General features: G+C 53.1%; 52 protein-coding genes (2 of these 52 running past the window's edge). 30 read left to right on the top strand and 22 right to left on the bottom strand.

Translation table 11 applies throughout. The features are described 5' to 3' along the window. Positions 1 to 1,233, bottom strand: partial view of a tyrosine--tRNA ligase gene (gene tyrS / locus ACJJI6_RS14375; RefSeq protein WP_475710955.1) — the 5' portion only. Its footprint begins 72 nt before the window's first position; the window shows 1,233 of its 1,305 coding nt (coding positions 1-1,233); the start codon lies at positions 1,231 to 1,233; the stop codon falls past the left edge of the window. A gap of 276 nt (positions 1,234 to 1,509) precedes the next feature. Between tyrS and ACJJI6_RS14380 the strand changes: the two genes are divergently transcribed. Beyond that, positions 1,510 to 2,889, top strand: a complete 1,380-nt coding sequence (locus ACJJI6_RS14380) for an OapA family protein (protein WP_475710956.1) — start codon at positions 1,510 to 1,512, stop codon at positions 2,887 to 2,889. A 15-nt stretch (positions 2,890 to 2,904) separates the two neighbouring features. Continuing rightward, the gene (locus ACJJI6_RS14385) at positions 2,905 to 4,014 is read left to right on the top strand and encodes an anhydro-N-acetylmuramic acid kinase (RefSeq protein ID WP_282934416.1); all 1,110 of its coding nucleotides are present in this window, start codon (positions 2,905 to 2,907) and stop codon (positions 4,012 to 4,014) included. Positions 4,015 to 4,037: 23 nt separating this feature from the next. Here the strand turns inward: ACJJI6_RS14385 and erpA are convergent, their stop codons facing one another. From erpA to argC, 4 genes are all read right to left on the bottom strand, one after another. After that, complete coding sequence (gene erpA / locus ACJJI6_RS14390) at positions 4,038 to 4,391, bottom strand: iron-sulfur cluster insertion protein ErpA (protein WP_108731633.1); 354 nt, start codon at positions 4,389 to 4,391, stop codon at positions 4,038 to 4,040. Between the two features lie 162 nt (positions 4,392 to 4,553). After that, on the bottom strand, positions 4,554 to 4,997 hold the full coding sequence (locus tag ACJJI6_RS14395) for a bactofilin family protein (protein ID WP_282934417.1): 444 nt from the start codon (positions 4,995 to 4,997) through the stop codon (positions 4,554 to 4,556). Between the two features lie 33 nt (positions 4,998 to 5,030). Continuing rightward, the gene (locus tag ACJJI6_RS14400; RefSeq protein WP_413664271.1) at positions 5,031 to 5,774 is read right to left on the bottom strand and encodes a DUF6776 family protein; all 744 of its coding nucleotides are present in this window, start codon (positions 5,772 to 5,774) and stop codon (positions 5,031 to 5,033) included. Between the two features lie 53 nt (positions 5,775 to 5,827). Then, complete coding sequence (gene argC, locus ACJJI6_RS14405) at positions 5,828 to 6,874, bottom strand: N-acetyl-gamma-glutamyl-phosphate reductase (protein ID WP_475713458.1); 1,047 nt, start codon at positions 6,872 to 6,874, stop codon at positions 5,828 to 5,830. A 95-nt stretch (positions 6,875 to 6,969) separates the two neighbouring features. Between argC and ACJJI6_RS14410 the strand changes: the two genes are divergently transcribed. The 7 genes from ACJJI6_RS14410 (at position 6,970) to hemB (ending at position 14,676) form a co-directional block, all read left to right on the top strand. Next, positions 6,970 to 8,796, top strand: coding sequence for a chloride channel protein (locus tag ACJJI6_RS14410; RefSeq protein ID WP_475710957.1), 1,827 nt, complete (start codon positions 6,970 to 6,972; stop codon positions 8,794 to 8,796). 33 nt (positions 8,797 to 8,829) lie between these two features. Further along, positions 8,830 to 9,252, top strand: coding sequence for a protoporphyrinogen oxidase HemJ (gene hemJ, locus ACJJI6_RS14415; protein WP_282934420.1), 423 nt, complete (start codon positions 8,830 to 8,832; stop codon positions 9,250 to 9,252). A gap of 82 nt (positions 9,253 to 9,334) precedes the next feature. Then, positions 9,335 to 10,120, top strand: coding sequence for a bifunctional hydroxymethylpyrimidine kinase/phosphomethylpyrimidine kinase (thiD, locus tag ACJJI6_RS14420; RefSeq protein WP_282934421.1), 786 nt, complete (start codon positions 9,335 to 9,337; stop codon positions 10,118 to 10,120). A gap of 180 nt (positions 10,121 to 10,300) precedes the next feature. Continuing rightward, positions 10,301 to 11,584, top strand: coding sequence for a glutamate-1-semialdehyde 2,1-aminomutase (hemL, locus tag ACJJI6_RS14425; RefSeq protein ID WP_475710958.1), 1,284 nt, complete (start codon positions 10,301 to 10,303; stop codon positions 11,582 to 11,584). 160 nt (positions 11,585 to 11,744) lie between these two features. Continuing rightward, positions 11,745 to 12,917, top strand: a complete 1,173-nt coding sequence (locus ACJJI6_RS14430) for a benzoate/H(+) symporter BenE family transporter (protein WP_444936728.1) — start codon at positions 11,745 to 11,747, stop codon at positions 12,915 to 12,917. A 9-nt stretch (positions 12,918 to 12,926) separates the two neighbouring features. Then, a complete protein-coding gene (locus ACJJI6_RS14435; RefSeq protein WP_475710960.1) occupies positions 12,927 to 13,553 on the top strand; it encodes a GntR family transcriptional regulator in 627 nt (208 codons plus the stop codon). Between the two features lie 112 nt (positions 13,554 to 13,665). Further along, complete coding sequence (gene hemB, locus ACJJI6_RS14440) at positions 13,666 to 14,676, top strand: porphobilinogen synthase (RefSeq protein WP_445359387.1); 1,011 nt, start codon at positions 13,666 to 13,668, stop codon at positions 14,674 to 14,676. A 43-nt stretch (positions 14,677 to 14,719) separates the two neighbouring features. Here the strand turns inward: hemB and mrcB are convergent, their stop codons facing one another. Further along, the gene (gene mrcB / locus ACJJI6_RS14445) at positions 14,720 to 17,302 is read right to left on the bottom strand and encodes a penicillin-binding protein 1B (protein ID WP_444912056.1); all 2,583 of its coding nucleotides are present in this window, start codon (positions 17,300 to 17,302) and stop codon (positions 14,720 to 14,722) included. Positions 17,303 to 17,687: 385 nt separating this feature from the next. Between mrcB and ACJJI6_RS14450 the strand changes: the two genes are divergently transcribed. Continuing rightward, positions 17,688 to 18,686 carry an adenosine kinase gene (locus ACJJI6_RS14450; RefSeq protein WP_475710962.1) on the top strand — a complete coding sequence of 333 codons (999 nt, stop codon included), beginning with the start codon at positions 17,688 to 17,690 and terminating at the stop codon, positions 18,684 to 18,686. 51 nt (positions 18,687 to 18,737) lie between these two features. On the opposite strand, the gene ACJJI6_RS14455 is transcribed toward ACJJI6_RS14450, so the two are convergent. The 4 genes from ACJJI6_RS14455 to ACJJI6_RS14470 all read right to left on the bottom strand — a co-directional run bounded on the left by ACJJI6_RS14455 (position 18,738) and on the right by ACJJI6_RS14470 (position 22,502). After that, entirely contained in the window at positions 18,738 to 20,531 is a 1,794-nt protein-coding gene (locus ACJJI6_RS14455; protein WP_444892701.1) for a putative bifunctional diguanylate cyclase/phosphodiesterase, read from the bottom strand. Between the two features lie 179 nt (positions 20,532 to 20,710). Continuing rightward, positions 20,711 to 21,280, bottom strand: coding sequence for a YajG family lipoprotein (locus ACJJI6_RS14460; protein ID WP_475710963.1), 570 nt, complete (start codon positions 21,278 to 21,280; stop codon positions 20,711 to 20,713). A 35-nt stretch (positions 21,281 to 21,315) separates the two neighbouring features. Then, positions 21,316 to 21,777, bottom strand: coding sequence for a copper chaperone PCu(A)C (locus ACJJI6_RS14465; RefSeq protein WP_475710964.1), 462 nt, complete (start codon positions 21,775 to 21,777; stop codon positions 21,316 to 21,318). Then, positions 21,774 to 22,502: an N-acetylglucosaminyltransferase gene (locus ACJJI6_RS14470; protein WP_413664260.1), complete on the bottom strand. Its 729-nt coding sequence runs from the start codon at positions 22,500 to 22,502 to the stop codon at positions 21,774 to 21,776. Before ACJJI6_RS14470 ends, ACJJI6_RS14465 begins: the two co-directional genes overlap by 4 nt. Positions 22,503 to 22,622: 120 nt before the next feature. On the opposite strand from ACJJI6_RS14470, the gene ACJJI6_RS14475 reads away from it, so the two are divergent. The 4 genes from ACJJI6_RS14475 (at position 22,623) to accC (ending at position 26,986) form a co-directional block, all read left to right on the top strand. Next, positions 22,623 to 24,425, top strand: coding sequence for a protein-disulfide reductase DsbD family protein (locus ACJJI6_RS14475; protein WP_475710965.1), 1,803 nt, complete (start codon positions 22,623 to 22,625; stop codon positions 24,423 to 24,425). Positions 24,426 to 24,684: 259 nt separating this feature from the next. Beyond that, positions 24,685 to 25,140, top strand: coding sequence for a type II 3-dehydroquinate dehydratase (gene aroQ / locus ACJJI6_RS14480; protein ID WP_282934435.1), 456 nt, complete (start codon positions 24,685 to 24,687; stop codon positions 25,138 to 25,140). A 22-nt stretch (positions 25,141 to 25,162) separates the two neighbouring features. Further along, positions 25,163 to 25,630 (top strand): acetyl-CoA carboxylase biotin carboxyl carrier protein, encoded by a 468-nt coding sequence (gene accB / locus ACJJI6_RS14485; RefSeq protein ID WP_475710967.1) that lies wholly within the window; start codon positions 25,163 to 25,165, stop codon positions 25,628 to 25,630. Between the two features lie 15 nt (positions 25,631 to 25,645). Then, on the top strand, positions 25,646 to 26,986 hold the full coding sequence (gene accC, locus ACJJI6_RS14490) for an acetyl-CoA carboxylase biotin carboxylase subunit (protein ID WP_413664257.1): 1,341 nt from the start codon (positions 25,646 to 25,648) through the stop codon (positions 26,984 to 26,986). Here the strand turns inward: accC and ACJJI6_RS14495 are convergent. Then, a complete protein-coding gene (locus tag ACJJI6_RS14495) occupies positions 26,975 to 27,112 on the bottom strand; it encodes a hypothetical protein (RefSeq protein ID WP_444926578.1) in 138 nt (45 codons plus the stop codon). The two genes, accC and ACJJI6_RS14495, sit on opposite strands and share 12 nt — an antisense overlap. A gap of 24 nt (positions 27,113 to 27,136) precedes the next feature. On the opposite strand from ACJJI6_RS14495, the gene prmA reads away from it, so the two are divergent. The 7 genes from prmA to coq7 all read left to right on the top strand — a co-directional run bounded on the left by prmA (position 27,137) and on the right by coq7 (position 34,744). Beyond that, complete coding sequence (gene prmA / locus ACJJI6_RS14500) at positions 27,137 to 28,018, top strand: 50S ribosomal protein L11 methyltransferase (protein WP_475710968.1); 882 nt, start codon at positions 27,137 to 27,139, stop codon at positions 28,016 to 28,018. A 75-nt stretch (positions 28,019 to 28,093) separates the two neighbouring features. Further along, complete coding sequence (locus ACJJI6_RS14505) at positions 28,094 to 29,329, top strand: DUF3426 domain-containing protein (RefSeq protein ID WP_475710969.1); 1,236 nt, start codon at positions 28,094 to 28,096, stop codon at positions 29,327 to 29,329. Between the two features lie 205 nt (positions 29,330 to 29,534). Next, complete coding sequence (gene dusB / locus ACJJI6_RS14510) at positions 29,535 to 30,527, top strand: tRNA dihydrouridine synthase DusB (protein ID WP_444892695.1); 993 nt, start codon at positions 29,535 to 29,537, stop codon at positions 30,525 to 30,527. Next, the gene (fis, locus tag ACJJI6_RS14515; protein ID WP_020411495.1) at positions 30,524 to 30,832 is read left to right on the top strand and encodes a DNA-binding transcriptional regulator Fis; all 309 of its coding nucleotides are present in this window, start codon (positions 30,524 to 30,526) and stop codon (positions 30,830 to 30,832) included. Before dusB ends, fis begins: the two co-directional genes overlap by 4 nt. Before the next feature lie 143 nt (positions 30,833 to 30,975). Then, a complete protein-coding gene (gene purH, locus ACJJI6_RS14520) occupies positions 30,976 to 32,547 on the top strand; it encodes a bifunctional phosphoribosylaminoimidazolecarboxamide formyltransferase/IMP cyclohydrolase (protein WP_475710970.1) in 1,572 nt (523 codons plus the stop codon). Positions 32,548 to 32,738: 191 nt separating this feature from the next. After that, entirely contained in the window at positions 32,739 to 34,043 is a 1,305-nt protein-coding gene (gene purD / locus ACJJI6_RS14525; RefSeq protein ID WP_475710972.1) for a phosphoribosylamine--glycine ligase, read from the top strand. 56 nt (positions 34,044 to 34,099) lie between these two features. Then, a complete protein-coding gene (gene coq7, locus ACJJI6_RS14530) occupies positions 34,100 to 34,744 on the top strand; it encodes a 2-polyprenyl-3-methyl-6-methoxy-1,4-benzoquinone monooxygenase (protein ID WP_108731610.1) in 645 nt (214 codons plus the stop codon). 84 nt (positions 34,745 to 34,828) lie between these two features. Here coq7 and ACJJI6_RS14535 read toward each other — a convergent pair whose 3' ends face one another. Continuing rightward, positions 34,829 to 35,236 carry an OsmC family protein gene (locus ACJJI6_RS14535; protein ID WP_282934442.1) on the bottom strand — a complete coding sequence of 136 codons (408 nt, stop codon included), beginning with the start codon at positions 35,234 to 35,236 and terminating at the stop codon, positions 34,829 to 34,831. Positions 35,237 to 35,537: 301 nt separating this feature from the next. Here ACJJI6_RS14535 and crp point away from each other — a divergent pair, with 301 nt between their 5' ends. Further along, positions 35,538 to 36,188, top strand: a complete 651-nt coding sequence (gene crp / locus ACJJI6_RS14540; protein ID WP_051089460.1) for a cAMP-activated global transcriptional regulator CRP — start codon at positions 35,538 to 35,540, stop codon at positions 36,186 to 36,188. A gap of 78 nt (positions 36,189 to 36,266) precedes the next feature. Here the strand turns inward: crp and trpC are convergent, their stop codons facing one another. From trpC to ACJJI6_RS14580, 8 genes are all read right to left on the bottom strand, one after another. After that, positions 36,267 to 37,064: an indole-3-glycerol phosphate synthase TrpC gene (gene trpC / locus ACJJI6_RS14545; RefSeq protein WP_475713459.1), complete on the bottom strand. Its 798-nt coding sequence runs from the start codon at positions 37,062 to 37,064 to the stop codon at positions 36,267 to 36,269. After that, positions 37,058 to 38,107, bottom strand: a complete 1,050-nt coding sequence (gene trpD / locus ACJJI6_RS14550; protein ID WP_475710974.1) for an anthranilate phosphoribosyltransferase — start codon at positions 38,105 to 38,107, stop codon at positions 37,058 to 37,060. Before trpD ends, trpC begins: the two co-directional genes overlap by 7 nt. A 73-nt stretch (positions 38,108 to 38,180) precedes the next feature. Next, entirely contained in the window at positions 38,181 to 38,759 is a 579-nt protein-coding gene (locus ACJJI6_RS14555; RefSeq protein WP_444912048.1) for an anthranilate synthase component II, read from the bottom strand. Beyond that, on the bottom strand, positions 38,756 to 39,619 hold the full coding sequence (locus ACJJI6_RS14560; protein WP_445355135.1) for an ion transporter: 864 nt from the start codon (positions 39,617 to 39,619) through the stop codon (positions 38,756 to 38,758). The genes ACJJI6_RS14555 and ACJJI6_RS14560 overlap by 4 nt, the downstream gene beginning before the upstream one ends. Beyond that, positions 39,606 to 41,117 (bottom strand): anthranilate synthase component I, encoded by a 1,512-nt coding sequence (gene trpE, locus ACJJI6_RS14565; protein ID WP_475710976.1) that lies wholly within the window; start codon positions 41,115 to 41,117, stop codon positions 39,606 to 39,608. Before trpE ends, ACJJI6_RS14560 begins: the two co-directional genes overlap by 14 nt. 231 nt (positions 41,118 to 41,348) lie before the next feature. Next, complete coding sequence (rpe, locus tag ACJJI6_RS14570) at positions 41,349 to 42,011, bottom strand: ribulose-phosphate 3-epimerase (RefSeq protein WP_444892691.1); 663 nt, start codon at positions 42,009 to 42,011, stop codon at positions 41,349 to 41,351. Between the two features lie 19 nt (positions 42,012 to 42,030). Continuing rightward, positions 42,031 to 42,738 (bottom strand): nucleotidyltransferase family protein, encoded by a 708-nt coding sequence (locus tag ACJJI6_RS14575; protein WP_444895316.1) that lies wholly within the window; start codon positions 42,736 to 42,738, stop codon positions 42,031 to 42,033. Positions 42,739 to 42,776: 38 nt separating this feature from the next. Next, entirely contained in the window at positions 42,777 to 43,850 is a 1,074-nt protein-coding gene (locus ACJJI6_RS14580) for an aminoglycoside phosphotransferase family protein (RefSeq protein ID WP_475710978.1), read from the bottom strand. Positions 43,851 to 44,146: 296 nt separating this feature from the next. Between ACJJI6_RS14580 and ACJJI6_RS14585 the strand changes: the two genes are divergently transcribed. From ACJJI6_RS14585 to ACJJI6_RS14605, 5 genes are all read left to right on the top strand, one after another. After that, positions 44,147 to 46,756, top strand: a complete 2,610-nt coding sequence (locus tag ACJJI6_RS14585) for an LPS-assembly protein LptD (protein ID WP_445355138.1) — start codon at positions 44,147 to 44,149, stop codon at positions 46,754 to 46,756. Next, positions 46,756 to 48,096: a peptidylprolyl isomerase gene (locus tag ACJJI6_RS14590; RefSeq protein ID WP_445356335.1), complete on the top strand. Its 1,341-nt coding sequence runs from the start codon at positions 46,756 to 46,758 to the stop codon at positions 48,094 to 48,096. Before ACJJI6_RS14585 ends, ACJJI6_RS14590 begins: the two co-directional genes overlap by 1 nt. A 76-nt stretch (positions 48,097 to 48,172) precedes the next feature. After that, positions 48,173 to 49,156: a 4-hydroxythreonine-4-phosphate dehydrogenase PdxA gene (gene pdxA / locus ACJJI6_RS14595; RefSeq protein ID WP_413664243.1), complete on the top strand. Its 984-nt coding sequence runs from the start codon at positions 48,173 to 48,175 to the stop codon at positions 49,154 to 49,156. Between the two features lie 149 nt (positions 49,157 to 49,305). After that, a complete protein-coding gene (rsmA, locus tag ACJJI6_RS14600; RefSeq protein ID WP_444918898.1) occupies positions 49,306 to 50,106 on the top strand; it encodes a 16S rRNA (adenine(1518)-N(6)/adenine(1519)-N(6))-dimethyltransferase RsmA in 801 nt (266 codons plus the stop codon). 27 nt (positions 50,107 to 50,133) lie between these two features. Beyond that, positions 50,134 to 50,946, top strand: a complete 813-nt coding sequence (locus ACJJI6_RS14605) for a symmetrical bis(5'-nucleosyl)-tetraphosphatase (protein WP_475710979.1) — start codon at positions 50,134 to 50,136, stop codon at positions 50,944 to 50,946. Positions 50,947 to 51,060: 114 nt separating this feature from the next. On the opposite strand, the gene ACJJI6_RS14610 is transcribed toward ACJJI6_RS14605, so the two are convergent. Together ACJJI6_RS14610 and galE are read right to left on the bottom strand one after the other, a co-directional pair. Then, the gene (locus ACJJI6_RS14610) at positions 51,061 to 52,386 is read right to left on the bottom strand and encodes a M1 aminopeptidase family protein (protein ID WP_475710981.1); all 1,326 of its coding nucleotides are present in this window, start codon (positions 52,384 to 52,386) and stop codon (positions 51,061 to 51,063) included. 350 nt (positions 52,387 to 52,736) lie between these two features. Continuing rightward, on the bottom strand, positions 52,737 to 53,765 hold the full coding sequence (gene galE / locus ACJJI6_RS14615) for a UDP-glucose 4-epimerase GalE (RefSeq protein WP_475710983.1): 1,029 nt from the start codon (positions 53,763 to 53,765) through the stop codon (positions 52,737 to 52,739). Positions 53,766 to 54,104: 339 nt separating this feature from the next. Here galE and ACJJI6_RS14620 point away from each other — a divergent pair, with 339 nt between their 5' ends. The 3 genes from ACJJI6_RS14620 to ACJJI6_RS14630 all read left to right on the top strand — a co-directional run. Next, on the top strand, positions 54,105 to 56,027 hold the full coding sequence (locus tag ACJJI6_RS14620; protein WP_413664238.1) for a PrkA family serine protein kinase: 1,923 nt from the start codon (positions 54,105 to 54,107) through the stop codon (positions 56,025 to 56,027). Between the two features lie 238 nt (positions 56,028 to 56,265). Then, on the top strand, positions 56,266 to 57,543 hold the full coding sequence (locus ACJJI6_RS14625; protein WP_413664237.1) for a YeaH/YhbH family protein: 1,278 nt from the start codon (positions 56,266 to 56,268) through the stop codon (positions 57,541 to 57,543). Beyond that, positions 57,543 to 57,671: the beginning of a SpoVR family protein gene (locus ACJJI6_RS14630; RefSeq protein ID WP_413664236.1), read on the top strand. Its footprint extends 1,461 nt past the window's final position; only the first 129 of its 1,590 coding nucleotides appear in the window; the start codon lies at positions 57,543 to 57,545; the stop codon falls past the right edge of the window. Before ACJJI6_RS14625 ends, ACJJI6_RS14630 begins: the two co-directional genes overlap by 1 nt.

Consider the following 57,671-nt stretch of genomic DNA (forward strand, 5'->3'; position numbering starts at 1 on the left):
TTTATCATGACAAAAAACAGATGCGGGCTCCGCATTGGCGCTCATGCCAACTGCCTCGCCATTTACCAACACCGCATTGCGACCCAAAGCATCCTTAACCGGCTTGCCCGAAGGCGCCATACCTGCATCGACCAGTAAGTTGATCAGGCTCTGCTCACCGAAGTCTTTCGGAAGTACCGATGAAGGCAGGCCATCCAGGCGCAACTGCTCCAGGTCACTTGCAGACAAATCGGCAATGTCTCCAGAAAAGAGCGCTCGGGAGATTCGCTCAGCTGCTACCAAGCCTTCCTCACCGTGTACCAAACGAGTGACTTCACGGGCGAGGACTCCCTGGGCTTCAGGCCTGCCAGCACGCTCGCGGTCAGCGGTCTCTATCGCCTCAATTTCATCCACACTGAGGAAAGTAAAGTAGCGCAGGAACTTATAAACGTCCGCATCAGCAGTATTTAGCCAGAACTGGTAAAAGGCATAAGGGCTTGTACGTTTCGGGTCCAACCAAATAGTGCCGCTCTCAGTTTTACCAAACTTGGTGCCATCCGCCTTGGTCACCAGAGGCAATGTCAGACCGAATACCTTACCGCGATGCTGGCGGCGGGTCAGGTCGACACCACCGGTAATATTGCCCCACTGGTCGGAACCACCGATCTGCAAGGTGCAATCGTGCAGCTTATACAGCTCGGAAAAGTCCATCGATTGGAGCAACATGTAGGAAAACTCAGTAAAGGAAATACCTTCACCTTCACGCTGGATACGCTGCTTAACGGACTCTTTATTAACCATATTGTTAACAGAGAAATGCTTGCCGACATCGCGCAGGAAATCGAGCACATTGAGGTCGCGAGTCCAGTCGAGGTTATTGGCGACAATGGCACTATTTTCCCCACAATCGAAATTGATAAATTGGGAAACCTGGCTTTTCAGCTTGTCTACCCAACCCGCAACAATATCGGGGGTATTCAAACTGCGCTCCTGAGCTTTAAAAGAAGGGTCACCAATCAGCCCCGTGGCACCGCCAACCAGTGCAATTGGTTTATGCCCTGCCGCCTGAAACCTCTTCAAGGTCAGCAACGGTACTAGACTGCCTATATGAAGGGAGTCTGCAGTGGGATCAAAACCGCAATACAGGGTTCGACTCTCCGACAAATGCTGCGTCAGTTCGCCGTCACCAGTCGCTTGATTAATTAATCCACGACGGTCCAAGTCTTCAAGCAGTGTCATGTCGACCCCAGCCATGCTTTCCCCTCATATATAGGCTTGAAATTAGCGCCACCAAGCGGCGGCAAAATGCGCTGCAACATTACCGAAGTTTGCGGCAAATACAAGCGTGCAGCAGCCCAGTATCCGCACTAAAAACAAAATTCATGAGGAACCAAACCGTGCAAAGACGTGTCAATTATCTCGTGAACCAAGGCGGCTTTTTTGCTATAAAGTCCCTCCAATGCCTGTTTTTTAGACACTCAGTTTTTCAAGCGCAAATAACAACGACCGCCAGTACCATCCGCTAACGCCATGCAAAACCATCGTAAATCGAGTACAGGCCTCCGTATTGGCGGCTTACCCAAGCATTTTCCCCGCGTTCATGCGCTGACCGCTGGCATCGCAGCCTTTGTCCTTATGCTGGCCGTTCTGATTCCTTCACCGGAGATTTCCTCTAAGCGCACATCCCTACCCATCAAACTTTCAGAGGTCCCAAGCGGCGACAGCACTGAAGCCAAACCTGCACTCACTTATACGCCGGCGGAGACCCCACTGCTTAACGTCAGTGTTGAGGCGGTCAAGTCGTTGAGCCTTGAAGTACGTAACGGGGATACCCTGTCAGACCTATTTCAACGTGCAAAGATCAGCGCCAAAGAGATGTACCAGCTTCTGGGTAGCGGCAAAGAGGCAAAACAGCTGGCACGTCTAACTCCGGGTGAAGAACTGACCTTTCAAACAAATAATGATGGCCAGCTCCAGTCCCTGAAATTGCAGCGGGACCGACTCAATCAAATTGAGTTTACCCGCACAAATGCAGATAAGTTTGAACACGCACTGATAACTCGTGAGCCCGACAGCCACCCGGCTTACCGACAGGCCCAGATCGATAGCTCCCTATTCCTGGCCGGCAGCGATGCTGGGCTGAGTGACAGCCTGATAATGGAGATGGCGGATGTGTTCAGCTCCGATATCGACTTTGCCCTTGATATTCGCAAGGGCGACAACTTTAGTGTGATGTTCGAAGAGTTGTTCCTGGATGGGGAGAAAATTGGCAACGGTCCTATCCTGGCGGTCAGTTTTACCAACCAGGGAAGAACTTTTAGCGCTGTACGCTATGTGGATAACAGTGGTGATGCCAATTACTACACGCCTGAAGGCAAAAGTATGCGCAAGGCATTTATCCGCACACCTCTGGACATAGTTCGCATCAGCTCTCACTTCAACCCGAGCCGCCTGCACCCAGTATTCAAATCACGCCGACCTCATAATGGCACCGACTATGCCGCTCCAAGAGGCACCCCCGTTTACTCTACTGGCGATGGTCGGGTTATCGCGTCCGGCTATAGCAAACCCAACGGCAACTACGTATTTATCCAGCACGGCGAACGCTATGTAACCCGCTATCTCCACCTGACCAAGCGCAAAGTCAAAAAGGGCCAGCGCGTTAAGCAGCGCCAGGTTATTGGCACTGTAGGGTCTACCGGTTATGCCACCGGCCCGCACTTGCACTACGAATTCCTGGTGGATGGCAGACATCGCAACCCCGCCACCATTGTGCGCAAATTGCCCAAGGCAAAGTCGGTACCGACTTCTGAGATGATCCGTTTTAAAAACCAGACCCAGCCACTTCTGGCGAAACTAGAAAACTTCCAGGGGCCGGCTCTGGCTCAACTGGATGAAGAAAGCCCCTAACAAGCGCCAACGAATATGCCCGATCTGTTTATCGGCCTGATGTCCGGCACCAGCGTTGACTCCATTGACGCGGTGCTGGTCGATTTTGGCGATGAAGAAAAAATAAACACCCGCATCCTGGCTGCGCTAGCCCACCCGATTCACAGCGGCCTGCGCGAGGCTATCCTCAGCCTCTGTGCCCCCGGCCCTTCAGAGTTGGATCGCGCCGGACAGTTAGACCGGCAACTGGGACAGGTTTTTGCCGAAGCCACCAATACCCTGCTAGCCCGAGCCGGTGTTGAGGGTCAGTCTGTTACCGCCATTGGCAGTCACGGCCAAACCGTACGCCACCGCCCCCCAGGCACAGTGACTTCTCCCTTTACTTTGCAACTCGGTGACCCCAACACCATCTCAGCACTGACGGGCATCTGCACCGTTGCGGATTTCCGTCGCCGGGATATCGCTCTCGGTGGTCAAGGAGCGCCTTTAATGCCAGCGTTTCACCAGGCCGCTTTCAAAACTGATGGAAGCCGTGCTGTGGTCAATATTGGGGGGATGGCCAATATCACTGAGCTGACGGCAGATGGCCAGGTTTACGGCTATGACACAGGTCCAGGTAATGCATTGCTCGATTACTGGGTGAACCTACACAAAAACCAGCCCTACGATAGAAATGGAGACTGGGCCGCGAGCGGTCGCGCCAATGCTGAACTTCTCAACCGCCTGCTTTCAGATCCCTATTTCTCCGCCGAACCACCCAAGAGCACTGGCCGTGAAACTTTTAACCCCAGCTGGCTCGAACAGGCCTGTGCCGGTTTGGAAGTGGCGCCGGTAGATGTGCAGGCGACCTTGTCTGAAGTGACCGCAGCCAGTATCGCCGATGCCGTGCATAATTTTGCCGAAGGCGGCGAGCTGCTCACTTGCGGGGGCGGGGCAAAAAATAAGGACTTGGTTGCGCGATTACAGCGCCGCTTGCCCACCTGGTCTATTACTGACACGGGCAGTTACGGTATTGACGCAGACTGGCTCGAAGCCGTTGGATTTGCTTGGTTGGCCCGCCAGACATTGAGAGGGCTGCCCGGTAATTGCCCGGGAGTGACTGGCGCGCAGAAAGAGGCGGTTCTAGGGGCTATTTACCCGCCCTGATCAATAGGGCGGGTTAGGATTCCTCAAATAGAGAAAGAGGAGCCGCAGCCACAGGTAGCGGACGCATTGGGATTTTGTACTACGAAGCGCGACCCCGAAAGGCCTTCTTCGTAATCAACATTGGCGCCAACCAGGTAGGGGTAGCTCATCGCATCCACCAAGACCTGAATGCCATCCTTTTCTATGATGGCATCATCTTCGGCAACCAATTCATCAAAGGTAAAACCGTATTGGAAACCGGAACAGCCGCCTCCGGTCACGAACACCCTGAGTTTCAGCTCCGGGTTGCCCTCCTCTTCCAACAGGCTTTTTACCTTGGCCACAGCCTTGTCTGTGACCACGAGTGGCGCGGGAGAAAAGGATACAGCTTCTGACATAAGTCTCTCTCAACTCATCGGGACATTCACCGCTCGTATAAAAGTTATAACGAGTGCAGCCCCGGGGGCGTCATCTTGCTTAAACCCAGCAATTCAGTCAAGTATTAACCGGCAGGTGGGCCGGTACAACAAAGTACCAGCGCCAGCCAATACTACCCGGACTTAAGAGGCTTCAATGACAGTTTCATCTTCGGAATAGCCGAGCATATGGGGCTCACCCGCGCTACTCAAGTCGGCACTGGATACCAGGGCACCGTTTACCTGGGCACCTTTCAGCATCTCGATCAGCTTATAGTGTACATTGCCTTCTACCATTGCCTTGGAAGCGAGCTCCAGGTGGCGCGCAGCAAACACATCCCCTTTGACATTGCCATTGATCACTACCTGAGGCACACGAATTTCACCCTCAATGATGCCGCCATCCACAATTTGCAGGCGCGCATCACTATCACTGTGAGCGGTAACATTGCCACGCACCTTACCTTCGATGACCAGGTTGCCACGGAAGTGGATATCACCGCTGATCTCAGTCTGACGAGCGATCAAAGTCGTGTGGTTACTACCGGTATTGGCCATAGTTATCTGTTTCTCTTTTTTTCTTAACATAATCCCCAAAACCTCGTGCCTTTGGCACCTATGCTAACTTTCCTGTACTAACCAACCGTAGCGCTGCTCAATATTAAAGCCCTTGCGCCCAGAAGATTTAAGTGACAACTCCACACCTTCGGGCACAAATCCCTCCGGCAAGCGCAGCTCTCCCTCGATATTCTGAAAATATTTAAAACGCAGCTGAATCGACTCACTATCCACCTGCTCCGACAGTTCCTTCAGAGGGTAACTCTTCGGTTCCCCATCCTGACGGCCCACTACGGTAAATGTGGCCGTGCCTTTTACAACATCCCGACGCGCTGCGGACTGTTTGATCTGTAACTTGTACTGGTAACTTTTTGGATCGCCGGTCTGCGAGAGGATAAAGCGTCCAATGGACACCCCCTCACCCCCATCTTCAGGGGCCATGACGCCGCGATAGAAAGAAATTTCCTGCTTTAGCTCTGCAATCTGGCTCTCTTTCTGCACCAGTTCCGCACGCACCGACTCACTCGCCTGCTCACCGATAGTCAGCGACTGCTCTGCAGTGGCAACCCTCATTCGCAGGGATTCATTCTCACTCTGGAGCGCGGTAACACGATCGAGTACTTGAGTATGCTCCAGTGTCTTGCGATCGAGGCTCTGACGCAGCTGATACTGTCCGGCAAAATAGGACCCGGCCGAGGTCACTAATACCAAAAAAACGACCCCCACTACGGCAATGACACCAGAGAAGGGTTTATGAGGCACCACTTTCATGCGGTACTGCTTGCTGCCTTTAACTTTGAGCACCATGAAATCTGCTAAGTCTTATCCGGGATTTATCGATTGTCGGGAAACACCCGATTCTAAGGCAGCAGTGCCGGGCTATCCAGGCCCAACGTCTCAGTTAAGCCAAACATAATATTCATATTCTGGATTGCCTGGGCGGACGCGCCTTTGGCCAGGTTATCAATGGCCGATAATACCAGTACCGTATCCCGCTCCTGGGGTTGCAATACCGAGATGCGGCACATATTGGTCCCTCTTACCGTACGAGTCTGAGGGTGGCTGCCCGCCGGCATCACATCTACAAAAGGCTCATTTTTATAGCGGTTTTCAAAGATCTGCTGAAGCTCATCGGCATCAACCTTCCCCGCTGACCGGGCAAATAAAGTAGCGTGGATACCGCGAATCATGGGAAGTAAATGCGGTACAAAAGTCACCTGCGCGGGAAAGGATTCAGTGGCCTGCACTCGACGAAGCCCCTGTTCAATCTCGGGTAAATGACGGTGCCCGGCGGCAGAATATGCGCGGAAGTTGTCGCTATTCTCAGCCATAATCAAGTCGGTCTTACCCTGTCGCCCCGCACCACTGATACCACTGGCCGCACTGGCGATCAGCTCACCAGGTTCTACCAGGCCCTTTTCCAAAAGCGGTATCCATCCCAATTGAATCGCGGTGGGATAACAGCCCGGGCAGGCTATCAACTGCGCATTGGCAATCTGTTCCCGATTAACTTCTGGCAAGCCATAAACAGCGCTTTGAGCTAATTCCGGAGCGGCGTGGGCTTGGCCGTACCACTGCTCCCAGGTAGGTATATCTTTCAAGCGGAAATCGGCGGACAAATCGATCACTCGAACTCCGCGTTCAATAAGTGCCGGTACCTGGGCCTGGGCAACGCCATGAGGTGTAGCGAAGAATACAACGTCACAATCCGCCAGCTGTTCGAGATCGGGGCTACAGAAAGACAGCTGAGAGTGCCCTCTCAGGCTAGGGAAAAGTTCGGCAACCGGGGTACCATTCAACGAACGGGAGGTGATTGCGGTAACTTCCGCTTGTGGATGTGTTGAGAGAAGCCGAAGTAATTCCACCCCTGTATAGCCGGTGCCCCCGACAATCGCTACTTTTATCACCTTGCTAAAATCTCCGGTATATCCGCCAACTGAGACGATAATCGTAAAACCAGACAGGCACTCTACCACAAGCCCCAGCATTTTAAGGATGTGCGGTGTCACAGCCCCCAAGGAACTCGCTAAAAAAGTCATTTTCGCGTTATTTAGTTAGGCCTGGCAGCCTCGAAAATATACGCTTACAGCTTTCCTCCAAAGACGCGCTGGCGCCTTTGCTGGGGATGGCCCTGATCACCGGCATCCTGGCCGGAGGGATAACTGTACTTTTTCGGCTGGCGATGGAGTGGCCGACCACGCTGTTTTTATCAATCCCACAAAATTACGAATCCCTTCCCCCTTTCTGGCGCTTCGCATTGCCAGTCATCGGCTCTCTGGTAGTGGGATGTATCTATTTATTTCTAAATCCCAGACGCCGCCAGGTGGGAGTGGTCCATGTCCTGGACCGGCTCTACAATCACCAGGGGCAAATGCCAATGCAAAATGCCCTGCTACAGTTTTTTGCCGGCGCAATAATTTTAATTAGCGGCCACTCGGTGGGGCGGGAAGGCCCAGCTGTACACTTGGGAGCCGCCAGTGGCAGCTGGTTAGCTAGGGCGCTGAAGCTCCCCAACAATTCCGGTCGCAACCTACTGGGGTGTGGTGTAGCCGCAGCAATTGCGGCCTCCTTTAATACCCCGCTGGCGGGCGTGGTATTCGCGATGGAAGTCGTGATGCTGGAATATACTGTGGCAGGTTTTTTACCGATAATTCTCGCGGCTGTTGCCGGTAGCGCCATTACCCAGCTGACTTTCGGTAGCCAACCGGACTTTAATGTACCCGCGATTCAACTCAATTCCCTTGCCGAGCTGCCGCTACTTTTTGTGTGCGCACTGGTAATTGGGGTTCTCGCCGGATTATTTATCCGCTCCCAGCGTATTTTAATTCCCCAGCAGCGTTACTCCCCACTTCTTCGATTTCTCTTGGTTGGCCTTGTTACTGGCACCTTGGGTATCTGGGTACCGGAAATCCTGGGCGGTGGATATGACACTTTGCAGATGGCAATGCTGGGAGAGTTGGGGGTAGCGACACTCATTGCTATTGTCGCCGCGAAATTAGTTGCAACCGCTTTGGGGGCAGGGCTCGGAATTCCCGGTGGGGTAATAGGCCCCAGCCTGATTATCGGTGCCTGTATCGGTGGTATTGCCGGTGGCCTGGCTAACTTGTGGCTGGGTGAGCACACCGCGAGTCCAGGCTTTTATGCCATGGTGGGTATGGCGGCAATGATGGCTGCCATGCTCAATGCGCCTCTAGCTGCGCTACTCGCTATCTTGGAACTTACCTATAACCCACATATTTTATTCCCTGGAATGATGATGATCGTGGTGGCCACATTAGTAAGCCGCCAACTCTTTTCCACTATCGGTCTCTATCACGAAACGCTGCAAGCCCTGAATAAAGCGGGAATGCCAAGTTGGCGACAGCAAATGCTGAGCAGTGTCGGAGTTGCCAGCGAAATGAATCAGAGCTTTGTTGTGACTCCTAGGGAAATTACCCGCGCTGCAGCAACAGAATTAATTAATCAACACCCCGAGTGGATTCTTATCGATTTACCCAAGGAGCCGGCACCGCAACTACTGCGTGCAGCAGACTTGGCAACTTTTCTTCGCGGTGGTGCGAAAGAGGCGGCCGAGAGCGAAAAACAAGTTTCCTCCGCGTCAGATAAATTACTAGACCCGGGAGAAATGATCGATTTATTGAGACTACCCGGCGAACGCAAACAGCTGGCGTCCCTAAGCTGGCGAGCGACAATGCTGGAGGCCTCGCAAAAGCTGGAGAGAAGTGGCGCGGATGGCCTATATGTCTGCCGTCATAAAAGCGGTTCGCTGGACAATCGCACGGCGGGCATTATTCTGCCGCTACAAATTAACAACTTTTACCGGAAGTAATTTTTCTTCCCGTTTCTTTTAAGGGGACTTTCAATGCTGTGGATCAAGGCTTTTCACATTATTGCGATGGTGTGCTGGTTTGCCGCACTTTTTTATCTGCCACGACTGTTTGTCTACCATGTCGATGCCACTGATGCCGTTAGTCGCGACCGCTTCTGTATTATGGAACGCCGCCTTTATCGCGGTATTGCCATTCCTTCCATGCTGGCCACCGTTGCCTTGGGCATTTGGCTCTACAGTTTGAACCCGGCCTACTACACCTCCGCCGGCTGGATGCACGCAAAACTGACTTTTGTTGTTCTCCTCCTGGGCTATCACCATATCTGTGGCGCCTATGTTCGCAAGTTTGCCCGGGGAACCGTTACCCGCAGCCGCCGCTACTTCCTAATATTTAATGAGTTCCCAGCAGTTGCACTTGTCGCCATCGTCATTTTGGTTGTCGTAAAGCCATTTTAATTTGGCGCGTATTCATTCCTTGTCAAAGGCGCTCAGCAACTAGAATTAGGCGCACAGCTAATGGCCGTCATGTAGAGCACTTATGGATACACCTCAGCCCGTTATTCTGACCGTTACTCACCACGACCCCAGCGGCAGCGCCGGAATTGCCGCAGATACTGAGACAGCGGTCAGTCTCGGCTGCCATGCGGCCTCGGCAGTTACCGCCATCAGCGTGTGTAATACCGGTGAATTGCTGGGTGTCGCCCCTGTCGACGACAGCCTGCTAATTGAACAAACCCGGGCCGTTTTGGAAGACATGCCGATCGCGGCGATCAAGGTCGGCTACCTGGGCTCCGTGGAGAATGTGCGCGCGCTTCACAGCGTACTCCACGACTACCCGGATATTCCCGTCGTTATAGATCCCGATGCCACACTGGCCGACAAAGAGAGCGTACTCGCCCCACCTCTGTGGGAGGCTATGGTGTCGCTGTTGTTGCCCAAGGCGACCATGGTGTGCCCCAACCGCAGGGAAGCTCGCGCCATGGCTGTGGAGGCCGATGTCCTCGACGCCATGGCCCAGGAAATCCTCGAATCCGGCTGTCGCTACCTGTTGCTGACTGGCGTGCCCCACGAGCAACAATTACAGAACCGGCTCTACGATGAGCGCGGCCTCATGCGGGAGTTCAAGTGGGAGCGCTTGCAGCCAGCGGCCTATGGCGTCTGTGGCACCCTAGCTACTGCCATTGCCTGCCATATCGCCCACGGGCTGACCATTATCGAAGCGGTTACCCGCAGTCAGCAGTACGCCTGGAGTGCGATCAAAGACAGCCGGCGCCTGGGAATGGGAAGGCCGATCCCCAACCGGCTGTTCTGGTGCGAACGCTAAACCTGGAGCTGCTGACTCAAATTTCTCCCCCGCCCCGATCAATCTCACCGTCCCCATGACGGTGAGATCTTCTGTCTACACAGTCTGTGACCGGTCGTCGCCAATCTACACATTGTCCTCAGGCGCCACCCCCGCGATAATGCTCCCCAGGCCCTTTATGCAGAACCTGAATATAAGTTTATGAGTAAATCCGAGCAGCTCTTCGCAGAAGCACAGCAGTACATTCCCGGCGGCGTTAACTCTCCGGTACGGGCTTTTCGCGCAGTCGGCGGTACCCCGGTGTTTATCCGCCGTGCCGAGGGCGCCTACCTCTACGATGCAGACGAGAAACGCTACATCGACTACGTACAGTCCTGGGGCCCCATGGTGCTGGGCCACGCACACCCTGAAGTCATTGAAGCCGTGGTGGAACAGGCCCAATCGGGACTGAGCTTCGGTGCACCAACCGAACTGGAAACCGAACTGGCCGAAGAACTCTGCCGCCTGTGGCCGAATATGGACCTGGTGCGCTTCGTCAATTCCGGTACCGAAGCCACCATGAGCGCGATTCGCCTGGCCCGTGGATTTACCGGCCGCGACAAGATTGTGAAGTTCGAGGGCTGCTACCACGGCCACTCCGACTCCCTGCTGGTTAAGGCCGGCTCCGGGGCCCTGACCATGGGTGTACCCTCTTCTCCCGGCGTTCCCGCCGCCCTGGCAGATCAAACCATCACCTTGAGCTACAACGATGCTGATAGTGTGCGCAGCTGCTTCGAAGAGCTGGGCGATCAAATCGCCTGTATCATCGTCGAGCCTGTTGCCGGCAATATGAACTGCATTCCGCCGGTACCCGGCTTCCTGGAAACCCTGCGCGAAGTTTGCGACCAACACGGTGCCCTATTGATTCTCGATGAGGTTATGACCGGCTTCCGGGTGAGCTTGACCGGGGCCCAGGGCCTCTACGGTATCGAAGCGGATATCACCACCCTCGGCAAAGTCATCGGCGGCGGTATGCCCGTTGGCGCCTTTGGCGGTAAACGCGAGATCATGGAACAAATCGCACCCCTGGGTCCGGTTTACCAGGCGGGCACCCTGTCCGGTAACCCTGTAGCTATGGTCGCGGGCTTGGAAACCCTGCGTTTGGTGGAAGAACCCGCCTTCTACGAGCCTTTAATTGCCAAAACCGACCGTTTGGTAGAGGGCATCCTGGCGGCTGGTAAAGCCGCAGGTATCCCAATTACCGCCAATAAGGCCGGCACCATGTTCGGATTCTTCTTCACCGAAGAACCTAAAGTAACTAACTATCAACAGGTAATGGCCTGCGATAACGAGCGCTTTAACCGTTTCTTCCACGGCATGCTGGAAGAAGGTGTCTACCTGGCACCGGCCTCCTATGAGGCAGGGTTTATGTCCGCAGCTCATACCGATGAGGATATTGAGGCCACAATCACTGCCGCTGAACGCGTCTTCGCCCGCCTCGGCTAATTGCCCACCTCTCTCCAGCACCCGCAGCCTGCGGGTGCTGCTTCTATGCCCGTTTAACTTTACCCCCCTCCAATAAAGCCTCAGTCGCTTCACCGCAAAGTTATTGCGCTCAAAAAAACTAACAGCTAAAAATGTATACAAAATATAAAAGGTATACATTTTGAAAAACTCACCGTTTTCAGATACCAGTTTGTCCGCCATCAGCGCAGGCTTTGTCGCCGTGCTGGTGGGAGTAGCCAGTTCCGCCGCCATAGTCTTTGAAGCCGCGCGTGCAGCTGGCGCAAGTGAAGCGATGATCGCCTCCTGGATTGGCGCCCTGGGCCTGGGGATGGGCATTACCTGTATTGCCTTCTCTTGGTATTACCGCGCCCCGGTAATCACTGCCTGGTCGACTCCAGGTGCTGCACTCTTGGCCACCAGTTTAAGTGGCATACCCATTGCTGAGGCGATTGGTGCTTTTGCGTTTAGCGCCCTGTTAACACTCCTCGTGGGCTTGTCCGGAGCCTTTGAACGGGTAGCGCGAATGGTGCCGGCACCGATTGCCAGCGCTATGCTCGCAGGCATACTTCTGCAATTTGGTCTCTCAGTATTTACTTCTCTGCAGGCACAACCGCTATTGGTCGGCATCATGTTACTGACCTATCTAGTCGGGCGCCGTTGGGCGCCTCGCTATGCCATTATTTTGGTACTAGCGGCTGGGGTGGCGACTTGCTGGAAGTTGCAACTCATTGCATCGGCCCAGATCAGCTGGCAAGCGGCACACCCTGTTTGGGTCACGCCAGAATTCCGCCTCTCCACTTTAATTGGCATTGGCCTTCCTCTTTTTATCGTCACTATGACCTCTCAGAACCTGCCCGGAGCGGCAACCCTGGCCGCCAGTGGCTACAGTAGAGTGCCTATATCTCCTGTTATTAGCGGCACCGGCCTCACCTCTTTATTGCTGACACCGTTTGGTGGCTTTGCATTTAATCTGGCAGCTATTACCGCTGCTATTTGCACCGGCCCGGAAGCCCATCCCAACCCCGACAAACGCTATACCGCCGGCATTGCCGCCGGTATTTTTTATCTGCTGGTGGGCCTCTGCGGCGCTAGCGTTGTGGCATTATTCAGCGCCTTTCCCCAGGCACTGATTGCCGGCCTCGCCGGCTTGGCACTGATTGGCGTCATTGGTAGCAGCCTGGCTGGAGCAACAGCCGAGGCCGACAGTCGCGAAGCCGGAATTATCACTTTTCTGATCAGTGCTTCCGGTATCAGCCTCTTTGGCATTAGCTCTGCCTTTTGGGGGCTGCTGGGAGGGCTGGTGTGTTACTGGTTTTTCAAGCGCAGGAATTAATAAACATCGATGGGCCTCTACGAAAAAATTAAGTCGGACTTGCAGCATGGGCGCTTCGCCGCCGGCCAGGTGCTAAAGCAAGCCGAACTGGCAGAGCTTTACGCCGTGAGCCGTATTCCGGTTAGGGACGCTCTACAAAGATTGAAAAATGAGGGCTGGTTAACCGGACACGGAAAACGCGGCGTCGCAGTGCCGCAGTTTGACCCTATTGAAGTGGAAGACCTCTACCTGATGCGCATGCGCCTGGAACCGCTGCTGCAATCCCTGGCACTGGAAAGCCTTAATGGAGAGATCCTGGGGCGGGCCAGAGATATTCTGGAATCCATGCAAGCCAAACCTGAACTCTCCGCCGAGCAGATCGGAAAAATGAATTGGGAGTTCCATGCCTGTATTTACCGGGCAGCCGCAAGACCTACGCTATTTAGTACCGTCGAGCAACTGCACCGGCAATGTGAGCGTTATATCGGTTACCAATCCCACGGTCTGAATTACCAGGACACCAGTCAGGACGAGCACTTTGCAATACTCAATGCACTCCAAGAGGGAAACGGGGACCAAGCCGCCGCACTGCTGGCAAAACATATAGAAGTCGCCGGCAAACTATTGGTAAGGCACTTACATCAGCCCCATTTTTAAACCGCTTTCCCTCAGCAATCGAAAATCACCCACTGCGGCAATTTGATATGATGGCTGCCAATTGCGGCTGCGGGGTTTCTGCGGCCCTATGGATAGCCGGAGTAATTTCCCGATGAGCCAAAGTTTCGGCCGTGGTGCCTACCCCAACACTCGCCTGCGTCGCCTGCGTGCAAAGGATTTTTCCCGTCGACTGGTGCGGGAAACCCAGTTGAGCAGTGACGACTTGATCCTGCCACTGTTTGTTATTGAGGGGCGTAACGAAACCCAAAAAGTAGCCTCAATGCCGGGTGTTGAACGCCTGAGCGTGGACCTGTTGGCCAAGAAAGCGAAGTCAGTTCGAGAGTTGGGAATCCCGGCCATAGCCCTGTTTCCAGTAGTCGACCCGTCGGCAAAGTCCGACTGCGCCAGTGCCGCCCACGACGCCGATGGCTTGGCACAAAGGGCTGTTCGCGAGCTGAAAAATGCGGTACCGGAATTGGGAGTTATCACCGACGTAGCCCTGGACCCCTTTACCAGCCACGGCCAGGACGGGCTGATGGACCACAGCGGTTATATCGTCAACGACGAAACCGTTGAGGTATTGGTACAGCAGGCCCTGTCACACGCTGCAGCCGGTGCCGATATGGTGGCCCCCTCGGATATGATGGATGGCCGTATCGGAGCCATTCGCGATGCTCTCGAAGGCGCGGGCCACAGCAATACCCTGATTATGTCCTACGCCGCTAAATATGCCTCCGCTTACTACGGCCCTTTCCGCGATGCAGTGGGCTCTGCCGGGAACTTGAAAGGTGGCAATAAAGCGAGCTACCAAATGGACCCCGCCAACACCGATGAGGCATTGCACGAGTGCGCCCTGGATCTGCAAGAGGGCGCGGATATGGTGATGGTGAAACCCGGTATGCCCTACCTGGATATAGTGCGTCGGGTAAAAGAAGAATTGCGAGTTCCCACTTTCGCCTATCAGGTAAGTGGGGAGTATGCGATGCACTGCGCCGCCTTTGAAAATGGCTGGCTGAAGCGAGAGGCGGTTATTCTGGAGTCCTTACTGGCCTTTAAGCGCGCCGGTGCCGACGGCATCCTCACCTATTTCGCCGAAGAAGCCGCACAGTTGCTGCAAGACTGATAGCCGGCGATAAAGCGCGCGATTCAATCGCGCGCTACCTTCCCTAGGGCCACTGATCTTCCAGGTCAGGCCCCACCGGCTGGGCTTCCTCTACCGGTACGCTGTGAGCCCTCCCGCCAAAAGTATTATCTCTTGGCAGCTCCAGGGGCTCCTCTTCATAATCGGAGCCATACTCGGGATCTACACCAAACTCTTCCGCATCGTCACCTCGAAGTTGCTCCTGCAATTGTTGGCGGCGCTGATCGCGCATCTGCTGCTCACTGGTATCCACCCCCCAACCGGGACTCATCTCCTCTCTGGGAGCCGCTTCGTCGCGACCATTGCCAAATAGATTGCGGAACCAGCGCCAGCGGTTCTGCCCCCGACATTCCGGCGCCGGTTGCAGCTGGCTCTCGTAGGAGAAAGGAATCTCATAACCACCGCGACAGTAATCCGGGTCCATAAACTGCCCCCGGGAGTTCACTGACTTAAGCTCCACTCCTCGGGGCATCTCTGCCGGTCCGTGTTGATGGGGCAGCTTGCGCATAATCTCCGTCCAGATCGGCAGTGCGCCGGTGGAGCCAGTTAGGCGCGTGCGCTCATTATCGTCGCGCCCGAGCCAGACTACGGCGGTTACTTCCGGGGAGAAGCCCGCAAACCAACTATCGCGGTTATTGTTAGTGGTTCCGGTTTTCCCGGCAAAGGCGATGCTACTTGGCAAGCGCTTGGCGGAGCGGCGTCCGGTACCCTCACGCATGGCCTGCTCCAGCCCCCAGCGCAACAGGTAAGCTGGAACGGGGTCGACACCGCGATTAGCCTTGCGGCGGAAGTGCTGTACACGGCCGCCCTGGGCATCGGAAACCGCCAGCAGTGTGCGCGGCTGTACCGTCTCACCATTGTTCGCGATGGTCTGGTACATACCGGCAACTTCGAACGGGGTCATCTCCACAGCACCAAGCAACATCGCCGGCACTCGGGGGAGCCTGGATTCAACACCCAGGCGGCGAATCGTCTGGCGCACATTCTGCAGGCCGAGATCCAATCCCAAATGGGCCGTCGCCAGGTTATAGGACTTGGCCAGAGCGATATAAAGCGGTATCTGTCCGTGAGCGCGCTTATCGAAGTTCTGCGGCATCCATACATCGCCATCCGCCTCTTCAATTCTCACCGGGGCATCATCGATCAGGGTGGCCAGGTTGTACTCTTCCGGTCGCTCTAGAGCAGTGAGAAACACAGCCGGCTTAATCAGGGAGCCCACCTGGCGGCGGGCTTCCAGCGCCCGGTTGAAGCCTGGGTAGTCCGGGTTCCGATCTCCCACCATGGCGAGCACATTGCCGTTGCGATTATCCAACAATACTGTCGCGGCCTGGAGTGAATTGGCTTTGATCCCTCGGTCTTTCTCCAGCTGGCTAACGCCCTGACTGATGGACTCCTCCGCCAACTTCTGCACCGAAGGGGCCAAGGTGGTGTAAACCCGTAAACCCGAAGTGCGCAATTCCTCGTAGGAGTAGTAGGGACGCAATTCAATCAACAGCCGCTCAGTAAAGGCCGGGTAAGGATTCTGCGCACCGACACCACCCTTGACCACCCCCAGAGGCTTGGCGGAATACTTCTGGAATTCCTCCTGGGTAATCAGCCCCTGCTCCAGCATCAATTCCAGCACGGTATTGCGCCTTTGCAGTGCTCTCTCTGGATTGCGCCAGGGGTTGTAGTAAGACGCACCTTTCGCCAGCCCCACCAACAGCGCTACCTGATGGGGTTCCAAGGTGTCCAGGGGCTGCTGGAAATAGAATTCAGAGGCCAACCCAAAGCCATAAATACCTCTGGCACCCTGCTGACCCAACCACACTTCGTTGATGTATTCCTGCAGGATATAGCGCTTGTCGTAGTGCACCTCCATCAGGATGGCCATCAGGGCCTCGTTGAATTTACGTCTCAGGCTGGGCTTATGGTCAAAAAAGATATTTTTGACCAACTGCTGGGTAATTGTGGAGCCACCCTGTACCAATCGTCCGGCTTTTGCGTTGGCCACCATGGCCCGGGCAATACCGCGAGGGGAAACACCAAAGTGATTGAGGAAGTCCTGATCCTCAACAGCAATCAGGGTATTGGCTACCAAGGGAGGAATATCATCGAAACGCACTGGATTGCGGTCATCGCCTCCCCCTAGTAGAGAGCCGATATTAGCCGCGTCCAGGCGGAATTCTGCCAGGCTTCGGCCATTGTCATCACGCAGGCCGCTAATTTGATCATTGCGCAGACGGAAGGAGACCACTGCAGCAGGCTGGCGGCCATTGGCATGGATAAAGTCCCGGCGCCAGACCTTGTAATTCATTCCGTCCTGAACCCAGGAACCGGGCTCACTCAGAGTGCCCTGCTTGCGGTAATTCAAGGCAGCAAATTCGGACTCCAACTCATCCGGATGCATTGCCATACCCTCGCGCAGCACCAGCGGACGAGCGTAGACTCGGGCGGGGAGTTGGTATTGACGGCTATCCAGTCGCTCGCGCAGCTGCACATCCAGGTAAGCCATATACGCTGCCAGCGCCAGGGAGCCCACCAGGGCTAAAAGCACTAGCAGCTTGAGCCAGCGATATCGTCGTTTGGGCTTTGACGCTCTGACGCGCCGGCGTTTCGTTGATGCCATATGAGGATTCAGTCCCGCTGCCAACTCAGTACATCAAGCGACTCATGAGACCTAACCAGCCCCAATCGAAGAGTCGAAGGCAGGGTACCAGCAGGTGGCAGCTCCGCTGGTATCTTGCTGCCAGTGCCTTTCAGCACTGGCGGGCCCACTCAATTAGCGGGCTAAAATCCAGGCTTGGCAGTATCTATCACCTGGCGGTTTACGTGAAGGTGCTATTTACACCTGTGCGAGGATTGACCGCAGCAACCGCCTATAAGTTCACCAAGATGTAACAAGCGCCTATGTGAGGGTTTGCTGTCGCCAGCCCTCCCCAATGCCTTGCACTTGGCAAAATCACGTCCATAATGCGGCGGAAATGTAGACAATAAGCCCGAATAGGAATGATATGCAGCAATACGATCTCTACGGCATAGGTGCCGCCCTACTCGATACAGAAATCGAAGTGTCGGACCAGGATTTGAGCAGCCTTGGCGTGGAAAAGGGAATCATGACCCTGGTAGATGATGCCCGTCAGCAACAGCTGGTAGACGACCTTCAAAACCATATGGTCACTGCCAAATTGGCCTGCGGCGGCTCCGGTGCCAATACGGTCATTGCTGCCAGCTATTTCGGTCTCCGCACCTTCTATTCGTGCAAAGTTGCCGCTGACGAGAATGGTGATTTCTACAGAAACAACCTTAACAGCGCCGGGGTCGACTACCCCGAAACACTGAAGCAAGCTGATAAGGGCACTACCGGCAAATGCCTGGTGCTTATCACCCCGGATGCCGAACGCAGTATGAACACCTATCTGGGAATGAGTGAACAGCTCTCAGTCGCTGAGCTGGATAGCGATGCACTGTCCGCCTCCAAGTGGGCCTATATCGAAGGCTACCTAGTTTCCTCTGAAACGGGCCGTGCCGCAGCGATCAAGCTTCGCGAAGAAGCCGAAGCCCACGGAGTTAAAACCGCTCTCAGCCTGTCTGACCCGGCTATGGTTCAGTTCTTCGGCGAAGGGCTGCGGGAAATGATTGGCGGCGGTGTGGATATGCTGTTCTGCAACCGGGATGAGGCTCTGGGCTTTACCGGTACCGACTCTGTGGAGGGCGCCGTTGAAGCGCTGCGCGATTACTGCCGCAGTTTCGCGATTACCCTGGGCGCCGATGGCGCACTGCTATGGGACGGCAACGACGTTCACCGCATAGAGAGTCCCGAAGTCCGCGCCATCGATACCAACGGCGCAGGCGATATGTTTGCCGGTGCTTTCCTCTACGGTATCAACCGCGAAATGAGTTTTACCGAAGCCGGCGAACTCGCTTGCCGCGCTGCCGCCCAGGTAGTGAGCCAATACGGCCCGCGACTAGAGGCCGAGCAGCACTCCGAATTACTCGCACCGGTTGTTTAATAGCAATTGCCTAATAGCAGTTATCTATAGACACATGATTTCCAGAGGGCCCTAAGGCTTGGGCCCTCTGGAATGGTGGAGCATCCCCGGGTAGCTATCCAGCTCCGGCAGCCCCGTCGCTGCGGAAATACCGAACCCCTGGGCATAGTCCACCCCCATCTGGCTCAATTTTTCCATTAACTCCGGGCTCTCTACATACTCGGCGATAGTGCTGATACCCATTCTCTTCGCCAAGTGATCAATAGTGCTCACCATTGCGCTATCAATTTCATCCTCGAGCATATTCCGCACAAAGCTTCCGTCGATTTTAAGAAAATCTACCGGCAGCTGACGCAGATAAGCCAGGGAGGAAACACCGCGACCAAAGTCATCCAGGGCAAAGCTGCAACCGGCGGCTCTCAGCTTGTGGATAAATATTAGGGCTCGCTCGAGATTATTGATGGCGCTGGTTTCTGTAATTTCAAATTGAACCCGTGAAGGCGTTACACCGGCATCGGACAGAGACTGCAGCACAAAATCAGCAAAGGTCTCATCCCCCAGGCTGATACCGGAAATATTGACCGCATAATTAATTCCGCCCATCCCCAGGCGCTGCTCCTGGGCCATATAGTCAAAGACCCGGCGAATTACCCAGCGGTCCACTTCCTCGATCAAGCCGTAGCGCTCTGCGGCTGGCAAAAACAGCCCCGGTGAAATCACTCCACCATCACGGCCGCGCATCCGCACCAGGATTTCATAGTGGTGGACATTGCGGTCCCCCTTTAGTGAAACCACTGGCTGTCGGTACAACATCAGGCGATCTTCCCGCAAAGCCGCGTGAATTTCCGCAACCCAGGTGGTCTCGCGACGCTTCTCCAATACCTTACGGGAGTCACCAAACAGCTTAACGCGATTTCTGCCCTGCTCGCGGGCACTGCAACAGGCATCATTGGCCGACGCCAGTAACTGACTGGCATTGGGGGTAAAGTGATCGACTCCAACAACACCGATCGACACCGCGACCCGGTTGTCATTCCCCTCCCAGAAAAAACTGAAGTTCTGCACAGAGTCGCGCAGCCGAGCCACCACACGACCACCCTCTTCCAGGGTGCAGTCGCGCAGTAGTATCGCAAACTCATCACTGCCGACTCGGGCAAACAGATCGTCGCTGGAGAGGCAGCGCTTGATTAACTCCACCAACTGAACCAACAACTGGTCCCCGGCAACAAAGCCCAGGGTGTCGTTAATTACTTTGAATTGATAAACATCCAGGTAGAGCAATACATGGTGCTGGCGTTTATCGACACAGAGGCTGAGTTGGCTTTGCAGCTCACTCTCAAAGAATTGTCGGTTGGGCAGTCGGGTTAAGGCGTCGTGGCTACTCTGCCACATAAGGCGGGTGGAAACCCGGCGTGCGGCAGAGGTATCCCGCAGCACCAAAACATAATTTTTCAGCACCCCCATATCCCAAAGAGCCATTACCTGCACGGTCACTTCAAGCGGGACATGCTCTTCCCCTGGGCGCTCAATACAGGCATTAAACTCTCTGGTTCTGGGTACTTCACCCAGGTCACTGGATGCCGGCAGTATCGGCTCTATCGCATCGCCCCGGCTATTGCACAGGCGCAAACCTTCACTGAGTGGCTGGCCGGGCAGCAGTCCAACCAGGTCCCCGGTCATTTCGTTGACCAGGGGGTTGGTGTAAACCACCGTGCCCGCAGCATCGGTGACAATGACACCATCGGCAACTTCACCGAGAGCCGCCTCCGCCGCCTGTAAACTGATCTGCTCACAGGGGCGCAGCCCCTCTTCCAACTGGGCGAGGGGACCGAGATAACTTGCCGCCTCTGGATTAAACAGCGTCACGGGAAAACTCACTCAAAACACAACAGAGTAAAGCGCAAACCTTTCCCGGTAGCGGGGAGGTGCCTTGCGACAGACCATAACCGAAAAAGGTTACCGACATCATCGCCCACGATCGCCGATTTTATTCAATTATCCAGCCTCCCAGCCGAGTTTTTTCTACAAATGTATAAATTGCACATTCACAGATTGCTGCGCAAGAAATTTTTTAATTTCTCGTCTTCAAATACTCGTTGTAGAGTTGTGTTGAGCAGTCCATTCACACGGCTTTGGACTTCTTCACGGCTGGGCTTAACCAGGTTCCGATCTTTGCCGGAAGCGCTGTAAGTGCCGAAATAAGTGCGAGGACCAATTTTCACTTCCAGGTGAATTTCAGCAGAGGTGTCAATCTCAGTGGTATAAACCGTATTTGGACTGTTGTAGGTGAGTTTTACCAATTTTGCGATCACCTGAACTTCCGGCGCGCTATCGGTAATTCGGAATGACCAATTTGAAAAACCCTCACGCAATCCCGCCGCAATAGCCTCACCAGCGTCATTGCCAATACTTACCTGAGCAGTATCCGCATAAACACCACCCAATGATCCCAAGCCGCCAGAGGGCAGTTCATTAACTCCCATCACACTCATACTAAAGCCTTCGCCTATCGCTTCAGGAGCGACCTGGACCTGAGGCTGCAGCCAAATTTGCAGCGGGCTGTGAGCACAAGCGCTGAGTAGCAGTGCACCGGCAAAAACCAATAACTTCTTCATGTTTAATTCCCCCTCACTTCAAAAAAACTGCCAATTCAGCCATGGTGATGGTGGTGGTGCTCACCCTCATCACTCATCCGAACTATTGGCACAAGAATATCTACACTGCTGCCATCGGCAAAAAGCAGTCGCAACGGCAACTCTTCCCCCGCCTGCAAGCGCAGACCTTTAATCATTAAGTGAACTCCACCGGGAGCCATATCTACACTTGCCCCGGCGGCTATCGTCAGCTGATCCAGCGGGCGCATCCGGTTTATTCCGTTCTCCGATATTGTGGCATGCAGGTCTGCCGAAGCCTGTTCAACACCCGGCAGCTCCACACCTGTGAGTACCTGACTCGAATCACCAGTGTTGTGCAGCGACACAAAGGCAGCGCTCATTGAAGGCCCGGGAGGTGTTTCCCGGGCATACCCCTCTGCCGTAATTCCTATGGAATAGGCGCCTTTAGACACAAGAAGTGCGGTGATTAAGAAGGCAAATGCCAATACTTTTTTCATGGTGCCCCTCCGCTGGGCTTAATCAGAATCAGTTTCGCCGGATTCCCGACTTTGATATCTCCACGCACCCGATACCCGGGTACAGCCTCGCGCAGTTGCTGATAAACCCAACGGCCCTCAGCATCACTGCGCGCTACGATAATGACGCGCAGCTGCTCGCTGCGAATCCTGCCCGCTACTCGCTGCAACTGTTCCACCAGCCCGGCAGACCTTGCTGCAAGTTCACCGGCTGGCAGACCTATCACCTCCCCTTGCGGTAAATCGAGCTGCGCTCTCCCCCGCTCGCGGACCAACTGTGTACGCACTTCAGCCACCAGCGGATTGGCCGGGGCCAACATCTCGGCCCGTTTCAACAGGGTATTCACCTCCCCAAAATCCCTGCGACGCAGGGCGTCCCGCGCCCGCTCAACATAGGTGACCACAATGGTTTGAATACCGGTTTCTGCCTTGCTGTTATCCGGTTGCAGTTGCAATACACGCAGGTAGTAGTCGTAGGCACTGGCGCCGGCAGGCTGGGTTAGATGCCCTTTGCGTAGCGCCTGTTCCGCACGACTCAAAAAAAAGGAAATATTGTTGCGCCGAACCTGGTCTTGGGATGGCGTCTTTTTAGGGGCGGGAGGAGGGACAACCGTTTTAGGTGCGGGCTTATTGGATGAGCAGGCCCCCAGGCAAAATGCCAGTAGCAGTAAAACCCCAAGGCTGTGAAGGCGTTCAAATGACGGCAAAACAATCCCCTATTGTTGTTTTTTTGTACCACTGGCGTCGCTATACTGCTGCGGCGACTGAACCCCCGTCTGGTGCAGCAGTCTGAACTATGCGCCCGACTATAATGAATTTTTTCATCTATGGCTGTGATGACCAAAAGTTTCCGAAAAAATTTCCTCGTTCTGCTGACAATCCTGCTGGCCATAACCAGCATTGGAGCTGCAGCGCAGAATTCCGATAACCCTTTTGCCTCGCTGAGCAGCGCCCAGGAAAACTCTTTCCTGCCGGTCGATGAAGCTTATCAGCAGGATCTGCTCTTTGATGCCAACGGCCTCAGTGCACTCTTCCAGATTGCCCCAGAGTACTACCTCTATCGCGAAAAACTGGCGCTGTACAGAGTCGATAATGGTGAAAAAACTCCCATCCCCCTGAACCTGCCAACCGGTGAAGTCATTTGGGACGACTATTTCGAGAAAGAGACTGAGGTCTACCGAGGCCAGCTCGAATTTGCCCTGGATATCCCTGAAACCAGCGGTTCCACCCAACTGGAGCTCCACTATCAAGGCTGCGCAGATGCCGGCCTTTGCTATCCACCTCAGACCCGGTACTACAGTGTGGATTTTGCCAGTCAGGATATAGAACCGCAGGACAGCGCCTTAATTACAGGCGCGCCCACTCCGCCAGCGAGTGCTGGCGGTGCCGCAGGCAGTAGCAATGTCACCTTATCACTGGCGCTGCTTCTCGCATTTGCCGGTGGCCTGATCCTGAACCTGATGCCCTGTGTCTTCCCAGTACTGTCGATTAAATTACTGGCCGTGAGCCAGGCGGCACAAAATGCAAGCCAAAGGCATCACCACGGCTGGGCTTATACACTGGGCGTAGTTTTGAGCTTTGTGGCTATCGCCGCTGTGATGCTCGCCCTTCGCGCCGGCGGAGAGGCAGTCGGCTGGGGCTTCCAGCTTCAATCCCCCTGGTTGGTGGCAGCACTCGCCTACCTGTTTTTTATCATGGGGTTGAGTCTGTCCGGAATGACCGAACTCGGCAGTAACCTGATGGGTATTGGCGGCAACCTGAATAAACGTCAGGGGTTGTCGGGCTCTGTGGCATCGGGCGCGCTGGCAACCCTGGTGGCCAGCCCCTGCACTGCGCCGCTGATGGGCTCCGCACTGGGGTTTGCTGTTACGCAGCCCGCACTAATTGCGCTAAGTGTTTTTGCCGCCCTTGGCGCCGGTATGGCGGCCCCCTTCCTGTTGTTGACCTATATCCCCGCTCTAGCCGAAAAGCTGCCCAAACCCGGCCCCTGGATGGATCGCCTGAAGCAGTTGTTGGCATTCCCGATGTATCTCACTGCGGTGTGGCTACTGTGGGTTCTGGGCCGACAAGCCGGGGGGGATGGAGTTGCCCTGGTACTGGCTGGTGCCGTAGCCATTGCATTTGCCCTGTGGCTTTGGCCGCGTCCGCAATGGCACTGGCTGCGCGGTTCCCTGGCCCTGGCCTCCCTGGCCTTGGCGGTTTTTCTACTTCCGCAACTGAAAACCATCAATCAGTCTGAACAATTGTCCAGCAGCGATTACTGGGAGCCCTATTCGGCAGAGAGACTGGAGACTGCGCGCAGTGAGGGGCGTGCAGTTCTGGCCAATATGACGGCGGCCTGGTGCATCACCTGCCTGATGAATGAGAAAGCTGTGCTGTCGAGCACCGAGGTCAGTGATGCTTTGGAACGCCTCAACGTGGTCGCGCTGAAAGGCGATTGGACCAACCAGGACCCGCGAATCAGCGAATTATTGGCCAAATACGGGCGTACCAGTGTGCCGCTGTATCTTCTCTATCCCGCCGATGGGGGCGACGCAAAAATACTGCCGCAAATATTATCTCAAGATGATTTACTACAGGAATTGGAGAACGCTGTGGACTCCCCTTTGAGCACTGGGGTGACTCAGTAAAGTTTTTGGCGCCTTTGTAGCCAATAACCCAAGGTAAACAGGCCACAGCCCGGATATTTTGAACTAATTTTTTGCCCAATATCGCCGAACTGCTGCTAACTTCGATAAACTCCGAGTCTGGCATGGACAGGGAGTCACTTTTGCGGCAGACTCGGTTAATGAGTTCGGGCAGCTAGGCCGAAATTTCGAGTTTGCCCGCAAGATAGCCAATTTTAACCCACTTTATATGGGTTTTCGGCAACTTTCTTCAGGGCGAATTATGGCTAAACTTCTTCTCCTTCACGGCCCCAACCTAAATCTTTTAGGCAGTCGCGAACCGCACATCTACGGGTCTACCACCCTGGCGGATATCAACGAAGCCGCCGAGCGCCAGTGCGACGCCGCCGGCCACGAACTGGAAGTCCTGCAGAGCAATAGTGAATCAGCCCTGCTCGAACGAATCCACCTGGCGGCGACCAGTGGGGTCGACTTTATCGTGATCAATCCCGCTGCGTTCACCCATACCAGTGTCGCCTTGCGCGATGCCCTGGCAGCCGTTGCCATCCCGTTTATTGAGCTTCACCTGTCCAATCCCCATGCCAGGGAAGCTTTCCGACACCATTCCTATCTTTCAGATCTGGCCTGCGGCGTAATCTGTGGCTTTGGCGCCAACAGCTACACCCTGGCCTTACAGGCAGCCATCCACCAATTGGATGCCACACCTGCACAACAATGAATCAAACTGCGAGTAAATAACTATGGATATCCGCAAAATTAAAAAATTGATTGAGCTGCTCGAAGAATCGGATATCGGCGAGCTGGAAATCAAAGAAGGCGAAGAGTCCGTGCGCATCAGTCGCGGCGTCAGCAGCGCCGCCCAACCCGTTGCACCGATTTACAGCGCGCCTCCCGCACCGGTTACCGCCCCTGCTGCTCCGGCGCCCAGCGCTCCTGCTGCCCCAGCTGAAAAAGAGTCCAAGCCGGCTATCAGCGGACACGCGGTAAAATCCCCGATGGTAGGCACCTATTACGCTGCCCCCAGCCCTGGCGCCGAGGCCTTCGTGAAAGTGGGTCAGCAGGTCAAAGTTGGCGATGTTGTGTGCATCGTCGAAGCGATGAAAATGATGAACCAGATCGAAGCCGACAAGGCTGGTACCATTGAGTCGATCCTGCTGGAAGACGGCCAACCGGTTGAGTTTGACCAGCCCCTCGTGACCATCGTCTGAGTGGGGTAAGTCACAATGTTCGACAAAATCCTAATCGCCAACCGCGGCGAAATCGCATTGCGGATTTTGCGCGCCTGTAAAGAGATGGGCATCGCCACTGTGGCGGTGCACTCTTTGGTAGACCGCAATCTCAAGCATGTACGCCTGGCCGACGAATCTGTATGTATCGGCCCCAACCCATCCCCGCAGAGCTACCTAAATGTGCCGGCCCTGATCTCCGCCATGGAAATCACCGACGCAGTAGCCGTGCACCCCGGCTATGGCTTTCTCGCAGAGAACGCGGACTTCGCCGAGCAGGTGCAAAAGAGCGGCTTTACCTTTATTGGCCCTGACCCGGATGTGATCCGCCTGATGGGGGACAAGGTGTCTGCAATTGCCGCCATGAAAAAGGCTGGCGTTCCCACCGTTCCAGGCTCTGACGGCCCGCTGCCCGATAATAGCGAGCGCTGCATGGAGATCGGCCGCAGCATCGGTTATCCGGTCATCATTAAAGCTGCCGCCGGTGGCGGTGGTCGCGGCATGCGCGTGGTGGAAAAGGAAGAGGAGCTGGTGAACGCGATTGCCGTGACCAAGTCCGAAGCCCAGGCGGCCTTCGGTGACGGCACCGTCTACATGGAAAAATTCCTGCAGAATCCCCGCCATGTTGAGATCCAGGTAATGGCCGATGGCCAGGGCAACGCCATCCATCTGGGCGATCGCGACTGCTCCCTGCAGCGCCGCCATCAAAAGGTTTTAGAAGAAGCCCCAGCTCCGGGTATTCCCGATGAGGTGCGCGAGCAGGTACATGAGTCCTGTGTACAAGCCTGTATCGATATCGGCTATCGCGGCGCGGGTACTTTTGAATTCCTGTATGAAAATGAGCGTTTCTACTTTATCGAAATGAACACCCGTATTCAGGTGGAGCACCCCGTTACCGAAATGGTAACCGGCGTCGACCTGATCAAAGAGCAGATTCGGGTTTGTGCCGGTGAAAAGCTATCCCTGAAGCAGGAAGATATCGTAATCAAAGGTCACGCCTTTGAATGCCGTATCAATGCCGAAGATCCGCAGACCTTCTTCCCCAGCCCCGGCAAGGTAAACAACTTCCATATGCCTGGCGGCTTGGGTGTGCGGGTCGACTCCCATCTCTACTCCGGATACTCGGTACCCCCCAACTACGATTCCATGATCGCCAAGCTGATCACCCATGCGGAAGATCGTGAAACCGCGTTGGCGCGTATGCGTGTGGCCCTTTCGGAACTGGTAGTGGACGGTATCAAAACCAACATTCCCCTACAGGAAGAGTTGGTACGAGATGAAAACTTTGCCAAGGGTGGGGTCAATATCCACTACCTGGAGAAGAAGTTAGGTCTTTAAGCGCTCGCCAGCCGGGGCAAAGTTAGCGAGAATTGCGGCAAACATAACGACACTGAACCTTGCCATGGATGGCGTGGCAACCGTCGTTATCTGAGTGCGGCCCGGCCGCAACAATGCCGTAAACATCGCTATAACAATTCCGGAATAATTATGCCCTGGCTACAACTCCGCGTGGACACCGACCGTGATCACGCGGAAAAAATTGAAGACGCACTGCTTTTTGCCGGTGCCGTATCTGTCACCCTGCAAGACAACGCTGACCAACCGATCCTTGAGCCCGGACTCGGAGAGGTGCCCCTATGGGAGCAAACACGGGTCACCGGGTTGTTCGATGCGGAAGTCGACACCGCGGTTACCGAGGCAAAAGCAGCTTCCTTCCTATGCGAAATGTTGCCCAATGCCCGCTGGGAGCAACTTGAGGACAAGGATTGGGAGCGGGAGTGGATGACCCACTACAAACCCATCCAGTGCGGCCCCAATTTGTGGATCTGCCCCAGCTGGTGTGAGCCACCACAACCGGACGCCGTGAACCTGCTGCTCGATCCGGGCCTTGCCTTCGGCACTGGCACGCACCCAACTACTTTCCTATGTCTGCAATGGTTGGCACAGCAGGAGCTCGCAGGTATGAGTGCCATCGACTTCGGTTGCGGCTCGGGTATTCTGGGGATTAGCGCACTTCTACTGGGAGCAGAGCGAGTTCTCGGCACCGATATCGATCCCCAGGCATTGCTCGCCAGCCGCGACAATGCCCAGCGCAACGGCATAAACCCCGAGCGCTTCCCGGTCTACCTGCCAGAACAAATGCCGAGCGAAGCCGCCGATGTTATGTTGGCCAATATCCTCGCCGGTCCCCTGGTAGAACTCGCCCCTCAACTGATACAGCTCACTCAATTGGGCGGAAAAATCTGTCTGTCCGGCATCCTCAGTTCCCAGGCAGAGCAGGTGAAAAATGCTTACAGTGAATGGATTGAGTTCGATCCTGACGGCGAACACGAGGGATGGGTCAGACTGACAGGCAAGCGGGTGCGCTAAATGCGCTCCCCAGCACTACGCGGGACCCCTTTGGGCTGATAAACTTGGCTGCTAAATAAACTGCGCTCTAGTCGAATGTCTCAACTGGTAACCCGCTGCCCTCATTGCAGCACATCATTTCATATTAATGACCAGCAACTGCGCGCTGCCCGCGGCGCCGTTCGCTGTGGGTCTTGCCTGCAGGTGTTTCGCGCAGACGAAAATATCGTTTTCTCAGAGAGTGATAGCGAGAGCCGCAATGATTTGGAGGCTTTGCTGGAAGACGATGACTTCCTGATCCACGACGATATCGAGCTCGACGAGGACGAACCCGCCACCCCGCCATCTCCACCAGCTGTAGATCAAACTGCCGGTCGGGAGAGTGCAACCAATGAGGGGGCACCTGACAGCGCACCCAAATCTGAACCAAAAGAATATAGTGCAGCAGCGCAGGAATTAATTGGTGACGCCTTTGGCGACCATGAGTGGCAGGAGCTGGAAACATCTCACACCGAAGAGGAAGCGGAACCCGAAGAGGACCTGGATAAAATCCTCAAGCCGGACTGGGAAGAACTTCCTGATTTTGATTCTGACTCTTCGCCCGAGTACAACGGCCAACCTGAAGTACCGGAGTTTGAAACTTCTAGCTCCCTCGCTGAGGAATCGTCTTGGGACAACAATGAGCCTGCAGTATCAACCGAGTCTGTAGATACACCTCCCCCCACTGAGGAAAGCCGCCAGGAGCCTTACTTCGGTGGCGAATCTACCACTGCTGAAGAGCCGCAGCGGGAGCAATTGATCTCAGCCATCCAGCCCGCGCCTGTGGAGATGTCGTGGGGAGTCCCCAAAAAGAAACGCACAGCCTCTCCCTGGCTATGGCGTGCATTGATTCCCCTATCGATCCTCGGCATAGTGATTCAGGTTGCATACTTCCAGTTCGATAGCCTCAGCCGCAAACAGCCCTGGCGCGACTTCTATGCAGCCGCCTGCCCACTATTCGGCTGCACCTTACCTCAACTAAAAGATACCCGGGCGATCCAGGCCACAAACTTAATGGTGCGTACCCACCCGCAGCTGCAGGGCGCCCTGGTAGTGGATGCAGTGCTGCTAAATACTGCCCCCTACGCGCAACCCTTCCCCAACTTATTGTTGAACTTCAGCGACCTGAAGGATAAGGCTGTGGCCAGTCGTCGATTTACCCCGAACGAGTACCTACAGGGGGAGTTGGCCGGACGCAAACTAATGCCCCAGGACAGCCCCATTCATATCGCTATTGAGGTGGTTGACCCCGGTGCAGAAGCGGTAAACTACGAGCTGAACATCACTCACTGAACACACACAAGCTCCCCGGCTAAGTTTTTAGCAAAGGGGATTTGGCGCCATAAACAACCAAACCTGCGCATTCGACAGGCTAAATGAACAGTGATCGATCAAATTGCCCGCTTTTTCGCTTTGCCATTAACGGGCCAGCCGCTATCATAGGCGGCTGTTTTGCCGGGGCACAGATTGCCCTTCCTACAGCCCAAATGGAGCTACCGTGTCTACTGCCATTGGCCCCTATATTATCGACAACCCGGTAATTCTGGCGCCCATGGCCGGTGTCACCGACCGCCCCTTCCGCCAGCTGTGCCGAGAACTCGGCGCCGGATTGGTGGTTTCGGAGATGGTGACCTCGGACACTCGCCTGTGGAACAGCCGCAAGTCCCGCTTGCGCCTGGATCACGGTGGCGAAGCGGCGCCCATATCGGTGCAGATCGCCGGCGGTGATCCTGAGATGATGGCGGAAGCCGCTCGGGAGAATGCTCGTCGCGGCGCGCAAATCATCGATATTAATATGGGTTGCCCGGCAAAAAAGGTGTGTAAGAAAGCAGCGGGCTCCGCCCTGCTGCGGGATGAAAAGCTGGTAGCGGATATTCTTCAAGCCGTGGTCCAGTCTGTTTCCGTCCCGGTGACGCTAAAGATCCGCACCGGCTGGTGCCCGGATTCCCGCAATGGCGTCACTGTAGCCAAAATGGCCGAGGATTCCGGGATCGCTGCACTGGCGGTTCACGGTCGCACTCGCGCCTGTGGCTACCACGGACAGGCTGAATTCGATACCATTGCCGAAATTGTATCCAGGGTAAAAATCCCGGTTTTTGCCAATGGCGACATCTGCAGTGCTGAGAGAGCCCGAGAGGTGCTCGATTACACTGGCGCATCGGCGGTCATGATTGGCCGTGCAGCACAGGGACGACCATGGATTTTTCGGGAAATAGCCCACTATCTCGCCACTGGCGAGCGGCTACCCGAACCGACATTGGATGAAGTCAGGAATATTTTGCTCGCCCATTTGGGCGAACTACACCGATTCTACGGTGAAGTGATGGGGGTCCGTATCGCTCGCAAACATGTGGGCTGGTACTTGAAGACGCTCGCGGATAGCGAGTCCTTCCGCAAGACCTTTTTCCAAATAGAGAGTGCAGAAGTACAACATGCCAGCGTTCACGAGTGGTTTGAACGCCGAATAACGAGAGGGGCACAAGCGGCATGAACAACGAAGTATTAATTCCGGATACTGGCAATGAAGAAGTATCCTCCAGGGGACAGACTCAACTGGCACAGCCACAGCAGCAGTCCCTGCGCGATGCCGTCGAGCACGCAATGGAGAATTACTTCCGCCACCTGGATGGCCAGATGGTAACCGATGTCTACGACATGGTGCTGTCGGAGATCGAAGCGCCCATGCTCGAAGTGGTGATGAAATACACCCGCCACAACCAGACCCGCGCCGCGCAATTACTGGGTCTCAACCGTGGCACCCTGCGCAAGAAGCTGAAGCGCTACGGCCTGCTGTAAGCTTCCCACCAAGCGAAATTTTGAAGGGGGATGAGGTAACTCATCCCCCTTCGCTATTTTCCCGGCAGCGTTTTTGTTGCCACAGTGGACAACCGCTAAAACCCTTTAAACATCCTTTTCGAAAACCAGTTGGATCAAGTGCAATGACAGACAAGGTTTCCATCCGCCGCGCTCTAATTAGTGTCTCTGACAAGAGTGGCATTGTAGAGTTCGCTCAACAGCTCTCCGCAATGGGGGTTGAGATTCTTTCCACCGGCGGAACCCACCGCCAGCTCAAGGAAGCGGGTATTCCCGTGGTAGAAGTTTCCGACTACACCGGCTTCCCCGAAATGATGGACGGCCGTGTCAAAACTCTGCACCCGAAAGTACACGGTGGCATTCTGGGGCGCCGTGGTACCGATGATGCCATCATGGGCAAGCACGGTATCACCCCGATCGATATGGTGGTGGTTAACCTCTACCCCTTCGCTCAAACCGTTGCCAAGCCCGACTGTTCCCTCGAAGACGCTATCGAGAATATCGATATCGGCGGCCCCACCATGGTTCGCGCTGCCGCCAAGAACCACAAAGATGTCACTATCGTGGTCAATGCCAGCGATTACGGCAACATCATCGAAGAAATGAAAGATAACGATGGCACCTTGAGCCACGCCAGCCGCTTTGACCTTGCGGTAAAAGCCTTTGAGCACACGGCGGGCTATGACGGCGCTATTGCTAATTACCTGGGCGCCATTAAAGGCGAAGAAAAGCAGCTGTTCCCGCGTACCTACAACAGCCAATTCATCAAGAAACTGGACCTGCGCTACGGTGAGAACCCGCACCAGAAATCCGCTTTCTATACCGAAGCCAACCCAGCTGAGGCCAGTATTTCCACTGCCACCCAGCTGCAGGGCAAAGAGCTGTCCTACAACAATATCGCCGATACCGATGCCGCGCTGGAGTGCGTGAAATCCTTCGAACAACCCGCTTGCGTGATCGTAAAACACGCCAATCCCTGCGGTGTGGCGATTGCTGAAGATATTCACAAAGCCTACGACCTGGCCTTCGCTACCGACAGCGAATCTGCCTTTGGCGGTATCATCGCCTTTAACCGAGAGCTGGACGGCGCCACTGCCCGCGCTATCGTCGAGCGACAGTTTGTTGAAGTCATCATCGCACCGTCAGTCTCCGAAGAGGCCAAACAGGCCGTTGCCGAGAAGAAGAACCTGCGCCTGCTGGTATGCGGCCAGTGGAGCAGCGAGCGCACCCCGGCACTGGACTACAAGCGCGTTAATGGCGGCCTGCTGGTTCAGGACCGCGACGACGGTCTGATCACGGCTGCCGACCTGAAAGTAGTCTCCAAGCGCCAGCCCACTGAAGAAGAAATCCGCGATCTGCTGTTTACCTGGAAAGTGGCCAAGTTCGTAAAATCCAATGCCATCGTATACGGCAAAGACGGTCGCACTGTGGGTGTAGGCGCAGGCCAGATGAGCCGCGTAAACTCCGCACGCATCGCCGCGATCAAGGCCGAGCACGCCGGCCTCGCTGTTGCAGGGTCCGTTATGGCTTCCGATGCCTTCTTCCCCTTCCGCGACGGCATCGATAATGCTGCCGCTGTGGGAATCCAGGCGGTTATCCAGCCCGGCGGTTCCATGCGCGATGAAGAAGTGATCGCCGCAGCGGACGAGCACAATATGGCCATGGTATTTACCGGCATGCGCCACTTCCGCCACTAAGATTGTGCGCCCGCAAATGCTTACTGCTGCGGGCTATGATCAACGGGCTGGGAAGTATCGATACTTCCCAGCCCGCACAAATCATTTGAATCCAGGGGCGAGACTCAGGCCTCAGAATCAATTCCACGTTAAACTAGCACACCTATAACCTGTGCAATGGACCGGATCGGTCGACTTAGGGGGATTTAAGAATGAACGTATTGGTTATCGGATCAGGTGGCCGCGAGCACGCTCTGGCGTGGAAAGCAGCGCAAAACCCAAATGTCGGCACCGTCTATGTTGCCCCAGGCAACGCCGGCACTGCCCGCGAACCCAAGCTGGAAAATATCGCGATCGGTGTGGATAACTTCGCCGCCCTGGCAGATTTCGCCGAGGAAAACGACGTAGAACTAACGATTGTCGGCCCGGAAGCACCGCTGGTAGAGGGTGTTGTCGATTTCTTTAATGCCCGTGGCCTCGCCATTTTTGGCCCCAGCAAAGGCGCCTCCCAACTGGAAGGCTCCAAAGCCTTTACTAAAGACTTCCTCGAGCGCCACAAGATCCCCACCGCTGCCTACCGCAATTTCACCGAAGTGGAGCCGGCGGTTGCCTACATTCGCGAGCGCGGCGCGCCCATCGTGGTTAAAGCCGACGGCTTGGCTGCGGGCAAGGGTGTAATCGTTGCCGAAACCGAAGAGCAGGCTGAGCTCGCTGTACGCGATATGCTGTCTGGAAACGCCTTTGGTGAAGCCGGCTGTCGCGTGGTTATCGAGGAGTTCCTCCAGGGTGAGGAAGCGAGCTTTATCGTGATGGTGGATGGTGAAAACATCCTGCCGATGGCCACCAGCCAGGATCACAAGCGCGTTGGCGATGGTGATACCGGCCCCAATACGGGCGGTATGGGTGCCTACTCCCCGGCACCGGTGGTGACCGACACCATTTACCAGCGCATTATGCAAGAGGTTATCGAGCCCACAGTTAAAGGCCTGGCTTCTGAGGGTACGCCCTACACCGGTTTCCTCTACGCCGGCCTGATGATCGACAGCGACGGTACTCCGAAGGTTATCGAGTACAACTGCCGCTTTGGCGATCCGGAAACCCAGCCAATTATGATTCGCCTGAAATCAGACCTGGTTGACCTGTGCATGGCTGCTCTGGACAAGAAGCTGGACACTGTCACTGCTGAGTGGGACCCCCGCCCAGCCCTGGGTGTGGTACTTGCCGCTCACGGCTATCCCGGCAGCTACCGCAAAGGCGATGCCATCAGCGGCCTGGACAAAGCAGACGGTGACAACGCCAAGGTCTTCCACGCCGGTACCGCACTGGATGGTGAGCGTGTAGTCACAAATGGTGGCCGGGTGTTGTGCGCCACAGCAATGGGAGATACCGTCGCTGAAGCTCAGGAAAATGCCTATGAATCAGCTCGGGCTATCTACTGGGACGGCGTGTTCTTCCGGAAAGATATCGGCTACCGCGCTGTCGAAAGAGAAAAGGTTTCTGCAGAGCAGCAGGACTAACAGCTGGCATCGGCGGCCGCTCATCAGCGGTCGCCTTCCACAGGGAGCAGAAGACTATGAGTAAACGCAGCCTCAGCGGACTCGACCGCCTGTTAATTCAAGCGGATCGGGCTCTGCGCACCCTGAGTCCCGGCGAACCCTGCCACGGCCGGGCATCCCCGGCCAAGGGTGAAGCCGAGACAGACCTCACCGACAGCGAACGCAAACACGCCGCTGGCCTTATGCGGGTCAACCATAGCGGTGAAGTCTGCGCCCAGGCGCTCTACCAGGGCCAGGCCCTGACCGCCAAGCTGCCCGAGGTGCGGGGGGAAATGGAGCGCGCTGCCGATGAGGAGATCGACCATCTGGCCTGGTGTGAACAGCGCTTGAAGGAATTGGACAGCCGCCCCAGCCTACTCAACCCACTGTGGTACGGCATGTCCTTTGGGCTCGGCGCCGCCGCCGGGAAAATCAGCGACCGAATCAGCCTCGGTTTTGTGGCCGCTACGGAAGACCAGGTGTGTAAACATCTTGAGAGCCACCTCGAAAAGCTTCCCGCCGACGACAAGAGAAGCCGTGCGGTAGTGGAACAGATGTTAATTGACGAAGACGAGCACGCCCACGCTGCACTGGCCGCCGGTGGTGCCCGCTTCCCCGCTCCGGTAAAAGGAGTGATGTCTCTGGTATCTAAAGTGATGACCTCGGCCAGTTATAAAATCTGACCGTTACTCTTCACTCACTAAAACGACTTGGATTTTAGGGAGGTTACGCCCAGTATCCTCCTTCCCTTCCCGGCTAATTTTCCTTCAAGCTTCTTCAACGCTGTAGCTGTGCACAATCTCGACACCCGCATTGCGCAACATGATGGAGCCTGAGCAGTATTTCTCTGCGGAGAGTTCCACTGCACGGGCAACATGGGATTCCTTCAATCCGCGACCGCGCACTACAAACTTCATTTCAATTCGCTCAAACGGCGATGGGGTTGTATCTGGGCGCACACCTTCCAGTTCACAATGACAGGAAATAATGTCTTGTCTCGCCTTCTGTAAAATACTCACCACATCGTAAGCCGCGCAGCCACCGACGCCCAGCAAAATCATTTCCATCGGGCGCACACCATTATTTGTGCGGCCGCCTTCCATCACTACCGAATTACCACTGCCGGCTTCACCGACGAAGGTTAAATCATTTACCCAGGTTACTTTCCCCTGCATCACTCCACTCCCATTAAAACTTCAGCGGCGAAGCTTAGCATATTGGCGAAGTCTATCCCGGCACCTGTATGTTTCCGGTATAGTGTCTGGTACGCCTCCGCGCGAAAGCCGAATGACGCATGATCAAATGCTTTTTCTATGAACGCATCGTGGTTTATGAAGTCCAAGCGACCCAGTGCCATAGTGTCACAGGTCACACTGCGGAACTTTGCCGCGGTCAGCCCCTGTTGGGGATTTTGTTTTCGCGCGATAATTCAATAGTGCTCAGCTGCTAAAGCCGGGATAGAGCACAAGACAAAAAATGAGGAATAAATCCGTGACGGTTGCTATCGAAGACCCCATGACTATCGGCAATATTGAAGACTTTCTGGCCCACTGCCACCGGCGTCGCTACCCGGCCAAGAGCACAATTATCTATGCTGGCGACCGCTGTGAATCCCTTTATTTCATTATGCGCGGTTCCGTTACAGTTCTGATTGAGGACGATGAAGGCCGCGAAATGATCGTTGCCTACCTCAACGACGGAGACTTTTTCGGTGAGATGGGCCTGTTCGATCAGGACACCCGCAGTGCCTGGGTCCGCACCAAAACCGAGTGTGAGGTGGCAGAAATCTCCTACACCAAGTTCCAGGAGCTCACTCGCCAGCACCCAGAGTTTCTTTTTGCCCTGGCCACCCAAATGGCAGGCCGCCTGCGCAACACCACGCGCAAAGTTGGCGATCTTGCCTTCCTGGATGTTACCGGACGTGTCGCTCGCACCCTGCTCGATCTCTGCAATGAGCCGGATGCAATGACTCACCCCGAGGGCATGCAAATAAAAATCACCCGCCAGGAAATTGGCCGTATCGTCGGCTGCTCCCGGGAAATGGTGGGCCGCGTATTAAAAACCCTGGAAGAACAGGGCCTGGTTTCCGTTAAAGGTAAAACCATGGTGGTGTACGGTACCCGCTAGTAACCGAATAAATACACCGCATAAAAAAAGGGCGATTTTTACATCGCCCTTTTTTATTTCTACTACTGGAGTAAGCGGTCAGTTAAACATATCCATCAGTTTCCTGCCCGGCTCCTCCTCCCGCATAAAGGCCTCTCCCACCAGGAAAGCATTGACGTTATGACCGCGCATCGCCGCAACATCATCTGTGGTATGAATACCACTTTCCGTAACCACAAGACGGTCTTCGGGGATCAAGTCCAGTAACTTAAAGGTATTTTCCAGCTGCACATCGAAAGTGTGCAGATTGCGATTATTGATGCCGATTAAGCGGTTAGGTAATGCCAGGGCCCTCTCCAACTCCTTGTGGTTATGCACTTCCACCAAGACATCCAAACCCAACTCCAAAGCGAGCCCGTTGAGATCCGCCATCTGTGGATCTTCCAGGCAGGCTGCAATCAACAAAATACAGTCGGCCCCAATCGCGCGAGCTTCATAGATTTGGTAGGGATCAACGGTAAAGTCCTTGCGCAGCACCGGTAGGCGTACGGCATCTCGGGCCTGCTGCAAGTAATTATCTGCGCCCTGAAAAAAGTCCACATCGGTTAGTACTGACAGACAAGCCGCGCCACCTTTTTCATAGCTGGTAGCAATTTCTGCAGGAAGGAAATCCTCGCGAATCACGCCTTTACTGGGAGAGGCTTTTTTAATTTCGGCAATTACTGCAGCCTCACCAGTGGAAATCTTGCGATCCACTGCATCAACAAAACCTCTCGCCGGCTCCTGATCCCTGGCGCGAAGGCGAACTTCGTCGGTGGAGCACTCTGCCTTGCGCTCAGCAACCTCTTGCCACTTGCGCTCGACAATTGTTTTTAAAATGGTCGGTGTACTCACGATTGAATTTCCTCTGGGCGAAACGCACTGGTAAACGCGGCAAGATCGTTAATTTTCTCTCCGGCGAGACCGCTGTCGATAGCATCTTGTGCCATAGCGACACCTTGCTCTGCAGAGTGCGCAACGCCGCTGACATAAATTGCCAGGCCTGCGTTAAGCGCAATAATATCCGCGGCTTTTTGCCCCGCCTCAGTATTGCGCTTACCCAGCGCATCGCGAATCAGGGCCAGGGAGTCCTCGGAACCAGAAACACTAAGATCAGAGAGGTCACGGCGCTGCAAGCCAAAGTCTTCAGGCTTGAGGGTATATTCCTGCAAGGCACCATCCTTTAATTCCACAGCAAAGGTATCCGCAGCAATACTGGCTTCATCGAGCCCGTCTTCGCTATGTAAAACCAGCACATGCTCTGAACCGAGCTTTTGCAAAACTTCAGCCAACAGGCGGCAGTAGCGCTTGTCATACACACCGATTACTTTGCGCTTTACTCCCGCCGGATTTGTCATCGGCCCGAGTAAATTGAAGATGGTACGCAGTCCCAGCGCCTTGCGCGATGGGCCAACGTGGCGCATCGCATTGTGAAAGCTGGGCGCAAACATAAAGCCAATACCGATAGTCTCTACGCAACGCGCCATCTGCGAGGGACTCAATTCCAAAAATACGCCGGCGTGCTCAAGCAGGTCCGCAGAACCACTACTGGACGACACCGAGCGATTGCCATGCTTGGCTACCTTAGCTCCGGCAGCAGCTGCCACAAAGCTGCTCGCACTGGACACGTTAAACAGATTGGCGCCATCGCCGCCGGTGCCGACAATATCAACTGTGTTTTCCAGGTCGAGCTCAACCTTTACCGCCAGCTCACGCATGGTTTCCACTGCGCCGACAATTTCATCGACTGTCTCACCGCGTATACGCAGTGCGATAAGGAGTGCGCCTATCTGTGACTCCAGCGCTTCGCCACGCATAATCTGGCCCACGGTTTCGCGCATTTCTTCACGAGTAAGGTGTTCGCCATCCACCAGTTTGGCAATGGCCTGTTGAATATTCATTTTTCCCCCTTTGCCCCACTCTGGTTATTGATTCTGACGGGACCTGCCCGCCGCGCACTTGTTCTTCCGGCCCTCAAGACTCGATAAAGTTTCTCAACATATCGTGACCGTGCATGGTGAGAATTGACTCAGGATGAAATTGCACCCCTTCTACTGCTAATTCCCGGTGCTTCACGCCCATGATCTCGTCAATTTCACCATCCTCTGTCTCAGTCCAGGCAGTGATCTCCAGGCATTCCGGTAAACTGCTTTTCTCCACTACCAGTGAGTGATAGCGAGTCGCCTCAAACGGGTTGGACAAACCGTGGAACACCCCCAAATTGTTGTGCACTATAGGGGATGTTTTGCCGTGCATAACCTGCCGGGCACGGACTACCCTGCCACCGAAGACCTGTCCAATACTCTGGTGCCCCAGACAAATACCCAAAATAGGGATACTGCCGGCAAAACGGCGAATGGTATCGAGAGAAATACCCGCCTCATTGGGGGTACAGGGACCCGGCGAAATCACGATTTTCTCTGGCGCCATTGCCTCGACTTCATCCAAGGTAATTTCGTCGTTGCGTTTTACCACCACTTTTGCACCCAGCTCTTCCAGGTACTGCACTACATTCCAGGTAAAGGAGTCGTAGTTATCGATCATTAAAATCATTGTGCGGCCCCCTTAGCCTCTGGTTGATAAGTGGATTCTTCCATTCTTTTTTGTAGGCGTGCGAGAGAGGCCTGGGTTGCGCGGAGTTCGCGCAGGATTTCGGTCTGGCTTGGAGGCAGACACATTTCATCCATTCGTCGCAATTTGGCCTCTTCCAGGTTATTCAAGACTACACCGATAAAGAGGTTAATCATTACGAACGCCCCCATGACCACAAAGCTGACGAAGTAAAGCCAGGCCCAAGGCATCGAATCCATCGCTGTATACATAATATCCGTCCAGTCCTCAAAGGTGACTATGCGGAATAAACTCAAAAATGCGATGGGTAAAGTGCGCCAGTGAGTTGGATCAATATCGTGAAATAGGAAATAACCCGCTACACCATAGATATAGAAAATGATGCTCATCAACAAAGCAATGTGCATCATGCTTGGTAAACTGCGCAAAAGCGTGTCCACCAGTGTGCGGAGTTCCGGGAATGCAGACACCAGCCGCAAAACCCTTAATACCCGCACCAAGCGCGCCAGGGTAGCTAGCGGCCCTGTAGCAGGAATCAAACTCAGTGCAATAATAGTAAAATCAAAGCAATTCCAACCACTGGCAAAGTAACGCCAGGGACGGGCCCCATGGGCAAAAATTTTAACCAGCGCCTCAATAACAAATGAGGCGAGAATCAGTTGATTAATAGCGCCCAGCAGCGTACCAAAGCGCTCCATCACCCAAGTGGAAGTCTCCAACCCAACAGCGACGGCATTGAGCAGAATCATTCCGATAATGATTTGGTTAAATAACGGCGCTGCGACAACTCGCTCGCAGCGTTCAGCCAGGGTCAACTTTTGAGAAATACTAACTTCGCTCATCTTGCTCGATCTTTAAAGGGTCACTACTCTTGGCCAGCGCCATACCGGCAGCGCGGAAAAGCGCTCGGGCCTTATTCATTGTTTCATTCCACTCTGACTGCGGATCGGAGTCCGCCACCAGGCCAGCTCCCGCCTGCACATATAGTCGGCCATCCTTGATAACTGCTGTACGAATGGCGATAGCGGTATCCATATTGCCATTCCAAGCCAGGTAGCCAACCGCCCCACCGTAAATGCCACGCTTTTCTGGCTCCAGCTCATCGATAATTTCCATAGCGCGTATCTTGGGGGCGCCCGACAGGGTACCGGCCGGCAGTGCCGCGCGCAGAGCATCCATGGCGGTGAGGCCCGGCTTTAACTGGCCGATAACATTGGAGGTGATATGCATCACGTGGGAATAGCGCTCGACAAACATTTGGTCGGTGACTTTAACACTGCCAGTATCAGCCACCCGGCCGATATCATTGCGCCCCAGGTCAATCAGCATCAGATGTTCGGCGAGTTCTTTGGGATCTGCCAACAGCTCTTCCTCCAGGGCAAGATCCTCCTCCTCAGTGGCTCCCCGATGGCGGGTTCCCGCCAGAGGTCGCACAGTCATTTCTCCCTCTTCTAAATGCACCAAAATTTCTGGGCTGGAGCCCACTACATGGTGGTCACCCAGATCGAGGAAATACATATACGGCGAAGGGTTCAAACTGCGTAAAGCACGGTAAAAATTAAGTGGCGGCGCATCGAAAGGCGCAGACAGGCGCTGGGAGGGCACCACCTGCATCACATCACCGGCAAGCACGTACTCTTTAACCCGATCTACTGCGCGCTTAAAGTTGTCCTCGCCAAAGTGGGATTGGAATTCGCTCTCATCAATGCCGCGCCCATGCAAATCGAGGGGCACAGTATCTGGTAGCGGTTGCGCTAACTGGCCAACCAATTGGTCCAGGCGCTGCTGGGCTTTTTCATAGGCTGCTTCTTCAGCGGTATTTGCGTGGACAATCAGAATTACCGCACCGGCAAGATTATCAAAAACCACCAATTCATCGCTGACCATCAACAGGATATCCGGGTTACCCAGGGTATCCGGCGGAGTACTGGCGGCCAGACGCGGTTCGATATAGCGCACGCAGTCATAGCCAAAATAGCCCACCAGCCCGCCGTTAAAACGGGGCAGATCCGCTAATTCAGGTACCTGATAGCGCTGCTGAAACTGTTCAACAAACTCCAGAGGGTCGGCGGCGCTGTGGCTCTCTACAACCTCACCATCAGTTTCCACGGTGATGTCAGTGCCCTTAACCCTGAGCAAAGTCCGCGCAGGTAAACCAATAATGGAATAGCGCCCCCATTTCTCCCCGCCCTGAACCGATTCCAGCAAATAGCTGTAACGGCCTCCGGCCAGTTTCAAATAGGTGGACAGTGGCGTTTCAATATCCGCCAGTACGCGCCTTACCAGGGGGATACGGTTATAACCCTCAGACGCAAGTTGAGCGTATTCAGTAGGGGTCATGGAGACTCCGATCAATTTTTCATTCTTTATGATTGGCGCCAGAGTATAAGCAGCGCCCACGGGAAAGGTGCCTCAATCGCCAAACTCGATTGGGCCTCAGCAGGTCAGTGGCGCCATCGCCAACTGTTTGTCAGGGAGAAAGAGTGGTTCACGGAAATTCCCTCAGTGCAGGCGCACAAGTTAACAAATCCCGTCTATGGCGGGCAAGAGATTGCCCGCCAGTTTTGTAAATTAAGCCAAACTCTTACGCATAGCTGCAATCACTTCAGCGTAGTCCGGAGTATTGAATATGGCAGACCCAGCGACAAAGGTATCTGCTCCAGCTGCAGCAATTTCGGCAATATTGTCGCGATTAACACCGCCGTCGATCTCAAGGCGAATATCAAACCCAGACTCATCAATCAACTTGCGGGCTTCTTTTAACTTGGTCAGGGTATTGGGGATAAACTTCTGCCCACCAAAGCCCGGGTTCACCGACATCAGCAGGATCATATCCAGCTTATCCATTACATATTTGGCCGCATCGAGGCCACTGGCTGGATTGAACACCAGCCCGGCTTTACAGCCGAGACTGCGGATCAATTGTAGGGAGCGGTCCGGGTGACGAGAGGCTTCTGGGTGGAACGTAATATAGGTAGCTCCGGCATCGGCGAACATGCGAATCATTTCATCCACCGGCTCCACCATCAGGTGCACATCAATCGGAGCCTCAACACCGTGTTTGCGCAGGGCCTGGCATACCATAGGGCCAATCGTGAGATTTGGCACATAGTGATTGTCCATCACATCAAAATGCACCCAGTCCGCTCCGGCTGCCAACACATTGTCCACTTCCTCACCCAAACGTGCGAAATCTGCGGAGAGAATAGAGGGGGCGATCTTGTAATCTGACATCAAAATATCCTTTGGTAACTCAACTTTCGCCAGTCAGTCGGCGATCTAAATTTTCCAGGCGCTCGGGGGTTCCCACATCGCACCAGTCCCCCTCATAGAGTTCAGCTTGTAGCTTATCCTCATTAAAGGTGAACACTTCCCCAAGCCCAAAGCATTCGCGACGCTTAGGGTATTCAGTTAGGGTTTCAGCTCGCAGCCAGCTAATACCCGCAAAGGTATAGCGGGGCTTGGCTGTACCCGACAGCAAGCCACCTTCTATGCCAAAATCTCCATCGGGGTTATGGGGAGGATTAGGGACCATCAAAAGACGCCCAGGGCAAGACTCCGGCAGCGGCCTCTCGATCCATTGCGACAGATCATAGTCACACCAGACATCACCATTAACCACCAAAAACGATGAATCGCCGATCAGTGGCAGTGCCTTGAGAATCCCGCCGGCAGTTTCCAGTGGCTCCTCCTCATGCTCCACAGAATAATGAATATCCAACCCCCAGCGGGAACCAGAACCAAGCTGTTGACGAATTTTGGGTCCTAAGTAGCCCAGGTTAATCACGACCTTTTGCACACCAATAGCTGCCAAGCGCTCAATTGCATATTCAATCAGGGGCTTACCGGCAATCGGTAACAGAGGCTTTGGAGTTTGGTCAGTCAGTGGGCGCATACGGCGCCCAAAACCTGCTGCCAATACCATGGCAGTCAAAGGGGAATTCTCTTTGGGTTTGCTCATTAAATTAATCTGTACAGTTTTCGTACGGCCTACTTCGGCTAGTCACCGGCACAGCGGTAATCGCTGTACCAGGGCAAAGGCTCTATCTGCGGCAGCAGGGTGCCGCTGAACCAATCAGTAAACGGCTCCAGCTCTGGGTAGCGCTCAGCGGTTTCCAAAACATAGCGAATCACCAGCGGCAGGTGCTGCAAGTATCCCTGCTTTCCATCACGCAGACTGAGGCGCGGGAACAGACCCAGCACTTTAATATGACGCTGTAGCCCCATCCAGTCGAACCAACGAAGATAAAGTTGTGGGTCCACAGGCTGCATAACACCCGCCGCTTCAGCAGTCGCGACGTAAGCCAGCACCCAGCGCTCTACCCGCTCGCGGGGCCAACGGATATAGCAATCTTTGAGCAGAGACACCAGATCGTAGGTGGCGGGCCCCCACACTGCGTCTTGAAAATCGACAATCCCCGGCCTTTCCCCGTCGCGGATCATCAGGTTGCGACTGTGGTAATCCCGGTGAACAATCGTGTGAGGCTGCTCCTCCGCACTGTTAAGCAACAATTCAAAGGTTTGCTCCAGCAGCTTTTCTTCCCGCTCTGAAAGCTGGTAGCCAAGTAGCTCTCGCACCAGCCACTCAGGCATAACCTGCATTTCCTTAAGAAGTAGTTCCCGACTATAAGCTGGGAATAATTGTTCCTCAAAAGGGATTTGCTGCAGGCACAAAAGTTCACTCATTACTTCTGCATAGAGTCCCTCAACACTGTCGGCGTTGAGCACGCTATATAACTGGGTATCCCCCAAATCTTCCAGCAGCAGGTACCCCTCCGCGGTGTCTGCAGCAATCACCATCGGAGTATGGGTACCGTTGCGGCGCAAGTAATCAGCCAGAGCCACAAAGCGGGCGGGGTTAGTCAATTGGGGAGGAGTATCTACCGCTATCAGTGACGGCTCGGTTAGAGTGCGAAAATAACGGCGAAATCCAGCATCTCCCGCCAGGCTCGATAAATCAGCCGGAGCCTCCATACCCAGGGCCACGCCAACCCACTCACTCAAGGCATTGCGTCTGGGATCGGAGTCGATCTCGCACCCTTGCTCAACTTCACTGCTCGATCTTAGGCTCATCTTATATTCCAACTGTTTCTAGCTGCATTTTAACCCCGAGCCTCTCTGCGTCCAGAGACGCCATCACTATTTATTGGTGCCCCTACTTTGCCTCAGCTAAAAAAAGAACACGAGTTCCAGGTAATTTGCGTTTCAAAGCTGAGCCTCTAGCTGTAACATTACGACTTCAGTACGGCTATTAACCACATCTACATTCAAGTAGAATCGGACGATGATTTTGCGCGCCCCGGCTCGAAAGCTGTCGCACGTATCCATCGATAAAGAAACACTAAAAGATAGCTGGAACATATCGTTTGATGCTTGAAGTCTCCCGGTGGCGTCGCCTCGCTCTGGCGATTGCTAATAACTCCCAAGCCCGCTCCATCGCTCTCGGCCTGATCGCTGCTCAACCTCTGTGGGCGCAAGCCAATCAGGGCGAGCCGTATCCTGATCCCGACTACAACCCCTATTTGTACTTGGACTGGTTGCCCCGCTCTGAGCTAACCCCGGAGGAGTTAGCCAATCTACCGGCGGTGTGCTCTGGTGCCTTTGTAGCCCCTCCGCGCAACTATCCCGGTTCTGATCTGCCCCCTGGGGAGGCTCCACTGAGAGCCACTGCTGAGAAATCCCAGTGGCTGGAAGATGGTTCAGCCGAGCTGAGCGGGAATGTACATATTACCCAGGGTTACCGGCAGCTCTTTGCCGACCAGGTCAAACTGAATCGCCCAGAAAATATCGCCACTTTAGATGGCGCCATTGAGCTTCGGGAACCCGGTTTACTGATCCGTGGTTCCTCCGCCGAAGTCCATACCGAAAGCGAAGCGGCCTCTATTGAGGATGCTACCTATGTGGTGCATGATGCTTTTATTCATGGGGATGCCGAGCTAGTTGCACGTCAAACCAGTGGTGAGCTAACCCTGACAGAGGGCACATATACCCGCTGTGAGCCCGGGCGTGAGTTCTGGCAACTCACGGGCCGCGAGATCAATATTGATGAAGTAGAAAGCCAGGGGACTGCGCGGGATGTGCGCCTGAAGATTCTGGATGTACCTGTCTTATACCTGCCGTATTTCCGCTTTCCAGTGGGCGATGCGCGCATGTCCGGCTTCCTGTTTCCCACACTCAGCAACAGCGACAAGAATGGCTGGGACCTCGCCATTCCCTACTACTGGAATATTGCCCCGCAGATGGACGCCACCATTTCCCCGCGTTACATCCAATATCGCGGAGCGGGATTAGAGGTTGAGTTCAGGCACCTGGCAGAAATGTTTAGTACTGAAATCCGTCTAGCCGATCTCCCCAACGACGATGGCGGCAATAATGACCTTGCCCAGGACCTGATTGATGAGGGTTTCCCTGAGGACCTGGTTCTCCCCTATAAAGGCGAAGACCGCTGGCTGATCAGTTTGGAGCAGCAAGGGGGGTACAGCGGCAGTGTCTGGCGTACCGATATCGACTATACCAAGGTCAGCGATCCAGATTATTTCCGCGATTTGAGTACGGCCAACCTAGACATCAATGCGGAAACCCGTGTTAGCCAGAAAGTTCAGGGGCTACTGCGCAGCGAGCACTGGCGAGCAACACTGCGTACCCAGGACTATCAAGTACTGGAAAATGACGCCTTCGATACCTTTGCCCAATACCCCCGTTTGGATATAGACGGGGATTACCGCTGGGATGACTGGCTGTTGACTATGCAGAACGAAGTCACCAGCTGGGATCACAGTGACACACAAACCATAAGGTTTATTGAAGACACCGATGACCCCGACAGTGTCACTACTCGGACACGAGACTTTATCACTGCAGATCGGCTGCGCCTCGACTATGAATTCTACTGGGATAAAGAGTGGCTCTGGGGATATTTTAAGCCGGGAATAGCTGGTCGCTATCTCACTTACAGCGTAAGTGACCTATTTCTACCCGAGGATGCCGACGATACCCCCGATGCGGCTGCAGCCCAGTTTATTCTGGATACTGGGCTCTACTTTGAGCGCGATAGCCACCTATTTAACCGCGACTTTATCCAGACACTGGAACCTCGGTTATTTACCCTGATTAGCAGCAATGCCGATCAAAGTGATTTCTTTGATATCAGCGGTCGTGCTAACGAAGTCGATCCTGAAATTAGGATAGACCCTGACAGTAACAACCTACTGTACGACACCTCACTTTACACTTTCAGTTACGACCAGTTATTCCGGGATAGCCGCTTTACTGGAAATGACCGGATCGACGATGCAGATAGACTTGCCCTAGGCCTGACAACTCGCTTTCTAGATCCAGTCAGTGGCCGGGACCTCTTCTCAGCCAGTGTCGGACAGGTCTACTACTCCAGTGACAGGCAAATTGGCCGCACTGCTTACATTGAGGATACCCAACGGTCAGAACTGGCTGCACGAATCGAGAGTCGCCCTTTCGAATCCCTGCGTTTGGGGACTGAGCTGGTCTATGAAGATAGTGAGCACAATATTAATCGCGGTAATTTCAGCCTGCGCTATCTTGACGACGACTACCGCATCTTTAATTTCAGCTATTACTACGAGCGTCCAGACTCAACGGATGACGAGGATGAGGACGAAGATGAAGATGAAACCGTGAGTCAACTAAATGCCTCAACAGTCCTCCCACTTGGTACTCATACCTCACTCATGGCTGGTGCCAGCTATGATCTTACTTTAAATCGGGAACTGGAATACCTGGCAGGAATCGAATATGACGACTGCTGCTACCGTACCCGACTGGTGTGGCGACGCACACTGGACAATGATCTCGCAGGGGTTGTATCTGCTGAAGACCTTGAGTACGACGAAGGTATCTATCTCGAAGTCGAACTCAAAGGATTAGCAGGCTTTGGTTCAACCGTGACAGAAATGCTGACCCAGGGGATTGCCAACTTTGATCAGAGAGAAGAGCTGAAACAGTGATGAGAATAATTAAGAAATTCGTACCGAAACTGGGCCTGGCACCCGTACTGGCAGCTGGAGCTCTGATCGCCGCCACTGCTACGGCACAAGTCAGAAACCTTGACCGGGTAGTTGCTGTTGTTGATGACGATGTTGTGATGGCCAGTGAACTGACCCAGCGCATGAATACCATCGCCAGCCAAATCCAAGCACAGCAGGTGCAGGCTCCTCCAGTGGATGTTTTGCGCCGCCAGGTTCTCGAACAACTCATTATCGAGCGTTTGCAACTGCAGATGGCCTCTCGCGCAGGTGTTACCGTTTCTGAATCGGAGTTGGACCAAGCTATCGCCCGTGTCCAACAAAATGCCGGAGTCAGCCCCGAAGAATTCCGCCAGCGGCTGCTCGCTGACGGTATGAGCATGAAGAGCTTTCGTCAGCAGATTCGCCAAGAGCTGATGATTCGCCGGGTCGAGCAAGGCAGCGTTAACCGCCGGATCCAGATTACCGATCAAGATATCGATAACTTCCTACGCTCCAAGGAGGGGGAGTTTTGGAAGTCCCCTCAATTTGAGCTGGGCCATATTCTGATCCCCGTAAGTTCCAGTGCCCCCAGCAGCGAAGTTACACAGGCACGGGAAAAGGCTGAAGACCTCGCTCAGCAGGCCAAAGACGGCGCTGACTTCCGCCGCCTGGCGATCGCAAACTCTGCCGGCCAAAATGCACTTACCGGTGGTGACCTAGGTTGGCGCAAGACCGTCGAGCTTCCCACTCTTTTTGCCGATGCCCTCACCGACTTAAAAGCCGGTGATGTTACCGAGCCTTTCCGCAGTGATGCCGGCTTTCACCTATTAAAGATTCACGCGCAGAAAGGCGCCAGCGAGCAGTTGGTGGAACAGACAAAAGTTCGCCATATCCTGCTTAAGCCGTCCGCTATTCTTACCGATGACCAAGCTTACAATAAGCTGATTGAGCTGCGTGAAGAGGCCATGGCCAGCGATAACTTTAGCGAACTCGCGCGCGAGAACTCAGAGGATATAGGTTCTATGCTATCCGGTGGCGATCTTGGCTGGTCTATGCCCGGACAGTTTGTGCCAGAGTTTACCCAGGCTATGGATGCAACTGAGATTGGCAGCATTAGCCTACCTTTCCGCAGCCAGTTCGGCTGGCATATCCTGCAGGTTGAAGATCGGCGCAAACAGGATATGACCGACAAATATATCCGCAATCAGGCAGCCAATTTGCTGCGCAACCGCCGCTATGAAGAAGAACTGCAAAACTGGCGCCGTGAGATTCGCGACCAGGCATACGTTGAGATCAAATTGCCGGACTCTGAGACCACCGAGGACTCAGGAAACCAATAGTAAGCCGCTTTTTCAGCGGGAAAGACCGGGCCCTGTGCCCGGTTTTTTTTTGTAGCTACAGGAAAGTTATATAGCAATGGCTCCTAAAATTGCCTTCACCCCCGGAGAACCTGCAGGTATTGGCCCTGAGCTGGCTGTGAAGATTGCACAAGAGAGTTCTCCAGCACAGATTGTCGCAATTGCTGATCCCCTGCTACTGACAGAGACCGCTGCGGCATTGGGGTTGCCTCTTCAGCTCCTTCCTCTGTCCACAGCAGGCACAGAGGGGACACCTGCCGGTGCTCTCTACATACTACCGGTCTCCATAGCCGAGCCTGCTAAACCCGGCTTACTGAATGCAGTCAATGCACCCTATGTATTGGAAACTCTTACAGTTGCGGCAGAGGGGTGCCTGGCCGGCCAGTTTGATGCCGTGGTTACAGGGCCCGTACACAAAGGCATTATCAATGATGCCGGTACTCCATTTAGCGGCCATACAGAGTTCTTTGCTGAAAAAGCCGGTGTTGAGCGTGTCGTTATGATGCTAGCAGCAGAGGACCTTCGAGTTGCTCTAGTGACAACTCACCTGCCCCTCAAAGAGGTGAGCGCTGCTATCACCCCCCCGCTTCTAGAGCAGATTATTACCATCCTCGACGCCAGTTTGCGGGAACATTTCTGCATCTCCAATCCTCGTATTAGCGTTTGCGGCCTCAACCCCCATGCTGGAGAGGGGGGACACTTAGGCCATGAGGAAATAGAAATAATTGAACCCACACTCGAACACTTGCGCCACCAAGGTATATCACTGAAAGGTCCACTTCCCGCAGACACTCTTTTTACCCCGCCGCATTTGTCGGAATGTGACGCCGTTTTAGCTATGTATCACGACCAGGGGCTTCCAGTGTTAAAATTCAAGGGTTTTGGCCACGCCGTCAATATCACTTTGGGGCTACCCTTTATCCGCACTTCAGTAGACCACGGCACAGCTCTCAATATCGCGGGCACAGGCATTGCAGACTGCGGCAGCCTCAAAGCCGCACTGTCTCAGGCTGTGGCGATAGCTAAATTGCGCAGTTCCTAACCAGTGCCTAAAACTTGCTTGGGGAAAGTGTAAACCATGCCCTCACCACGTGAGCGCGGTGAAAGGCCCTAAAGGGTATCCAACTAAAATGCTCATCAGCACCCCAAGGCTTAACCGCAAAATTAATCATCCAGGTTACAGATATATCAATGGATAACTTCTTTCAACACAAAGCCCGTAAACGCTTTGGACAAAACTTTCTCGTCGATGAAAATATTATCGAGCGCATTGTTCGTGCGGTAGGCCCTAAAGAATCAGATACGCTAGTGGAAATTGGCCCGGGCCAAGGGGCAATTACAGAATTACTACTAAAACGGTGCCCATCTCTAACCGCTGTCGAACTGGATCGCGACCTGATTCCAATGCTGGAATTTAAATTCAGGGAATACCCGGAATTTAGCATCATTGAAAAGGACGCATTAAAATTTGACTTTGGCACCTTTGCTGGAGATAAGCAGCTACGCATTGTCGGTAACCTTCCATATAACATATCCACACCGTTACTGTTCCATCTGCTCAGTTTTCGCGGGCAAGTCCAGGATATGCATTTTATGCTGCAGAAAGAGGTGGTAGATCGGCTCAGCGCAACACCTTCGACTAAATCTTATGGGCGACTTAGCGTGATGGTTCAATATTACTGTCGCGTACAGGGCCTATTCCCTGTCCCTCCGCAGTCCTTCCGGCCCGCCCCCAAAGTGGATTCTGCCATCGTGAGATTAGTTCCCCACAGCACTCTGCCATTTACCGCAAAAGATGAAGAATTATTGGAAAGAATCGTCAATATAGCCTTCCAGCAGCGCCGTAAGACCCTGCGCAATGCTTTAAAACCCCTATTCCCGGATCTCGACCCCGAGCTGCTGCCCATTGATGCCGGCCGCCGACCAGAAACCTTAAGCGTCGAGGACTTTGTTAAGCTGGCCGACTACTGTACAAACTTGCAACAACAATAATTATTTTTCATATTTTTGGGGGAAACCTTGGCAACTTACGCCATCGGAGATATTCAAGGATGCTTTGCAGCTTTTCAAAGCCTTCTCAAGAAAATCAATTTTAGTGCTGACCGTGACAAACTCTGGCTTGCCGGAGACTTGGTTCACCGGGGTGAGGATAGCCTGAGCACCCTTCGCTATCTCTATGAGCACCGCCAGCAGGTTACAGCAGTGTTGGGCAACCATGATCTCCATTTACTGGCGATCGCCCATGGTGCTAAATCTCTATCTGAAAAAGAGCACGACCTTGCCAAGGTTTTAAAAGCAAAAGATTCTGATAAGTTACTGGAGTGGCTACAAAGCCTACCTCTTCTAGTACATAAGAAGGGGTACACCATGGTGCATGCGGGTATCCCCCCCATTTGGAGCGTTACTAAAGCGCAAAAGCTCGCCACTGAAGTACATAAGGCCCTCGCCGACGAAGCTATGGCAAAGGCATATTTTTATGGCATGTACGGTAATGAGCCACACTGTTGGGATGATCATTTGATCGGCATCGAACGCCTGCGGTCCATTACCAATTACTTCACAAGAATGCGATTTTGTAAGGCTGATGGCACTCTGGATCTAATCAATAAAAAGGGAGTCCAGGCCTCTCACGGTGAATACCAGCCATGGTTCAGCTTTCCCAATCGAAAAACCAGAAATGACAAGATTATTTTTGGGCATTGGGCTGCCCTGGAAGGCCGCGCAGATACTGAGAATATCTATGCCCTAGACACAGGTTGCGTTTGGGGAGGGTACCTGACTGCAATGCGATTAAGTGATGAAGAATTTTTTTGTACAGATTGCAGCTTATAAAAATTACTTCGCCCTGAAGCCTAAAAGAAGAATTTAAACCAACCGAATCTAAGGAAATAAACTGACAGTTATCACCTGAGAGTACAACTGTCAGTTTACCTAGCTTGAATTACCTTATAAGCCATGAGTTAATTGATCCAAAGCAACTCCTGCACTCGACGGTTTCCCACCAAGTAAAAGCTCAATAGAGTTAACAAGTTCCGCTGCCCCTTCCCTCTGGCTGAGAAGCATTAAGAAAGTATCAGCGCCTTTTTCTCCGCCGCCCTCGACCTCTTGACGAAAACTGCTCCATGTCGAAAAAATATTTGACGGATCAGCATTTTCACTTTGCAGAAACAGGTCAATTGCTCGATGTATAAGCAGACCACAGCTATAATACAGATCAAACCTGCCCCTGTTAGCGGCCTCAACCAAAGGAATCTCTTTTACACCTTTTGTACAACTTTCCTTATAAGCCTTAATTTTATTAGAGACATATTTTGATGACTCCGGATACAAATCTAATAAAGCCAGCGCTGCTAACCAATCCGCATTCCCTTCATGTAACCACGATTCATTCGCATCACCATACAACCCTGTTTCACTACCCTGCTGGTATAAATGTGCGACCTCATGAGCAAAAAACCAAATGGTTTCATTAATAAAGTTAGGGTCGGAAAATTTCCCATCAAGTTCATTCATATTCCAATGCATAAAAACCTGATTTGGCAAGGTTCCCCCCTGCCAAGAGTTATCATCGACATTCGCATATGATGCATACAAAGCAGGCTTTGTTCCACTTAGTGCCCCAAGCTTTTGCTCAAAATAACTCATTAACCTGGGAATATCTGACTCTAAAGACAATCTCAATTTTTCCGGCAAACCGCTATCAATTACTGCTAAAACACTAGCTGTATTTATGGGTTCTTGAGTTCCAACATAGACATTCATCCCATTATCACGATCAATCCAGCTGGCTGTCCGATCATTTATCTTCCCGTTAATGATCATATGCTCACCTGGAGGAGCCTGCATAGTTACTCGCCAGGTTTTTTCTTTATCATCACAGTTGTCAATACAAGCAAAAAAGCGGCCCGTGTATATCAGGCTTCCACCATCTGAATAGGGGGAGAAAGGTGCATAGTCTTTGGGAAGAGATATATAACTAGGCGTCAAATAAATTTCAATGTGTTCGAATGAACTTCTATCTTTTCTAACCAGAAACTCTTCACCATCCATAGAAACTAATTCAAATTCTGGTGACACAGGCTTCCAGCGTTTTATACGAGAGGCATCCGGGTTACGTACAAAGCTAATCCGGCTTGCCGGCCTATCCATTTGATAGGTAAGCTTCCAGAGCTTATCGCCCTGCTTCTCAATCGCGATATCCACCCCAGATATATCTTCAGCTAAAGCTGAAAAACCAGTTAAAACTAACAGTAAAAACTGAATATATTTCAATCTTAACTCCTTTTAGATTGAGAAAAATAAACAAAAATTGAAGTAATAAATGCTTCCATATATTGATAACTATCAATAGAGCGTTATACATACAACCAGACAGACAAATAATTCTTATTCTTCGCTAATCAGAAACGTTCAAGTCAATCAACAGGATTGTATCTATCGGTAGCATAATGGCCCCTTAGCGCAGGTACTGTTGATATAATTTTATTTAGAACATGAAAGAAACTCATTGCCTGCAATATCCGCATGGAGCTGCGCAAGCAATGAGCATTATCAGGTTGATAGAAAAACCTAACCCTCTGTGAGGCAAAAAATAGGATCAAATTTCCTTAACTTAATTTTGCCTAATCTGCACTGTACCCTTTAGGGTTTTTATACTGCCAACGCCAGGTATCTTTCACCATACGTACTAAATCATACTCAGCTTTCCACCCCAGCTCTGTTTCAGCCAGCTCTGGATCTGCGTAACACTCTGCAATATCTCCGGGTCTCCGCGGAGCAATGTTATAGGGAATTTCCTTCCCGCTGACACTCTCGAAAGCACGAACGACTTGTAAAACAGAACTGCCCTGTCCCGTCCCCAGATTATGGGTATAACAACCCTCAGAAATTTCTTCTTTACAAATTAAGTTTAGCGCCGCCAAGTGTCCGCGAGCCAGATCAACTACATGTATATAATCTCGAACTCCAGTACCATCGACGGTATCATAATCACCACCAAAAACCTGTAGCTGCTCCAATCTACCTACTGCCACTTGGGAAACATAGGGTAGTAAGTTATTGGGGATACCACTGGGATCTTCACCAATAGTCCCACTTTCATGGGCCCCAATCGGATTGAAATAACGCAACAAGCTCACTTTCCACTGGCTGTTCGGCGCAGCACAAAGATCTCGCAACATGTTTTCCACAATCAACTTACTTGAGCCATAGGGGTTGGTTGCGCCAGTAGGAAAATCTTCTTTAATTGGTACTGTTTCAGGATCACCATAGACTGTTGCCGACGAACTGAAGATCAGGCGATGAACCCCAAACTCCTCCATCACCTCACATAAAGTTAAGGTCCCAGCTACATTATTCTGGTAATAGCGCAGAGGCTGCACAACAGATTCACCAACTGCTTTTAACCCCGCGAAGTGAATTACGGCGTCAACCTTATGATCAGAGAATACTTTGCGTAAACCTTCCTTATCACTAATATCCAGATGGTGAAAAGGGATATCTTTGCCAGCAATTAACTCGACTCTCCGTAGGGCTTCCTCACTGCTGTTCGATAGGTTATCCACAACTACAGGCTCAAAGCCGGCAGCAAGCAACTCGATACAAGTATGACTGCCAATATATCCGGCACCTCCAGTCACCAAAATCGCCATTTATGTTCCTCAATATTTCTCTAATACCCAATATGGGCTGTAGTAAAGCGTAAAACAGCCGCCCAATTCAACCTATATAAGTGACATTCCACTGTCTCATTCAAAGGGAAAGCTATGCTGGAAAAGCTGGAGAGCATTCAACACTTACTCCAGCAAAGAACAAGGTTCACAACGGCAATAACGATAGTGCTTCACGCCAAGCGTATCCCAAACACGATCTGGACTTTACAGCTCATGCATCGCTCGTCCCATTTGGGCAAGAGAAGCCAAGGGCGTACGACATCCTAACCAAAGCAGGAAACTGAGCTAATTCCAGTAGGCTACAGGGAGGTAGACACCATGACAATTTTCAATCACTACTTGGAAAGATACGAATCTATCCAGGACGAGGAACTCAGTATTCAGGAATACCTGGAGCTGTGTAAGACAGACCGCAGTGCCTATGCGTCACCAGCTGAGAGGATGCTGATGGCCATTGGCGAGGCCGAACTGGTAGACACCTCACGGGACCCGCGTCTGTCACGTATTTTCTGTAATAAGGTTATTAAGCGATACAAGGCCTTCAGTGAATTCTATGGTATGGAGGAAGCCATAGAACAAATTGTCTCTTTCTTCCGACATGCCGCACAGGGTCTGGAAGAGAAGAAGCAAATCCTGTACTTGCTAGGTCCTGTTGGTGGCGGAAAGTCATCCCTTGCTGAGCGGCTAAAAGCCCTGATGGAGCAAGTGCCCATCTATGCCATTAAGGGATCGCCAGTATTTGAATCTCCCTTGAGCCTTTTCTCTCCTACTGAGGATGGCCGCATCCTTGAAGAGGACTACGGAATTGCACGTCGATACGTCAACACTATTATGTCTCCCTGGTCTGTTAAACGATTGCATGAATTTAAAGGGGACATCAGTAAATTCCGTGTCGTAAAAATTCGTCCATCTATTCTCGATCAAGTTGCCATCTCAAAAACAGAGCCCGGTGATGAAAATAACCAGGATATTTCATCACTAGTTGGCAAGATCGACATTCGTAAGCTTGAGGATTTTCCCCAGAATGACCCTGATGCCTATAGTTTTTCTGGTAGTTTATGTAGGGCCAACCAGGGACTGATGGAGTTTGTCGAGATGTTCAAAGCGCCTATCAAGGTGCTTCACCCCCTACTAACTGCAACACAAGAAGGAAATTACAACAGTACAGAGGGATTGGGGTCAATTCCTTTCAACGGTACAATCCTCGCTCATTCCAATGAATCAGAATGGCAATCCTTCCGCAATAATCGCAACAATGAGGCTTTCCTGGATCGTATTTATATCGTCAAGGTGCCCTACTGTGTCAGAGTGCAGGAAGAAATACGAATCTATCAGAAACTGCTAGAAAATAGCTCCTTGTCAAAAGCGCCCTGTGCACCAGACACCCTGCGGATGTTGGCGCAATTCTCTGTATTATCGAGAGTCAAAAACCCTGAGAACTCCAGCCTTTACTCAAAGATGCGAATCTATGACGGTGAAAACCTGAAGGATACCGACCCCAAAGCAAAAACCATTCAGGAGTACAGGGATAATGCTGGGGTAGATGAAGGCATGAACGGACTATCCACCCGCTTCTCCTTTAAGATCCTCTCAAAAGTTTTCAACTTCGATGCTACTGAGGTAGCGGCAAACCCAGTCCACCTACTCTATGTTCTGGAACAGCAAATAGAACAGGAGCAATTTCCACCAGAAGTGCAAGAGACTTACCTTGGGTTTATCAAGGAATATTTAGCTCCAAGATACGTAGAATTTATCGGCAAAGAAATCCAAACAGCTTACCTGGAATCCTACGCTGAATATGGTCAAAACCTATTTGATCGCTATGTCACTTACGCCGATTTTTGGATACAGGACCAGGAATATCGCGATCCCGAAACCGGTGAAATACTGGATCGCGGTGCCCTTAATGAAGAGCTTGAAAAGACAGAAAAACCTGCAGGAATTTCCAATCCAAAAGATTTCCGCAATGAAATAGTCAATTTTGTTCTCCGCGCCAGGGCTAACAATCAAGGAAAAAATCCCGACTGGAGATCTTACGAGAAACTACGTGCCGTTATCGAGAAAAAAATGTTCTCCAATACGGAAGATCTTCTGCCAGTTATATCCTTTAATACCAAGGCGTCAGCAGATGATAAACGCAAGCATGCAGACTTCGTTGCGCGTATGGTTGAACGCGGCTATACCGAGAAGCAGGTTAGACTGTTATCCGAATGGTATCTACGCGTGAGAAAATCTCAGTAGTAAGGTTTTCCTCCATTAAGGTCACTGGAAAAACACGAGGAAGCCAAATCCGGATACTGATTAGATCATTAACTTTTAGTGAGCACTTGAGTGATTTCACAGCATCTCATCGGGACCCTCAATGGCTCGCTATAGTGAAGATACCAATAATTGTGTTTGGTGGATTCAGCAGGAAATATTCTGAATAGATTTATGGCGATAGATGCCTGTGAGCTTTATTCAGAACAAAGGCAGAAATATGAGCTATATCATCGACCGCCGCTTGAATGGAAAGAAAAAGAGTACCGTTAATCGGCAGCGATTCTTAAGGCGCTATAAGGCTCACATTAAGAAAGCTGTCGGCGACGCCATGAATAGCCGCTCTATTATGGACATGGATAAGGGAGAGCAAATCAGTATCCCTACTCGGGATATCAGCGAACCCTTATTTTCTCACGGTAGCGGTGGGCACGTAGAGCGAGTTTTACCCGGAAACAAGCAATTTACTGCTGGTGATCGTATCCCTCGTCAAGGTCAGCGAGGCGGTGATGGAAATGGTGGTGGTGCCAGTGATAGCGGGGAAGGGGTTGATGAATTTGTCTTCCAGATATCACAAGAAGAGTTTCTGGACTTTATGTTTGAGGGGCTCCAGCTGCCCAATATGATCAAGCAACGTCTGGCCGGCAACGAGTCTTTTCAAATAGTACGTGCTGGAATTAGTAATGAAGGAACTCCAGGTCGTCTCAATGTGATCCGCTCACTCAGGGCTGCCCATGCAAGACGCATAGCCTTGACCAGTAATAAGCGAAGGAACCTGCGCAATTTAGAGGAAGACCTATCCCAAGAAGAAAACAAAGATACTGCTCTGCGAGACCAGCGCAAAATTGAGGCTCTTAAAAACCAAATCGCCGAACTTCGCAGCCGTATCAATCGAGTCCCTTTCCTTGATGATTTCGACCTGAAATATAACCTGCTGATTCGACAACCAAAACCTCGATCTAGGGCGGTGATGTTTTGCCTGATGGATGTATCCGGCTCGATGAACCAAGCCACAAAGGATATGGCCAAACGCTTCTTCTTACTTTTATATTTGTTCCTGCAGCGCAGTTATGAATATACAGAAGTCGTTTTTATTCGACACCACACTAGCGCCAAAGAAGTTGATGAAGAGGAGTTTTTCTATTCACGGGAAACTGGCGGCACCATTGTCTCAAGCGCGCTCAAATTAATGCGACGTATTATAAGAGATCGCTACCCCGCCAGCGAATGGAATATCTATGGAGCCCAGGCCTCAGATGGTGATAACTGGAACGACGACTCCAGTACCTGCCACCGAATCCTTATCGACGATATTATGCCCCATGTGCAGTATTACTCTTATGTGGAAATTACTCCCAGAGATCACCAGGCCCTGTGGGAAGAGTATGAAAGTGTCCGCACTTTATTCCCCGATCACTTTGCTATGGAGCAGATTGTCGATGTACAGGATATTTATCCGGTGTTCCGACAACTGTTCCGCCAAAAGGTGACTGCCTGATGCTCGACAAATTTGCCAGTGGTGCTGAAGCATCTGAATCTGAGTCGCCTCAGCCCATATCAACAAGCTCAGAATGGACTTTTGAATTAATTCAGGAATATGATCGCGCCATCGGCGCACTGGCAGAA

It is taken from the genome of Microbulbifer maximicatervae (SeqCode), assembly GCF_056232625.1.

Coding starts and splice junctions, on each gene's coding strand:
- mrcB (WP_444912056.1), bottom strand. CDS start 17,302: ATGGCATCAACGAAACGCCGGCGCGTCAGAGCGTCAAAGCCCAAACGA.
- aroQ (WP_282934435.1), top strand. CDS start 24,685: ATGGCTAAACTTCTTCTCCTTCACGGCCCCAACCTAAATCTTTTAGGC.
- accC (WP_413664257.1), top strand. CDS start 25,646: ATGTTCGACAAAATCCTAATCGCCAACCGCGGCGAAATCGCATTGCGG.
- ACJJI6_RS14535 (WP_282934442.1), bottom strand. CDS start 35,236: ATGCAGGGGAAAGTAACCTGGGTAAATGATTTAACCTTCGTCGGTGAA.
- ACJJI6_RS14495 (WP_444926578.1), bottom strand. CDS start 27,112: ATGTTTACGGCATTGTTGCGGCCGGGCCGCACTCAGATAACGACGGTT.
- rpe (WP_444892691.1), bottom strand. CDS start 42,011: ATGTCAGATTACAAGATCGCCCCCTCTATTCTCTCCGCAGATTTCGCA.
- ACJJI6_RS14555 (WP_444912048.1), bottom strand. CDS start 38,759: ATGATTTTAATGATCGATAACTACGACTCCTTTACCTGGAATGTAGTG.
- hemJ (WP_282934420.1), top strand. CDS start 8,830: ATGCTGTGGATCAAGGCTTTTCACATTATTGCGATGGTGTGCTGGTTT.
- crp (WP_051089460.1), top strand. CDS start 35,538: ATGAGGAATAAATCCGTGACGGTTGCTATCGAAGACCCCATGACTATC.
- ACJJI6_RS14460 (WP_475710963.1), bottom strand. CDS start 21,280: ATGAAGAAGTTATTGGTTTTTGCCGGTGCACTGCTACTCAGCGCTTGT.
- ACJJI6_RS14385 (WP_282934416.1), top strand. CDS start 2,905: ATGCCCGATCTGTTTATCGGCCTGATGTCCGGCACCAGCGTTGACTCC.
- thiD (WP_282934421.1), top strand. CDS start 9,335: ATGGATACACCTCAGCCCGTTATTCTGACCGTTACTCACCACGACCCC.
- ACJJI6_RS14435 (WP_475710960.1), top strand. CDS start 12,927: ATGGGCCTCTACGAAAAAATTAAGTCGGACTTGCAGCATGGGCGCTTC.
- prmA (WP_475710968.1), top strand. CDS start 27,137: ATGCCCTGGCTACAACTCCGCGTGGACACCGACCGTGATCACGCGGAA.
- ACJJI6_RS14400 (WP_413664271.1), bottom strand. CDS start 5,774: ATGGTGCTCAAAGTTAAAGGCAGCAAGCAGTACCGCATGAAAGTGGTG.
- hemL (WP_475710958.1), top strand. CDS start 10,301: ATGAGTAAATCCGAGCAGCTCTTCGCAGAAGCACAGCAGTACATTCCC.
- accB (WP_475710967.1), top strand. CDS start 25,163: ATGGATATCCGCAAAATTAAAAAATTGATTGAGCTGCTCGAAGAATCG.
- ACJJI6_RS14625 (WP_413664237.1), top strand. CDS start 56,266: ATGAGCTATATCATCGACCGCCGCTTGAATGGAAAGAAAAAGAGTACC.
- purD (WP_475710972.1), top strand. CDS start 32,739: ATGAACGTATTGGTTATCGGATCAGGTGGCCGCGAGCACGCTCTGGCG.
- ACJJI6_RS14575 (WP_444895316.1), bottom strand. CDS start 42,738: ATGAGCAAACCCAAAGAGAATTCCCCTTTGACTGCCATGGTATTGGCA.
- coq7 (WP_108731610.1), top strand. CDS start 34,100: ATGAGTAAACGCAGCCTCAGCGGACTCGACCGCCTGTTAATTCAAGCG.
- pdxA (WP_413664243.1), top strand. CDS start 48,173: ATGGCTCCTAAAATTGCCTTCACCCCCGGAGAACCTGCAGGTATTGGC.
- hemB (WP_445359387.1), top strand. CDS start 13,666: ATGAGCCAAAGTTTCGGCCGTGGTGCCTACCCCAACACTCGCCTGCGT.
- ACJJI6_RS14580 (WP_475710978.1), bottom strand. CDS start 43,850: ATGAGCCTAAGATCGAGCAGTGAAGTTGAGCAAGGGTGCGAGATCGAC.
- rsmA (WP_444918898.1), top strand. CDS start 49,306: ATGGATAACTTCTTTCAACACAAAGCCCGTAAACGCTTTGGACAAAAC.
- ACJJI6_RS14380 (WP_475710956.1), top strand. CDS start 1,510: ATGCAAAACCATCGTAAATCGAGTACAGGCCTCCGTATTGGCGGCTTA.
- trpE (WP_475710976.1), bottom strand. CDS start 41,117: ATGACCCCTACTGAATACGCTCAACTTGCGTCTGAGGGTTATAACCGT.
- galE (WP_475710983.1), bottom strand. CDS start 53,765: ATGGCGATTTTGGTGACTGGAGGTGCCGGATATATTGGCAGTCATACT.
- ACJJI6_RS14465 (WP_475710964.1), bottom strand. CDS start 21,777: ATGAAAAAAGTATTGGCATTTGCCTTCTTAATCACCGCACTTCTTGTG.
- ACJJI6_RS14450 (WP_475710962.1), top strand. CDS start 17,688: ATGCAGCAATACGATCTCTACGGCATAGGTGCCGCCCTACTCGATACA.
- erpA (WP_108731633.1), bottom strand. CDS start 4,391: ATGTCAGAAGCTGTATCCTTTTCTCCCGCGCCACTCGTGGTCACAGAC.
- ACJJI6_RS14475 (WP_475710965.1), top strand. CDS start 22,623: ATGGCTGTGATGACCAAAAGTTTCCGAAAAAATTTCCTCGTTCTGCTG.
- ACJJI6_RS14560 (WP_445355135.1), bottom strand. CDS start 39,619: ATGAGCGAAGTTAGTATTTCTCAAAAGTTGACCCTGGCTGAACGCTGC.
- ACJJI6_RS14590 (WP_445356335.1), top strand. CDS start 46,756: ATGAGAATAATTAAGAAATTCGTACCGAAACTGGGCCTGGCACCCGTA.
- ACJJI6_RS14585 (WP_445355138.1), top strand. CDS start 44,147: ATGCTTGAAGTCTCCCGGTGGCGTCGCCTCGCTCTGGCGATTGCTAAT.
- trpD (WP_475710974.1), bottom strand. CDS start 38,107: ATGAATATTCAACAGGCCATTGCCAAACTGGTGGATGGCGAACACCTT.
- fis (WP_020411495.1), top strand. CDS start 30,524: ATGAACAACGAAGTATTAATTCCGGATACTGGCAATGAAGAAGTATCC.
- ACJJI6_RS14395 (WP_282934417.1), bottom strand. CDS start 4,997: ATGTTAAGAAAAAAAGAGAAACAGATAACTATGGCCAATACCGGTAGT.
- ACJJI6_RS14505 (WP_475710969.1), top strand. CDS start 28,094: ATGTCTCAACTGGTAACCCGCTGCCCTCATTGCAGCACATCATTTCAT.
- purH (WP_475710970.1), top strand. CDS start 30,976: ATGACAGACAAGGTTTCCATCCGCCGCGCTCTAATTAGTGTCTCTGAC.
- ACJJI6_RS14620 (WP_413664238.1), top strand. CDS start 54,105: ATGACAATTTTCAATCACTACTTGGAAAGATACGAATCTATCCAGGAC.